64 protein-coding genes (2 of these 64 only partly in view) are annotated in these 54,279 nt (G+C 58.1%); 30 read left to right on the top strand and 34 right to left on the bottom strand.

Translation table 11 applies throughout. The features are described from left to right. From ACR0MP_RS07945 to deoD, 3 genes are all read left to right on the top strand, one after another. Positions 1-419: the end of a methylmalonyl-CoA mutase family protein gene (locus ACR0MP_RS07945; RefSeq protein WP_480886313.1), read on the top strand. The gene continues 1,549 nt to the left of window position 1, outside the view; 419 of the gene's 1,968 nt are visible here — the last part of the coding sequence; its start codon lies beyond the left edge, outside the window; its stop codon occupies positions 417-419. A gap of 115 nt (positions 420-534) precedes the next feature. After that, the gene (locus tag ACR0MP_RS07940; protein WP_170736686.1) at positions 535-846 is read left to right on the top strand and encodes an H-NS histone family protein; all 312 of its coding nucleotides are present in this window, start codon (positions 535-537) and stop codon (positions 844-846) included. 18 nt (positions 847-864) lie between these two features. Beyond that, a complete protein-coding gene (deoD, locus tag ACR0MP_RS07935) occupies positions 865-1,575 on the top strand; it encodes a purine-nucleoside phosphorylase (protein WP_170736688.1) in 711 nt (236 codons plus the stop codon). Positions 1,576-1,587: 12 nt separating this feature from the next. On the opposite strand, the gene ACR0MP_RS07930 is transcribed toward deoD, so the two are convergent. The 11 genes from ACR0MP_RS07930 to ACR0MP_RS07880 form a co-directional block, all read right to left on the bottom strand. Further along, positions 1,588-2,451, bottom strand: a complete 864-nt coding sequence (locus ACR0MP_RS07930; RefSeq protein ID WP_170636871.1) for a DUF1989 domain-containing protein — start codon at positions 2,449-2,451, stop codon at positions 1,588-1,590. Positions 2,452-2,737: 286 nt separating this feature from the next. Then, positions 2,738-2,878: a hypothetical protein gene (locus ACR0MP_RS07925; protein WP_170736690.1), complete on the bottom strand. Its 141-nt coding sequence runs from the start codon at positions 2,876-2,878 to the stop codon at positions 2,738-2,740. Positions 2,879-3,015: 137 nt separating this feature from the next. After that, a complete protein-coding gene (locus tag ACR0MP_RS07920; protein WP_170408332.1) occupies positions 3,016-3,795 on the bottom strand; it encodes a succinate dehydrogenase iron-sulfur subunit in 780 nt (259 codons plus the stop codon). A gap of 12 nt (positions 3,796-3,807) precedes the next feature. Then, entirely contained in the window at positions 3,808-5,616 is a 1,809-nt protein-coding gene (gene sdhA, locus ACR0MP_RS07915) for a succinate dehydrogenase flavoprotein subunit (protein ID WP_480886310.1), read from the bottom strand. 12 nt (positions 5,617-5,628) lie between these two features. Then, complete coding sequence (locus tag ACR0MP_RS07910) at positions 5,629-6,012, bottom strand: succinate dehydrogenase, hydrophobic membrane anchor protein (protein ID WP_170395800.1); 384 nt, start codon at positions 6,010-6,012, stop codon at positions 5,629-5,631. Between the two features lie 13 nt (positions 6,013-6,025). After that, positions 6,026-6,409 (bottom strand): succinate dehydrogenase, cytochrome b556 subunit, encoded by a 384-nt coding sequence (gene sdhC, locus ACR0MP_RS07905; RefSeq protein WP_170736693.1) that lies wholly within the window; start codon positions 6,407-6,409, stop codon positions 6,026-6,028. Positions 6,410-6,616: 207 nt separating this feature from the next. Continuing rightward, positions 6,617-7,288: a DUF1194 domain-containing protein gene (locus tag ACR0MP_RS07900; protein WP_480886308.1), complete on the bottom strand. Its 672-nt coding sequence runs from the start codon at positions 7,286-7,288 to the stop codon at positions 6,617-6,619. A 66-nt stretch (positions 7,289-7,354) separates the two neighbouring features. Then, positions 7,355-8,383, bottom strand: coding sequence for a MaoC family dehydratase (locus ACR0MP_RS07895; RefSeq protein ID WP_170408335.1), 1,029 nt, complete (start codon positions 8,381-8,383; stop codon positions 7,355-7,357). Next, on the bottom strand, positions 8,383-8,589 hold the full coding sequence (locus ACR0MP_RS07890; RefSeq protein WP_170408336.1) for a DUF1737 domain-containing protein: 207 nt from the start codon (positions 8,587-8,589) through the stop codon (positions 8,383-8,385). Before ACR0MP_RS07890 ends, ACR0MP_RS07895 begins: the two co-directional genes overlap by 1 nt. A 12-nt stretch (positions 8,590-8,601) precedes the next feature. After that, positions 8,602-9,156 (bottom strand): NnrU family protein, encoded by a 555-nt coding sequence (locus tag ACR0MP_RS07885; protein ID WP_170395794.1) that lies wholly within the window; start codon positions 9,154-9,156, stop codon positions 8,602-8,604. Positions 9,157-9,162: 6 nt separating this feature from the next. Then, positions 9,163-10,020 (bottom strand): HpcH/HpaI aldolase/citrate lyase family protein, encoded by an 858-nt coding sequence (locus ACR0MP_RS07880; protein WP_170408337.1) that lies wholly within the window; start codon positions 10,018-10,020, stop codon positions 9,163-9,165. Between the two features lie 175 nt (positions 10,021-10,195). Here ACR0MP_RS07880 and ACR0MP_RS07875 point away from each other — a divergent pair, with 175 nt between their 5' ends. Further along, positions 10,196-10,495, top strand: a complete 300-nt coding sequence (locus tag ACR0MP_RS07875; protein WP_170408338.1) for a hypothetical protein — start codon at positions 10,196-10,198, stop codon at positions 10,493-10,495. Here ACR0MP_RS07875 and ACR0MP_RS07870 read toward each other — a convergent pair. Continuing rightward, positions 10,492-11,247, bottom strand: coding sequence for a sulfite exporter TauE/SafE family protein (locus ACR0MP_RS07870; protein ID WP_170408339.1), 756 nt, complete (start codon positions 11,245-11,247; stop codon positions 10,492-10,494). The two genes, ACR0MP_RS07875 and ACR0MP_RS07870, sit on opposite strands and share 4 nt — an antisense overlap. Before the next feature lie 161 nt (positions 11,248-11,408). On the opposite strand from ACR0MP_RS07870, the gene mdh reads away from it, so the two are divergent. From mdh to ACR0MP_RS07825, 9 genes are all read left to right on the top strand, one after another. Further along, complete coding sequence (gene mdh, locus ACR0MP_RS07865; RefSeq protein ID WP_170353522.1) at positions 11,409-12,371, top strand: malate dehydrogenase; 963 nt, start codon at positions 11,409-11,411, stop codon at positions 12,369-12,371. A gap of 309 nt (positions 12,372-12,680) precedes the next feature. Continuing rightward, on the top strand, positions 12,681-13,874 hold the full coding sequence (sucC, locus tag ACR0MP_RS07860) for an ADP-forming succinate--CoA ligase subunit beta (protein ID WP_170395786.1): 1,194 nt from the start codon (positions 12,681-12,683) through the stop codon (positions 13,872-13,874). Positions 13,875-13,957: 83 nt separating this feature from the next. Beyond that, positions 13,958-14,839: a succinate--CoA ligase subunit alpha gene (gene sucD, locus ACR0MP_RS07855; protein WP_152456828.1), complete on the top strand. Its 882-nt coding sequence runs from the start codon at positions 13,958-13,960 to the stop codon at positions 14,837-14,839. A gap of 34 nt (positions 14,840-14,873) precedes the next feature. Further along, a complete protein-coding gene (locus ACR0MP_RS07850) occupies positions 14,874-15,413 on the top strand; it encodes a DUF805 domain-containing protein (RefSeq protein WP_480886306.1) in 540 nt (179 codons plus the stop codon). Further along, entirely contained in the window at positions 15,410-18,367 is a 2,958-nt protein-coding gene (locus tag ACR0MP_RS07845) for a 2-oxoglutarate dehydrogenase E1 component (RefSeq protein ID WP_170408342.1), read from the top strand. Before ACR0MP_RS07850 ends, ACR0MP_RS07845 begins: the two co-directional genes overlap by 4 nt. A 3-nt stretch (positions 18,368-18,370) precedes the next feature. After that, positions 18,371-19,891, top strand: a complete 1,521-nt coding sequence (odhB, locus tag ACR0MP_RS07840; RefSeq protein ID WP_170408343.1) for a 2-oxoglutarate dehydrogenase complex dihydrolipoyllysine-residue succinyltransferase — start codon at positions 18,371-18,373, stop codon at positions 19,889-19,891. A gap of 1 nt (position 19,892) precedes the next feature. Continuing rightward, positions 19,893-20,162 carry a hypothetical protein gene (locus ACR0MP_RS07835; RefSeq protein ID WP_170395780.1) on the top strand — a complete coding sequence of 90 codons (270 nt, stop codon included), beginning with the start codon at positions 19,893-19,895 and terminating at the stop codon, positions 20,160-20,162. A 71-nt stretch (positions 20,163-20,233) separates the two neighbouring features. Further along, entirely contained in the window at positions 20,234-21,622 is a 1,389-nt protein-coding gene (lpdA, locus tag ACR0MP_RS07830) for a dihydrolipoyl dehydrogenase (protein WP_170408344.1), read from the top strand. A gap of 121 nt (positions 21,623-21,743) precedes the next feature. Then, entirely contained in the window at positions 21,744-22,052 is a 309-nt protein-coding gene (locus ACR0MP_RS07825) for an EthD family reductase (RefSeq protein WP_170408345.1), read from the top strand. A 17-nt stretch (positions 22,053-22,069) separates the two neighbouring features. Here the strand turns inward: ACR0MP_RS07825 and ACR0MP_RS07820 are convergent, their stop codons facing one another. The 4 genes from ACR0MP_RS07820 to ACR0MP_RS07805 are packed head-to-tail and all read right to left on the bottom strand — an operon-like array spanning position 22,070 to position 24,975. Next, a complete protein-coding gene (locus ACR0MP_RS07820) occupies positions 22,070-22,675 on the bottom strand; it encodes a pyridoxamine 5'-phosphate oxidase family protein (protein ID WP_170408346.1) in 606 nt (201 codons plus the stop codon). After that, positions 22,662-23,402 (bottom strand): lysophospholipid acyltransferase family protein, encoded by a 741-nt coding sequence (locus ACR0MP_RS07815; RefSeq protein WP_480886305.1) that lies wholly within the window; start codon positions 23,400-23,402, stop codon positions 22,662-22,664. Before ACR0MP_RS07815 ends, ACR0MP_RS07820 begins: the two co-directional genes overlap by 14 nt. Next, positions 23,402-24,301: an FtsX-like permease family protein gene (locus ACR0MP_RS07810; protein ID WP_170408348.1), complete on the bottom strand. Its 900-nt coding sequence runs from the start codon at positions 24,299-24,301 to the stop codon at positions 23,402-23,404. Before ACR0MP_RS07810 ends, ACR0MP_RS07815 begins: the two co-directional genes overlap by 1 nt. Next, a complete protein-coding gene (locus tag ACR0MP_RS07805) occupies positions 24,298-24,975 on the bottom strand; it encodes a cell division ATP-binding protein FtsE (RefSeq protein WP_480886365.1) in 678 nt (225 codons plus the stop codon). The genes ACR0MP_RS07810 and ACR0MP_RS07805 overlap by 4 nt, the downstream gene beginning before the upstream one ends. Before the next feature lie 182 nt (positions 24,976-25,157). Here ACR0MP_RS07805 and ACR0MP_RS07800 point away from each other — a divergent pair, with 182 nt between their 5' ends. After that, positions 25,158-25,925 carry a zinc-ribbon domain-containing protein gene (locus ACR0MP_RS07800; RefSeq protein ID WP_170408349.1) on the top strand — a complete coding sequence of 256 codons (768 nt, stop codon included), beginning with the start codon at positions 25,158-25,160 and terminating at the stop codon, positions 25,923-25,925. On the opposite strand, the gene ACR0MP_RS07795 is transcribed toward ACR0MP_RS07800, so the two are convergent. From ACR0MP_RS07795 to argH, 4 genes are all read right to left on the bottom strand, one after another. Continuing rightward, the gene (locus ACR0MP_RS07795) at positions 25,922-28,468 is read right to left on the bottom strand and encodes a TIGR02302 family protein (protein ID WP_480886303.1); all 2,547 of its coding nucleotides are present in this window, start codon (positions 28,466-28,468) and stop codon (positions 25,922-25,924) included. The two genes, ACR0MP_RS07800 and ACR0MP_RS07795, sit on opposite strands and share 4 nt — an antisense overlap. Positions 28,469-28,504: 36 nt before the next feature. Beyond that, positions 28,505-29,770 carry a diaminopimelate decarboxylase gene (lysA, locus tag ACR0MP_RS07790; RefSeq protein WP_170408351.1) on the bottom strand — a complete coding sequence of 422 codons (1,266 nt, stop codon included), beginning with the start codon at positions 29,768-29,770 and terminating at the stop codon, positions 28,505-28,507. Between the two features lie 294 nt (positions 29,771-30,064). Further along, positions 30,065-30,247, bottom strand: coding sequence for an argininosuccinate lyase (locus tag ACR0MP_RS07785; protein WP_170395762.1), 183 nt, complete (start codon positions 30,245-30,247; stop codon positions 30,065-30,067). Continuing rightward, the gene (gene argH, locus ACR0MP_RS07780; RefSeq protein ID WP_170408352.1) at positions 30,247-31,635 is read right to left on the bottom strand and encodes an argininosuccinate lyase; all 1,389 of its coding nucleotides are present in this window, start codon (positions 31,633-31,635) and stop codon (positions 30,247-30,249) included. The genes ACR0MP_RS07785 and argH overlap by 1 nt, the downstream gene beginning before the upstream one ends. Positions 31,636-31,656: 21 nt before the next feature. On the opposite strand from argH, the gene ACR0MP_RS07775 reads away from it, so the two are divergent. The 10 genes from ACR0MP_RS07775 (at position 31,657) to yddG (ending at position 39,677) form a co-directional block, all read left to right on the top strand. Beyond that, positions 31,657-32,223 carry a TlpA disulfide reductase family protein gene (locus tag ACR0MP_RS07775; RefSeq protein ID WP_170395758.1) on the top strand — a complete coding sequence of 189 codons (567 nt, stop codon included), beginning with the start codon at positions 31,657-31,659 and terminating at the stop codon, positions 32,221-32,223. A gap of 93 nt (positions 32,224-32,316) precedes the next feature. Then, on the top strand, positions 32,317-32,646 hold the full coding sequence (locus ACR0MP_RS07770; RefSeq protein ID WP_480886302.1) for a hypothetical protein: 330 nt from the start codon (positions 32,317-32,319) through the stop codon (positions 32,644-32,646). Positions 32,647-32,705: 59 nt separating this feature from the next. Next, the gene (locus ACR0MP_RS07765; RefSeq protein WP_170408353.1) at positions 32,706-33,092 is read left to right on the top strand and encodes a hypothetical protein; all 387 of its coding nucleotides are present in this window, start codon (positions 32,706-32,708) and stop codon (positions 33,090-33,092) included. Beyond that, the gene (locus tag ACR0MP_RS07760) at positions 33,089-34,060 is read left to right on the top strand and encodes a sterol desaturase family protein (protein ID WP_480886300.1); all 972 of its coding nucleotides are present in this window, start codon (positions 33,089-33,091) and stop codon (positions 34,058-34,060) included. The genes ACR0MP_RS07765 and ACR0MP_RS07760 overlap by 4 nt, the downstream gene beginning before the upstream one ends. Positions 34,061-34,150: 90 nt before the next feature. Beyond that, positions 34,151-34,339 (top strand): hypothetical protein, encoded by a 189-nt coding sequence (locus tag ACR0MP_RS07755; protein ID WP_170395750.1) that lies wholly within the window; start codon positions 34,151-34,153, stop codon positions 34,337-34,339. A 110-nt stretch (positions 34,340-34,449) separates the two neighbouring features. After that, on the top strand, positions 34,450-35,283 hold the full coding sequence (locus ACR0MP_RS07750; protein ID WP_170408355.1) for an EAL domain-containing protein: 834 nt from the start codon (positions 34,450-34,452) through the stop codon (positions 35,281-35,283). Positions 35,284-35,477: 194 nt separating this feature from the next. Beyond that, positions 35,478-36,653 (top strand): acetyl-CoA C-acetyltransferase, encoded by a 1,176-nt coding sequence (locus ACR0MP_RS07745; RefSeq protein WP_170395746.1) that lies wholly within the window; start codon positions 35,478-35,480, stop codon positions 36,651-36,653. Positions 36,654-36,840: 187 nt separating this feature from the next. Further along, positions 36,841-37,563 carry an acetoacetyl-CoA reductase gene (phbB, locus tag ACR0MP_RS07740; protein ID WP_170395744.1) on the top strand — a complete coding sequence of 241 codons (723 nt, stop codon included), beginning with the start codon at positions 36,841-36,843 and terminating at the stop codon, positions 37,561-37,563. Between the two features lie 303 nt (positions 37,564-37,866). Beyond that, positions 37,867-38,814, top strand: a complete 948-nt coding sequence (locus ACR0MP_RS07735) for a transcriptional regulator GcvA (protein ID WP_170408356.1) — start codon at positions 37,867-37,869, stop codon at positions 38,812-38,814. After that, entirely contained in the window at positions 38,811-39,677 is an 867-nt protein-coding gene (yddG, locus tag ACR0MP_RS07730; RefSeq protein WP_170736713.1) for an aromatic amino acid exporter YddG, read from the top strand. The genes ACR0MP_RS07735 and yddG overlap by 4 nt, the downstream gene beginning before the upstream one ends. Before the next feature lie 4 nt (positions 39,678-39,681). On the opposite strand, the gene ACR0MP_RS07725 is transcribed toward yddG, so the two are convergent. From ACR0MP_RS07725 to ACR0MP_RS07715, 3 genes are all read right to left on the bottom strand, one after another. Next, positions 39,682-39,846 (bottom strand): YdcH family protein, encoded by a 165-nt coding sequence (locus tag ACR0MP_RS07725; RefSeq protein WP_170395738.1) that lies wholly within the window; start codon positions 39,844-39,846, stop codon positions 39,682-39,684. A 124-nt stretch (positions 39,847-39,970) separates the two neighbouring features. Next, a complete protein-coding gene (locus ACR0MP_RS07720; protein WP_170395736.1) occupies positions 39,971-40,738 on the bottom strand; it encodes a methyltransferase in 768 nt (255 codons plus the stop codon). Next, entirely contained in the window at positions 40,735-40,950 is a 216-nt protein-coding gene (locus ACR0MP_RS07715) for a putative signal transducing protein (RefSeq protein ID WP_008755664.1), read from the bottom strand. Before ACR0MP_RS07715 ends, ACR0MP_RS07720 begins: the two co-directional genes overlap by 4 nt. 56 nt (positions 40,951-41,006) lie before the next feature. Here ACR0MP_RS07715 and ACR0MP_RS07710 point away from each other — a divergent pair, with 56 nt between their 5' ends. Beyond that, positions 41,007-42,005 carry a polyprenyl synthetase family protein gene (locus ACR0MP_RS07710; RefSeq protein ID WP_170513874.1) on the top strand — a complete coding sequence of 333 codons (999 nt, stop codon included), beginning with the start codon at positions 41,007-41,009 and terminating at the stop codon, positions 42,003-42,005. Here ACR0MP_RS07710 and ACR0MP_RS07705 read toward each other — a convergent pair. The 4 genes from ACR0MP_RS07705 to soxR form a co-directional block, all read right to left on the bottom strand. Continuing rightward, positions 41,998-42,816, bottom strand: a complete 819-nt coding sequence (locus ACR0MP_RS07705) for a 4-(cytidine 5'-diphospho)-2-C-methyl-D-erythritol kinase (RefSeq protein ID WP_480886298.1) — start codon at positions 42,814-42,816, stop codon at positions 41,998-42,000. The genes ACR0MP_RS07710 and ACR0MP_RS07705 overlap by 8 nt on opposite strands. Continuing rightward, positions 42,806-44,518: a tetratricopeptide repeat protein gene (locus ACR0MP_RS07700; RefSeq protein WP_480886296.1), complete on the bottom strand. Its 1,713-nt coding sequence runs from the start codon at positions 44,516-44,518 to the stop codon at positions 42,806-42,808. The genes ACR0MP_RS07705 and ACR0MP_RS07700 overlap by 11 nt, the downstream gene beginning before the upstream one ends. 104 nt (positions 44,519-44,622) lie before the next feature. After that, the gene (locus tag ACR0MP_RS07695; protein ID WP_480886294.1) at positions 44,623-46,269 is read right to left on the bottom strand and encodes an electron transfer flavoprotein-ubiquinone oxidoreductase; all 1,647 of its coding nucleotides are present in this window, start codon (positions 46,267-46,269) and stop codon (positions 44,623-44,625) included. 136 nt (positions 46,270-46,405) lie between these two features. Further along, on the bottom strand, positions 46,406-46,861 hold the full coding sequence (gene soxR / locus ACR0MP_RS07690) for a redox-sensitive transcriptional activator SoxR (protein ID WP_170395726.1): 456 nt from the start codon (positions 46,859-46,861) through the stop codon (positions 46,406-46,408). Positions 46,862-46,950: 89 nt separating this feature from the next. Between soxR and ACR0MP_RS07685 the strand changes: the two genes are divergently transcribed. From ACR0MP_RS07685 to ACR0MP_RS07675, 3 genes are all read left to right on the top strand, one after another. After that, positions 46,951-47,331, top strand: a complete 381-nt coding sequence (locus tag ACR0MP_RS07685; protein WP_170408363.1) for a VOC family protein — start codon at positions 46,951-46,953, stop codon at positions 47,329-47,331. Between the two features lie 234 nt (positions 47,332-47,565). After that, entirely contained in the window at positions 47,566-48,036 is a 471-nt protein-coding gene (greA, locus tag ACR0MP_RS07680) for a transcription elongation factor GreA (protein WP_170408364.1), read from the top strand. A 14-nt stretch (positions 48,037-48,050) separates the two neighbouring features. Then, positions 48,051-49,043 carry a hypothetical protein gene (locus tag ACR0MP_RS07675; protein ID WP_170513856.1) on the top strand — a complete coding sequence of 331 codons (993 nt, stop codon included), beginning with the start codon at positions 48,051-48,053 and terminating at the stop codon, positions 49,041-49,043. Here the strand turns inward: ACR0MP_RS07675 and ACR0MP_RS07670 are convergent. Genes ACR0MP_RS07670 through ACR0MP_RS07655 form a run of 4 tightly spaced genes read right to left on the bottom strand, consistent with a single transcriptional unit; the run spans position 49,040 to position 52,380 of the window. After that, complete coding sequence (locus ACR0MP_RS07670) at positions 49,040-50,305, bottom strand: molybdenum cofactor synthesis domain-containing protein (RefSeq protein ID WP_170408366.1); 1,266 nt, start codon at positions 50,303-50,305, stop codon at positions 49,040-49,042. The genes ACR0MP_RS07675 and ACR0MP_RS07670 overlap by 4 nt on opposite strands. Further along, entirely contained in the window at positions 50,302-50,793 is a 492-nt protein-coding gene (mobB, locus tag ACR0MP_RS07665) for a molybdopterin-guanine dinucleotide biosynthesis protein B (protein WP_170408367.1), read from the bottom strand. The genes ACR0MP_RS07670 and mobB overlap by 4 nt, the downstream gene beginning before the upstream one ends. After that, the gene (gene mobA, locus ACR0MP_RS07660; protein ID WP_170408368.1) at positions 50,790-51,446 is read right to left on the bottom strand and encodes a molybdenum cofactor guanylyltransferase MobA; all 657 of its coding nucleotides are present in this window, start codon (positions 51,444-51,446) and stop codon (positions 50,790-50,792) included. The genes mobB and mobA overlap by 4 nt, the downstream gene beginning before the upstream one ends. After that, entirely contained in the window at positions 51,439-52,380 is a 942-nt protein-coding gene (locus ACR0MP_RS07655) for a formate dehydrogenase accessory sulfurtransferase FdhD (protein WP_170408369.1), read from the bottom strand. The genes mobA and ACR0MP_RS07655 overlap by 8 nt, the downstream gene beginning before the upstream one ends. On the opposite strand from ACR0MP_RS07655, the gene ACR0MP_RS07650 reads away from it, so the two are divergent. Continuing rightward, positions 52,379-53,089 (top strand): AzlC family ABC transporter permease, encoded by a 711-nt coding sequence (locus ACR0MP_RS07650; protein ID WP_480886292.1) that lies wholly within the window; start codon positions 52,379-52,381, stop codon positions 53,087-53,089. The two genes, ACR0MP_RS07655 and ACR0MP_RS07650, sit on opposite strands and share 2 nt — an antisense overlap. Further along, a complete protein-coding gene (locus ACR0MP_RS07645; protein WP_480886291.1) occupies positions 53,086-53,418 on the top strand; it encodes an AzlD domain-containing protein in 333 nt (110 codons plus the stop codon). The genes ACR0MP_RS07650 and ACR0MP_RS07645 overlap by 4 nt, the downstream gene beginning before the upstream one ends. Here ACR0MP_RS07645 and ACR0MP_RS07640 read toward each other — a convergent pair. The 3 genes from ACR0MP_RS07640 to ACR0MP_RS07630 all read right to left on the bottom strand — a co-directional run. Next, positions 53,407-54,039, bottom strand: coding sequence for a hypothetical protein (locus ACR0MP_RS07640; RefSeq protein WP_170408372.1), 633 nt, complete (start codon positions 54,037-54,039; stop codon positions 53,407-53,409). The two genes, ACR0MP_RS07645 and ACR0MP_RS07640, sit on opposite strands and share 12 nt — an antisense overlap. Positions 54,040-54,060: 21 nt before the next feature. Further along, positions 54,061-54,195: an aa3-type cytochrome c oxidase subunit IV gene (locus tag ACR0MP_RS07635; RefSeq protein ID WP_170395707.1), complete on the bottom strand. Its 135-nt coding sequence runs from the start codon at positions 54,193-54,195 to the stop codon at positions 54,061-54,063. A 68-nt stretch (positions 54,196-54,263) separates the two neighbouring features. Next, positions 54,264-54,279 carry the 3' portion of a hypothetical protein gene (locus tag ACR0MP_RS07630; RefSeq protein ID WP_170408373.1) on the bottom strand. It continues 539 nt past the right edge of the window, so 16 of the gene's 555 nt are visible here — the last part of the coding sequence; its start codon lies off the right edge, out of view — the gene reads right to left on this strand; it ends in the stop codon at positions 54,264-54,266.

Genomic DNA, 54,279 nt, shown 5'->3' with positions numbered 1-54,279 from the left:
GACTGGGGCGCAGGCTGAAGTTTCTTGTTGGCAAACCTGGTCTGGACGGACACTCGAACGGAGCCGAACAGATCGCCTTCCGCGCACGCGACTGTGGCATGGACATCAGTTACGAAGGTATTCGTCTTACGCCCGAAGAAATCGTAACTGCGGCACAAGAAGACAAAGCGCATGTGATTGGTCTATCGATCCTCTCTGGCAGCCACCTGCCTTTGGTGAAGGACGTGATGACGCGGCTGAAAGCAGCAGGGCTAAGCGATATTCCCGTCATTGTAGGTGGGATCATCCCCGATGAGGACGCGGATCAATTGCGTTCCATGGGTGTATCGAAAATCTATACGCCGAAAAATTTCGAATTGAATGCAATCATGGGCGATATCGTCACATTGGTTGACCCAACGGAAATTGCGGCTGAATAGAAAATCATATTACAGAAATCTCCATTTCTATTTCCGGTAAAATGGGAATAGATAGGTTCGGGTTTATTCAATTTCCCCTGCAATAAGTAGGGGAATAGCCGAAATGGAGAAGATTATGGCAATCGATCTTGAAAAAATGTCGCGCAAAGAACTGCTCGAATTGCGCAATCGGGTCGAAAAGGCGCTAAAAACCGCCGAAGTGCGTGAGCGAAAAGAAGCGTTGAAAGCCGCCGAAAAGGCGGCGGCGGAATATGGGTTTTCGTTGTCTGAATTGTCAGGAGACAGCACTAAGTCGGTAAAATCATCTAAAGCGAAATATCAAAATCCGAACAATCCGTCGCAAACCTGGACCGGGCGGGGCCGCAAACCGCAGTGGGTTCATGACGCCATAAAAGCCGGTGCCGATATTACTGATCTGGAAATCTGATCGGGGGAAAGTGGCAAAATGACTATCCATATTGGAGCCCAAAAAGGCGAGATTGCCGAAACCGTTCTTTTGCCCGGCGACCCGTATCGTGCAAAATGGGCGGCCGAAACGTTTCTTGAAGACGTAAAGATGGTAAACGAAGTGCGTGGCATGCTGGGGTTCACCGGCACTTGGAAAGGAAATCGTGTTACCATTCAGGGTAGTGGCATGGGGATGCCGTCTCTGTCGATCTACGTGAACGAATTGATCCGTGACTACGGCGCCAAAACTCTGATCCGGATCGGGTCATGTGGCGGGATGCAAGACAGTGTGAATGTGCGTGATGTTATTCTGGCGATGACGTCGACCACACTCAGCACCCCTTCGCGCGGGATCATGAGAGAAATGAACTTCGCCCCTTGCGCGGATTGGGGTCTTTTGCAGTCTGCAGCATTGGCTGCACAAGCCAAAGGTACGCCAACCCATGTTGGCGGCATCTATTCATCCGATGTCTTTTATGACGAACGCCCGGACCTGAACGAACAAATGGTTCGGCACGGTATTTTGGGTGTCGAGATGGAAGCGGCAGAGCTTTACATCCTTGCCGCGCGTCACAAATGCCGCGCATTGGCGGTACTGACAGTCTCGGACCACCTGCTGACCGGCGAAGCCCTGCCCTCCTCGGACCGAGAAAGCAGTTTTGGCGACATGGTCGAAATCGCGCTGCAGGCGGCGTTCCCGGACAGCTGAATTGCGCGATATCTAGCGCCCGTGCGTGCGGTCATATCCGTTGCGCGCGGGGCTGCGCCATCCCTCAAGCGCACCTTCAGCCGGGGCAAAGGTTTCTACCAGCAGGGGATAACAGGCTGCGGTATCCGATGAATGCTCGGACGAGCAATCACCGCCCGGGCACGCGCTTAGATTTCCCAGCAGGTCAATCTCGGCGAAAAACTCAAGATAGTCTCCCGGACGGACAGGTGAGGCTTTCATGAAATACTGCCCGGTATCACGCGTGAAACCGGTGCACATGAACACGTTCAATACATCATGTACCGCAGGCTCGGCTTCGGCCAAAGAGACGCCCAAATGATCCGCCAGCGCGCGTGTCAGATTCGAATGGCAACAGTGATGGTACTGGGATCCAGCTAGCAGATTACCGGTATAGGGATCACATCGGGTCCCGATCACATCGTGCACCGACCCGCCGAAATCATCGATTCCGTACCACCCCAGCGTATCTGCAATGATTGTCGCCATCGGTCGCATATGTGGAAAGCTCGACCACATGCGCTCACCCACGGTGATATGTGTGCCATGCAACGCGCGCGTCTTGCCGGAATAAAACCGCTCGGAAAGGTCGTTGAGGTTCCACAGGTTTAGATCGCCAACTTGCGATCCTTCAACAGAAGTGATCCGAAAGAAATGCCCTGCAGGCACCTCAAAGCATCGCGCATCTCGCGGTGGCACCAACACCTCACCCGTTTTGTGCGCTGTATCACGCCCGGTTTGATAGAGCCCTAGATCGGGTTTTGGTAGCCCTTCATTCGGGTAGCAAATAACGGGCGCAATTGCGCGGCGCGCATCTGCATCCATGGGTGGGCGGGGAGTATTCCGAGATTCTGACATAGGCCGAGAGTGGCGCAGTTCGGCCCGGTGGGAAACCCCCAACAGCAGCTACTGTCCTTTCAGACACTGCGTGGGCTCAACATCAGATTTTGACACCGCGCCACAGTAAGCACAGCGCCACTGGCCCTCGCTTCGATGTTGCCGCCACCTGCAGTCGCGCGTCAGAGACGACGTGCGGGACCGCCAGAAAAAATAGGCAAATACGACAGCGGCGAGCAGAAGCAATAGAACGGGCATAGCTCTGCATTGCCTATTGTGTCGTAATATTCAAGCCCGCGCGACACGGTCAGGCCGCGTTCGCATATTCAAACAACTCTGGTGTTTCGTCTTTGGCCGGAACTTTGGGCTCGGGCGTATAATAGGCCCAGGCTTGTTCCAGAAATTCCAACGCTTTGGCCGCGTCGTGTCTTTGGTTTTGCATGTTCATCGGAGTGACCTCTTTTCGAACTCATCACTCCTCCCTGCGCCAACTTTAGATCCGCGCTCGTACAAGCGCATCGCATAGTTTTGCAGAGGCGGCATGCACTTGCCGCAACCCGGCAAGTGCTTTGTTTTGGTGCGTGATCAGACCGCGCGGTCCACCATCATCTTCTTGATTTCTGCAATCGCTTTGGCCGGATTCAGACCCTTGGGGCAGGTCTTGGCGCAGTTCATGATGGTGTGGCAGCGATACAGCTTGAACGGATCTTCCAACTCGTCCAAGCGCTCACCGGTGGCCTCATCCCGACTGTCGATGATCCAGCGGTAAGCATGCAACAGCGCGGCAGGGCCGAGATAGCGGTCGCCGTTCCACCAGTAGCTGGGGCACGAGGTCGAGCAACTGGCACACATCACACATTCATAGAGACCATCCAATTTCTTGCGGTCTTCGATGGATTGCTTCCACTCTTTTGCAGGACGATTGGTCTTAGTCTCCAACCACGGCATGATCGAGGCGTGTTGGGCGTAGAAATGAGTCAGATCAGGGATCAGGTCCTTGACCACCGGCATATGGGGCAGCGGGTAGATCTTCACGTCGCCCTTGATCTCATCCATCCCATAGATACAGGCCAGCGTGTTAATCCCGTCGATGTTCATCGCGCAGGACCCGCAGATTCCTTCGCGGCACGAACGGCGGAAGGTCAGGGTTGGATCAATCTCATTCTTGATCTTGATCAGAGCGTCCAGAACCATCGGGCCGCAAGTATCCATATCGACGAAATAAGTATCGACGCGCGGGTTCTGGCCATCATCCGGGTTCCAGCGATAGATCTGGAATTTGCGCACATTGGTCGCGCCGTCGGGCTTGGGCCAGGTTTTACCGGTGGTGATCCGGGAATTCTTGGGGAGGGTCAGTTGTACCATAAGTTCCTCTCCTTAGAACGTCCGCGCCTTGGGCGCGATTCTTTTCATGCTGATGCCGCCTTCGTCTTCGGTCGTCAGCGGATCAACGATAACCGGACGGTAGCTAAGCTCTACTTTATTGCCATCGACACGGCTGACCGTGTGGACGCGCCAGTTCTCATCGTCACGCTCGGTGAAATCTTCATGGGCGTGTGCACCGCGGGACTCCTTACGCGCCTCAGCACCAACGATGGTGGCGAGCGCGCTTGGCATCAAGTTGGTGAGCTCCAGCGTCTCCATCAGATCGCTGTTCCAGACCAACGATCTGTCAGAAACCTTCAGATCATCCATCTTGGCGGCGATCGCGGTCATCTTCTCGACGCCCTCAGCCATCGTCTTCGAGGTGCGGAAAACCGCCGCGTCCTCTTGCATGGTGCGCTGCATCTCAAGCCGCAGATCTGCGGTTGGAATCGCGCCGCTGGCGTTGCGCGCCGCATCGAACCTGTCAAACGCCTTATCGACAGAGGCCTGGTTCAGAACCGGGTTCGATGCGTCGGCATCCACAACTTTGCCCGCCCGGATCGCCGCCGCGCGGCCAAAGACCACAAGGTCAATCAGAGAGTTCGAACCAAGGCGGTTCGCACCGTGGACCGAGGCACAACCGGCCTCACCCACAGCCATCAGGCCAGGAACCACAGCGGTCGGATTGTCGGCAGTGGGGTTCAGCACCTCACCCCAATAGTTGGTCGGGATACCGCCCATGTTGTAGTGCACCGTCGGTAGAACCGGGATCGGCTCCTTGGTCACATCGACTCCCGCAAACACACGTGCCGATTCCGAGATCCCTGGCAAACGTTCCGCCAGAGCCTCGGCCGGCAGGTGGCTGAGGTTCAGGTGAATATGGTCGCCATTGTCGCCATGACCACGACCCTCGCGGATTTCCATGGTCATCGAGCGGCTGACATAATCGCGCGGCGCAAGGTCTTTATACTGGGGCGCGTAACGCTCCATGAACCGTTCGCCTTCCGAGTTGGTCAGATACCCGCCTTCGCCACGCGCACCTTCGGTAATCAGGCAGCCTGATCCGTAGATGCCGGTTGGGTGGAACTGAACGAACTCCATATCCTGCAGCGCAAGACCCGCACGGGCCACCATACCACCGCCATCACCGGTGCAGGTATGGGCAGAGGTCGCGCTGAAATAGGCGCGGCCATAGCCGCCGGTTGCCAGAACAACCATCTTGGCGTTGAAGACATGCATCGTACCATCGTCCAGCTTCCAGCAGACAACGCCTTGACATTGCCCATCATCGGACATGACCAGATCGATGGCGAAATATTCGATGTAGAACTCGGCATTGTTCTTTAGCGACTGACCATAGAGGGTGTGCAGGATTGCGTGGCCGGTCCGGTCGGCAGCGGCACAGGTGCGCTGCACGGCGGGACCTTCACCAAACTCGGTGGTGTGGCCCCCGAACGGGCGCTGATAGATCTTGCCTTCTTCAGTCCGGCTGAATGGCACTCCGTAATGTTCTAGCTCATATACGGCTTTGGGTGCTTCACGCGCGAGGTATTCCATCGCATCGGTGTCACCCAGCCAGTCCGAGCCCTTTACGGTGTCATACATGTGCCACTGCCAATGGTCTGGCCCCATATTCGACAAGGATGCCGCAATGCCGCCTTGGGCGGCGACTGTGTGTGAACGGGTCGGGAATACCTTCGTCACGCAAGCGGTGCGCAAACCCTGCTCGGCCATGCCCAATGTTGCACGCAGCCCCGCACCACCGGCACCGACAACCACCACGTCATATTCGTGGGTTTCGTATTCATATGCTGCTGTCATTGTTCTTGTTCCTTACTGCGCATATCCGAGGGCCAGACGCGCGAGCGCAAACAGACCCGCAGCAATGAGTGTGTATGCAAAAGCTTGCGCGGCCATCAGCGCCAGCTTTTCCGCGACGCCATGCACGTAGTCCTCAATCGCTTCCTGGGCTTCGCGCAACAAATGCGGGACGACAACAACCAGTGTCAGACCCATGATAATCGCCGGGAACGGGCGGCTGTAATAGGCCAGAGCCTCTTCGTAGGTTCCGCCTAGGGCGTGCCCGAAGGTAAATACAAACAGCGGAACAAGGATAACCAATGCCGCCGAGCTGAGCATCATTTGCCAGTGGTGATGTGTACCTGCACGTCCGGCCCCCATGCCCTGCGCGCGTTTACGGTCTGTGAGAAACTGCATCGCGAACCTCCCCTTAAAGCGCTACGGCTGTGATCAGAGCCAGAACAGTTGCCAGCACGAACATGCCAATGCCCATCTTCTCGGACACTTCAACATGCACGCAATATCCCAGATCCCAGATGACGTGCCGCAAACGGCCCAGCATGTGATAAAAAATGGCCCAAGCCGCGCCGAACATGACCAGATCACCCAGGAAACTGGTCATCAATCCATTGATCAGCTCAAAGGCGCTTTCCGATGTGGCCGCAGCAAGTAACCACCAGACGACCAACAAAGCCAAACCAAAAGAAGCAAGACCCGTGATGCGCACCATAATCGAAGATATGGACGTCATCTGTGGACGATAGATCGTCAAATGTGGAGAAAGCGGGCGGTTGCCTCGATTTACATCGGCCATGTTGGCTCCTTTTCGGTTGGCTACCGAACGTTTTACTGTTTTTTACGACTCTGTCACGCGCTGCAGGTGCAAAATCCAATAAATTTAACGCAAAATCGCTGATAAGCCGTGTTTGTGATCACACAAAATATTCTCGTGATCACAAATTACATTCGATACCGCCAATGTTAGCGTTTTCAATGAAAAAGCAATGTGATCACGAATCTATTATTGGAGCGGCGTCAGCCCTGCAGTCTGCTGTGTCACCTCGCGTAAAAGCTTCTTGCGAATACGTTCGGGATAATCCGCGAAGCCTGCTGCAGAGACGACAAAGGCCCCCTCGCCAACGATGACGTTCTCGAAGAAATAGGCTGTCAGATCGGGTTCACTTTCTTCAATCGCGATCGCGTTCACGGTGATGCCGCGATCCCGCAGTTTGGCGTGGATGGTCGACGGCTCGATTCCTTCATTCGAAATTCCGTCGCCCGAAAGATCAATAAGATGCCTTTCGCATTCGGGCACGTCTTCAAAGCTGGCAACCGTCATATCGAGCGCCTCACCTATCGCAGTTGAGAAGTTACGCCAGACACGAGGATCAGCTGCGACCTGATCAGCAAAACTGTCCAAGGTGTTAAAACTATCGATCCGGGTCCAGGGGATCGTGATCCTCTGGCGAGAACTGCCAGTCCATTGCACAAGCATCAGCCGAGCCTGTCCGCGCACCAAGGCCTCGGATACGATCGGGTCCCGCAGACCTGCGGCAAGACCGTCCATTTGGATACGATATTCCTCGGAATCAACCGAGCCTGAAACGTCTACGGCCAAGGCCAGAGCCAAATCACAAGCATAGGCCTGAGATGCCAGATACAGGCTGGCGGCGAGCGCACGAAACATCATCATGCGCCAAGCGTAGCATGGATTTCGCGGACCGCGATCACTTGAATGTCAGCCGCCAGAAGGCATTGGCTACATTGGCATAATAGCCCAATAATCCAAATCTAACAAAACGTTAGACAGGTACTTGCCTTCATGATTGCGCAAAGTGAAAGGCTCGCCGCCTTTGGTCGCAACAAGGCGCAGGCGGATGGCACCGATTCCGGGAGTTCCGGTCTCGGCCTTGTCCAAAACTTCGGACCAGGCTTTGATCGTATCGCCCGAGAAACAAGGGTTGGCATGGGCACCGCCGTTCAGGCCAACGATCATCTGCGCATTCGCCAGGCCATTAAACGACAAGGCACGCGCCATTGAGATAACGTGGCCGCCATAGATCAACCGTCCCTCTGGACGGAAGGTGAGGTCGAAATGCACTTTGGCGGTGTTCTGCCACAGGCGGGTGGCCAGCATGTGCTCGGCCTCTTCGACGGTCACGCCATCGACGTGATCAATCGTTTCTTCCGTGTTGTACGCATCCCAGCGGTGGTTTTCGCCGGATTGTACAAAATTGTATTTCGAGAAATCGAGCCCCGGTGGTACCACCAGATCGCTGACATCAAGCGCCTTTTTCAGATTGGGCACCACCGTCTCTGGTGCAGGCGCGTCGAGGTTTGATTTGCGCACCATGACCCAGCGAACATACTCGATCACCACTTCGTCGCGCTGGTTCAGCCCGCGGGTGCGGACCCAGACGACGCCGGTTTTGCCGTTTGAGTTTTGCTTGAGGCCGATCACCTCGGATTCGGCGCGCAAGGTATCGCCGGGATAGACCGGTTTCAGCCAGCGACCCTCGGCATAGCCCAGATTGGCGACCGCGTTCAGCGAGATATCGGGAACCGTTTTGCCGAATACCACATGGAACGCCGCCAGATCATCAATCGGGCTTTGCGGCAGGCCACAATTCCGGGCGAACTCATCCGAGGAATAGAGCGCATGTCGTGCAGGGTAGAGCGCGTGGTACAACGCGCGCTCGCCTTCGGTCACCGTGCGCGGCACGGCGTGATGCAGGATCTGCCCGACTGAATAATCCTCGAAAAAGTTACCCGGATTGGTTTTTGCCATTATTGCTGTCCCAGTTTCATGTCGGGGGTGTAATCAGCGGCGACCTCTTTGGTCACAGCCTGCGCGCAACGCATCACGTTATTTGCGGCGTCAAAGGCATAGGACGGGTCGCCATAAAGCTCCCATCCCTTTGCCAACGCGTCCGAGACCTTGTGGCAGAAGGCTGATGTGTCTTCCTCGGTCAACAAACGATAAAGTTTCGCCATTGATTAGGCCCCTTATCCACCAAACGGAGACGGACCAACCAGCCCGTGAATATAGCCCACAACGCCCAGCAGCACGATGGAGCCCACAAAGAACATGGCATCTTTGCCGTATGTGCCGGGTTCGCCCGGCGCCCAGTCTGGTTCGGATTTGTTGATCACGATCACTTCGACAATTGCCCAGGCCAGCAAGCCACCAAACAGGATGATCGAGGCCAGATCACCGTTCACCAACAGGTGCGCAAAGGCCCAGAGTTTAAAGCCACCCAGCATGGGGTGACGGACTTTGTTCAACAGGCGACCTTTGGTTCCCGCAGGGCTGGCCAGATAGAACGCGATCAACACCAGCAGGTTGTTGACGTGAATCAGAAAGGTTGGCGGCGCCCAGACATATATGAAATCGGTCATGCGATAACCGAAGATCATCAACAATACCGAGGCCACCAAGGCGAGCGCCACGACGCCCTTGCCCGCGTCGCCCATGGCGGCACGTCGTTCCGGCATCGCGCGCTTAAAAAGATGTGCGGCCCACCAAAGTGCCACACCAAGGATCAGAAGAACAAAGCCCATACTGGCTTACCCCGCTTGCAAAGCTACTATCGCCTCTGCTTTTGCCAGAGTTTCGCGGGCAGTTACAACGTGTAGGTTTTCAACAATCTTGCCATCGACAACGGCGACCCCCTGCCCCTGCGACTCGGTTTCCTCGAAAGCGGCAATCTGACGGCGAGCCAGATCAATCTCATCCTCGGAAGGGGCAAAGGCGGAGTTTGCGATGTCGACCTGGGCCGGGTGGATCAGGGTTTTGCCATCAAAGCCCATGTCGCGGCCCTGGGCACACTCGGCGGCCAGACCGTCGGTGTCCTTGAAGGCATTGTAGACGCCATCGACGATGATCAGCCCCTCTGCCTTGGCCGCCAACAGGCACAGGCCAAGCGAGGTCATCATCGGCAAACGGTCGGGGCGGAAGCGCGTCTGAAGCTCTTTCGCAAGATCGTTGGTCCCCATGACAAAGCCTGCCATCAGCGGATGTGCGGCAATTTCGGCTGCGTTCAGCATCCCGCGCGGCGTCTCCATCATCGCCCAGATCGGCAGGTCTCCGGTGATTGAGGTCAGCGCATCCACATGCGCAGCAGAACTCACCTTTGGCAACAGAACGGCATCTGCATCCATCTCGCGCACGGCTTCGGCATCCGCGCGCCCCCATTCGGTATCAAGCCCGTTGATCCGCACGATCTTGACCCGAGCGCCATAGCCTCCGGCGGCCAAAGCCGCCTTGAGGGTCTCGCGCGCGTTCTCTTTCTCATCAGCCGCAACCGCGTCTTCAAGATCAAAGATGATGGCGTCCACCGGCAATGTGCGGGCCTTATCAAGCGCGCGTTCACGCGAGCCGGGGATGTATAGTACCGAGCGATAGGGGCGTTGGCGCGGGTCCACTGGACTCTCCCATTGAAATAATGTTGCGCGGAATGGGGCATTTTTTGACGGAAAGTTCAAGAACAAAATCGCCGCAGCGCAGCATTTCCTGCGCTGCGCAACGTGCGTTGCCTTAACGCGATGTCCTTTTGCCTACGGCACGCTGCTTTGAGGAAGAGCTTGAAAGGGGTGACCAATGAAAACGATTATGCTGAAAATGACGATTGGCTTGGGCATCATGGTACTGGCAGCGCAACAAGTCAGCGCACAGAATTGTGCGCCACGCGAAGACGTGATCAAGCGATTGACAAAGTCATATGGCGAAACCCGACGAGGCATCGGTATTGCGCGTCGGGGAGCGGTGATGGAGGTTTTTGCCTCGGACCAAACCGGCAGCTGGACCATTGTTGTGACCTTGCCGGAAGGTGTGACCTGCCTGATCGCCTCAGGCCAGTCTTATGAAACACTGGCCGAAGCATTGCCGCCCAACGCCTAAACCAGCGCATCCCAAATAAGTTTGCTTCCCGTCAGGGTCAGCAAGACGTAGGCAATGTTGAAAAACAATCGTTCGGAGAGCATGAAATGCGCCCGGACGCCCAGCCAGGCCCCGAGGATCGCAAACGGGGTCAGCAAGAGGTCTGCCAAGGCTGTGTGCCAGGTGAAGAGGCCCAGATAGGCGAAGGGCACGAATTTGACGGCGTTGATTACCCAGAAGACCAGCACGGTCGAGGCTTGAAATTCGGTTTTCGTCAGGCGTTGTGACAGCAGGTACACGGCGGCGGGTGGGCCGCCCGCATGGCTGACAAAGCTGGTGAATCCGGCGATAAGCCCGGCAAACAGGCCCGCCGATGGAGGCAACCGGTTGGCAAAACCCCGCACCCAGCCTCTGGTCTGGGCAACGTGCCAGATCACGAAACCGACCGATATTCCGCCAATCAACAGACGTAGCAGATCGTCATCCGTCGCACGATAAAGCCACGCGCCCAGCGCGATACCGGGTACTGCGCCCAACATCAGAAGGCGCGAATCCGGCCAGCTCCAGCGTTTCCAATACGGCTTTAACGTCGCCAGATCGATCACCATCAGTATCGGCAGCATTAGCGCTAGCGCCTGTCCTGGCGTCAGTATCAGAGCCAGAATCGACGAAGATGCAAACGCCACTCCCGAGCCGAACCCACCTTTCGAGATGCCCGCGAAGATCACCGCCGGGATCGCCACTGCAAAAAACATCAGGTTCATGTCGAGCATCAGGCACCCCGGAAATATGCATGATTCACAGGCGGTTTAGCGCAATCGGCGGGGTGTGTGCAAACGGTATGCGGTGGCATGCCGCGCCGCAGAAGGCTTGCGTGACGCCGTTTTTGCGACTAGCACAACCGCGATTTCAAAACCGACCGGAGATATTCCAAATGGCCAGACCCAAGATCGCGCTGATCGGCGCAGGTCAGATCGGCGGCACGCTCGCCCACCTCGCTGCAATGAAAGAACTTGGTGACGTCGTGCTGTTCGACATCGCCGAAGGCACCCCGGAAGGAAAGGCGCTGGACATCGCCGAATCCGGCCCCTCGGAAGGCTTCGACGCCAAACTGAAGGGCACCCAGTCCTATGAGGACATCGCCGGTGCCGACGTCTGCATCGTCACCGCCGGCGTGCCGCGCAAGCCGGGCATGAGCCGCGACGACTTGCTGGGCATCAACCTGAAGGTCATGAAATCGGTCGGTGAAGGCATCGCCGCAAACGCTCCGGATGCGTTCGTCATCTGCATCACCAACCCGCTGGACGCGATGGTTTGGGCGCTGCGTGAATTCTCGGGCCTGCCGCACAACAAAGTCTGCGGCATGGCGGGCGTTCTGGACTCGGGCCGTTTCGCACACTTCTTGTCAGAAGAGTTCAATGTGTCCATGCGCGACGTCACCGCCTTTGTTCTGGGAGGCCATGGCGACACAATGGTGCCTTCGGTGCGCTACTCGACCGTTGCCGGTATCCCGTTGCCCGATCTGGTTGAGATGGGCTGGACCACGCAGGAAAAACTGGACGCCATCGTTCAGCGCACCCGTGACGGCGGCGCAGAAATCGTTGGCCTGCTGAAGACCGGCTCGGCTTTCTATGCACCGGCGACTTCAGCGATCGAAATGGCCGAAGCCTATTTGAAAGATCAGAAACGCGTTCTGCCTTGTGCTGCCTATTGCAACGGCGAACTGGGTGTCGACGGCATGTATGTCGGCGTGCCTACCGTAATCGGTGCAGGTGGCATCGAGCGCGTCGTCGACATCAAGCTGAACGAAGAAGAACAGGCCGGTTTCGACAATTCGGTCAATGCCGTTAAGGGCCTGATCGAAGCATGCAAGGGCATCGACAGCTCGCTGGCCTAAGTCACGAACCCTAGAATCAATGAACCGGCCCTCTTCACGGGCCGGTTTTCTTTTACACGGTGCCAAGCTGGCTAAAAGATGTTCGCGCAAACGTCGCAAAACTCATCTATGAATGTGTTTTGTGGGCATGATCCCGGATCATCGAATCAATTTCCACGCCCCGCAATTTTTGTGATCACACCCCAAAAACCTGTGATCACAAATACTGAAAATCTTCGACAATTTCCCGTGACCCGTCAAAAAACTCTTTAATTTTGGCGCTTAGACACCCCTATAACGGTGTAATCGTAGTCAGACGGGACAATTTCGATGAACATTCACGAATATCAAGCCAAAGCGCTTCTTCGCAGCTATGGCGCTCCGGTCTCCGATGGTCGCGCAGTTCTGCGCGCCGAGGAAGCCAAAACCGCAGCCGGTGAATTGGACGGGCCGCTTTGGGTCGTCAAGGCGCAAATCCACGCGGGTGGTCGCGGCAAGGGTTCCTTTAAAGAGGCCGACGCCGGTGAAAAAGGCGGTGTCCGTCTGACCAAATCGGTGGAAGAAGCCGCCGAAGAAGCCAAGAAGATGCTTGGCCGCACGCTGGTCACCCATCAGACCGGCCCCGCAGGCAAGCAGGTGAACCGCATCTACATCGAAGCCGGTTCGGGCATCGAACGTGAACTTTACCTGGCCCTGCTGGTGGACCGCCAGACCAGCCGTATCTCATTCGTATGCTCGACCGAAGGCGGCATGGACATCGAAGAGGTGGCCGCTGCGACGCCTGAGAAAATCCTGTCCTTCTCGGTTGATCCCGCCACTGGTTATCAGCCCTATCACGGCCGCCGCATCGCGTTCTCGTTGGGACTGGAAGGCGCGCAGGTCAAACAATGCGTCAAGCTGATGAACCAGCTCTACAATGCCTTCGTCGAGAAGGACATGGAGATGCTGGAGATCAACCCGCTGATCGTCTCGGACAAGGGCGACCTGAAAGTACTGGACGCAAAAGTCGGCTTTGATGGTAACGCGGTATACCGCCACCCGGATATTGCCGAGTTGCGCGACACGACCGAGGAAGACCCCAAGGAACTGGAAGCGTCCAAATACGACCTGAACTACATCGCGCTGGACGGTGAGATCGGCTGCATGGTCAACGGTGCCGGTCTGGCGATGGCGACGATGGACATCATCAAGCTTTACGGTGCCGAGCCTGCCAACTTCCTGGATGTGGGCGGTGGCGCGACCAAAGAGAAAGTGACCGAGGCGTTCAAGATCATCACCTCGGACCCCAACGTCAAAGGCATTCTGGTCAACATCTTTGGCGGCATCATGCGCTGTGACGTCATCGCCGAGGGCGTTGTCGCCGCAGTGAAAGAGGTCGGGCTGCAGGTCCCGCTGGTCGTGCGTCTGGAAGGCACGAATGTCGAGAAAGGCAAAGAGATCATCAACACCTCTGGCCTAGACGTGATCGCGGCGGACAACCTGAAAGACGGTGCCGAGAAGATCGTGAAGGCGGTTAAAGGCTGAGTGTCATCCCGTAGGGTGGGCTTCAGCCCGCCTTTCCCAAGATTTTGGCGGGCAGAAGCCTGCCGTATAAAGGAGAACGCCAGATGGCAGTCCTCATCGACGAAAATACCAAAGTGATCTGTCAGGGCTTTACCGGCTCGCAGGGCACATTCCACTCTGAACAGGCCATCGCCTATGGCACCAAGATGGTCGGCGGCGTGACCCCGGGCAAAGGTGGGATGGAGCACTTGGGTCTACCAGTGTTCAACTCAGTCCACGAGGCCAAGCATGTGACCGAAGCCAACGCCTCGGTGATCTATGTTCCGCCACCCTTTGCGGCTGACTCGATCCTCGAAGCGATTGATGCCGAGATGGAGGTGATCGTCTGTATCACCGAAGGCATTCCGGTTCTGGACATGATGAAGGTGAAGCGCGCGCTGGAAGGTTCAAAATCGCGCCTGATCGGCCCGAACTGCCCCGGTGTCATCACGCCGGATGCCTGCAAGATCGGCATCATGCCCGGCCACATCCACAAGCGCGGCTCGGTCGGTGTAGTGTCGCGTTCGGGCACCCTGACCTACGAAGCCGTCAAGCAGACCACAGATGTGGGTCTGGGCCAGTCCACCTGCGTTGGCATCGGCGGCGACCCAATCAAAGGCACCGAGCATATCGACGTGCTGGAATGGTTCCTGGCGGATGACGAAACCGAGTCGATCATCATGATCGGTGAGATCGGTGGCTCTGCCGAAGAAGAAGCTGCACAGTTCCTGGCGGATGAGGCCAAGAAAGGCCGCAAGAAGCCCACGGCAGGGTTCATCGCGGGCCGCACGGCCCCTCCTGGCCGCCGCATGGGCCACGCGGGCGCCATCGTCGCCGGCGGCAAAGGCGGCGCCGAGGACAAGATCGAAGCCATGCGCTCGGCTGGTATTGTCGTGGCCGAAAGCCCGGCGCAGCTGGGTGAGGCTGTGCTGGAAGCCATCGGTTGACCAGAATTTGACTGCTTTGGGAGGAGCGGTAAACATGACTTTCGGCGAAGCCATTAAAACCTGTTTCTCCAAGTTTTTCACCTTTTCGGGCCGTGCCTCGCGGCCCGAATACTGGTTTTTTTTCCTGTTCATCGTGATCTGGAGCATCATTGCCGGGATCATCGACTGGCAGTTCTTCACTCGGGTCGCAGTGACTGAAACCGAAACATCCAAATCCGTCACGGCCACCTCAACAGGCCCGGTCCAAAGCATCGTCAGCCTGATCGTCTTTTTCCCGCATCTGGCCGTCGCGTGGCGGCGGATGCATGATACGGGGCGCAGCGGGCTTTATGCTCTGCTGCCAATCCTGCTGATCCTCGGTGCGCTGGCGGTTCTGATCTTTGGCATCGGCCTTGCCAGCCAGTTCCATGGCGGCACGTTGGATATCCTGTTCACCCGCGCAACTCTTCTTATTGTCATTCCGACACTTCTTGTCCTGTTTGTGTCGCCCCTCCTGGTTCTGTGGTGGCTGACCCGCCCCAGCGAACCAGGCACCAACCAATACGGTCCCAACCCATATGAGGTAGCCCAATGACCGAACACTCGCCCAACACCGCCTTTCATGCCTCAAGCTTCATGCAGGGGCATAATGCCGAATATCTGGAGCAGCTTTATGCCCAGTACACCAAGAACCCCGGTGCGGTCGACGCAGCCTGGGTCGAGTTCTTCAAGGCCATGGGCGATGACGCGCCGGATGTGCAGCGCGAGGCCGAGGGGCCTTCGTGGGCACGCAGCGATTGGCCTCCGATGCCTGCGGATGATCTGACCGGTGCGTTGACTGGCGAGTGGGCCGAGATCGACGCCAAGGCGGCAGGCAAGAAGATCAAGGGCAAGGCCGAAGCCAAGGGGGTCGAGGTCAGCGATGACCAGATCAAGCGCGCGGTGCTGGACAGCCTGCGGGCGCTGATGCTGATCAGGGCCTATCGTATCCGGGGCCATCTGGCAGCTGATCTGGACCCGCTGGGCATGCGCGCCGCCAGTACGCATCCCGAGCTGGACCCGAAGACTTACGGGTTCACCGATGCTGACATGGATCGACCGATCTTTATTGACAACGTGCTGGGCCTGCAGATGGCCAGCATGCGCCAAATCGTCGAGATCGTGAAGAGGACCTATTGCGGCACCTTCGCGCTGCAATACATGCATATCTCGAACCCGGAAGAGGCCGCGTGGCTGAAGGAACGCATCGAGGGGTTCGGTAAGGAAATCGCCTTCACCAAGGAAGGCCGCAAGGCGATCCTGAACAAGATGGTCGAGGCCGAGGGGTTCGAGAAATTCCTGCATGTGAAATACATGGGCACCAAGCGGTTTGGTCTGGATGGTGGCGAGGCGCTGATCCCTGCGATGGAACAGATCATCAAGCGCGGCGGCGCCTTAGGCCTCAGCGATATCGTGATCGGCATGCCCCACCGGGGCCGGCTGAACATTCTGGCCAATGTGATGGGCAAGCCCTATCGCGCGATCTTCAACGAGTTTCAGGGCGGCAGCTTCAAGCCCGAAGACGTGGATGGATCAGGCGACGTGAAATATCACCTCGGCGCGTCAAGCGACCGGGAGTTCGATGGCAATAGCGTTCACCTGTCGCTGACCGCAAACCCAAGCCACCTTGAGGCAGTGAACCCGGTGGTTCTGGGCAAGGTCCGTGCCAAGCAGGACCAGTTGAACGACGAAGACCGCACCAAAGTGATGGGCATTCTGCTGCACGGCGACGCAGCCTTTGCCGGACAGGGTGTTGTGGCCGAAGGCTTCGGCCTGTCGGGTCTGAAAGGGCATAAGACCGGCGGCACCATGCATATCGTGGTGAACAACCAGATCGGTTTCACCACCGCGCCGCATTTCAGCCGTTCCAGCCCTTATCCCACGGATATCGCGCTGATGGTTGAAGCTCCCATCTTCCACGTGAATGGCGACGACCCCGAGGCGGTGGTGCATGCCGCCAAGGTGGCGACCGAGTTCCGCCAGAAGTTCCACAAGGACGTGGTGCTGGATATCTTCTGCTACCGCCGGTTTGGTCATAACGAGGGTGACGAACCCATGTTCACCAACCCGATCATGTACAAGAAGATCAAGACGCATAAGACCACGTTGTCGTTGTATACCGAGCGCCTTGTCAGGGACGGGCTTATCCCCGAAGGCGAGATTGAAGACATGAAGGCGGCCTTTCAGGCACATCTGAATGAAGAGTTCGATGCCGGGAAAGACTACAAGCCAAACAAAGCCGACTGGCTGGATGGGCGCTGGTCGCATCTGGACAAGCACAAAGACGAATACATGCGCGGTGAAACCGCAATTACACCAGAGACGCTGGCCGAGATCGGCACTGCTCTGACCAGCGCCCCCGAAGGTTTTGCGATGCACAAAACCGTGGGCCGGTTGCTGGACCACAAGAAACAGATGTTCGAAAACGGAACCGGCTTTGACTGGGCAACGGGCGAGGCTCTGGCGTTTGGCTCTCTGCTGACTGAAGGCTACCCTGTACGTTTGGCCGGACAGGACGCGACGCGTGGCACATTCAGCCAACGCCATTCCGGATTTGTCCATCAGGAAACCGAGGAACGGTATTACCCGCTGAACAATATCCGCAAGGGCCAATCACATTATGACGTGATTGACTCGATGCTGTCCGAATACGCGGTGCTTGGGTTCGAATATGGCTATTCACTGGCCGAGCCCAACGCGCTTGTTCTCTGGGAGGCACAGTTTGGCGATTTCGCCAATGGGGCACAGATAATGTTCGATCAGTTCATCAGTTCGGGTGAATCGAAGTGGCTGCGGATGTCTGGTCTGGTCACGCTGCTGCCGCATGGGTTCGAAGGGCAAGGCCCAGAGCACTCATCTGCACGGCTTGAGCGGTTTCTGCAAATGTGCGGTCAGGACAACTGGATCGTGGCGAACTGCACAACGCCTGCGAACTATTTCCACATCCTGCGCCGTCAATTGCACCGGACCTTCCGCAAGCCGCTTATCCTGGTGACGCCGAAGTCGCTGCTGCGCCATAAGCTGGCGGTCAGCAAGGCCGAGGAATTCACCACAGGCTCGAGCTTCCATAGGGTGCTGTGGGATGATGCTCAACAGGGCAACTCGGACACTAAACTGGTGGCAGATGACAAGATCAAGCGGGTCGTCATGTGCTCGGGCAAGGTCTATTTTGATCTGCTTGAGGAACGCGACGCGCGTGGCATCGACGACATCTACCTGATGCGGATCGAACAGTATTATCCTTTCCCTGCGCATTCGCTAATCAACGAGCTTGAGCGCTTCAAGGGGGCTGAGATGGTCTGGTGTCAGGAAGAACCCAAGAACCAGGGGGCCTGGACCTTTATTGAGCCCAATATCGAATGGGTTCTGACCCGCATTGGCGCAAAACACACCCGTCCGGTCTATGCCGGTCGCGCAACTTCGGCCTCGCCCGCGACGGGTCTGGCCAGCCAACACAAAGCCCAACAAGAAGCGCTGGTGAACGAAGCGCTGAGCATTGAAGGAAAGTAAACGATGACGATTGAAGTTCGTGTTCCCACGCTGGGCGAGTCTGTCACCGAAGCCACCGTTGCGACTTGGTTCAAAAAACCCGGCGATGCAGTCGCCGTAGATGAGATGCTATGTGAACTTGAGACCGACAAGGTCACGGTCGAGGTGCCCTCACCCGCTGCTGGCGTGATGGGTGAGATCGTTGCAGCCGAAGGTGAGACCGTGGGCGTCGATGCCCTGCTTGCCACGATAGCGGCGGGCGAAGGGGCTGCGCCTGCTCCGGCAGCGGCGGCCCCGGCCCCGGCCCCGGCGGCAGCGGCACCCGCAGCATCAGGCGGCAGTGTAGATGTGATGGTGCCGACATTGGGTGAATCCGTCACCGAGGCTACAGTCTCGACATGGTTCAAACAGGTCGGCGACAGCGTTGCACAGGATGAAATGCTGTGCGAATTGGAAACCGACAAGGTCTCGGTCGAGGTCCCTGCCCCGGCGGCAGGCGTTCTGGCTGAAATCGTTGCGCCTGAAGGCAGCACGGTCGATGCTTCTGCCAAATTGGCGGTGATCTCGGGCGCAGCCGCAGGTGCAGCAGCGGCTCCGGTGGCGGCCGTCGCCGCTCCGGCTGCAGCCAGCACAGGTAAAGACGTGTCCAACGCTCCATCGGCTGAGAAAGCGATGGCCGAAGCCGGTCTGTCTGCGGATCAGGTCACTGGCACCGGACGCGATGGTCGTATCATGAAAGAAGACGTGGCAAAGGCAGTTGCAGCAGCTACGGCCCCAGCGCCTGCGGCGGCTGTGCCCGCCCCCGCTGCCCAAACTCCGCGCGCGCCTGTGGCTGCCGAGGATGCGAGCCGCGAAGAGCGCGTGCGCATGACCCGTCTGCGCCAGACCATCGCCAAGCGCCTGAAGGACGCGCAGAACACCGCCGCGATCCTGACCACCTATAACGAGGTGGACATGACCGAGGTGATGGCCCTGCGCAACCAGTACAAGGACCAGTTCGAGAAGAAGCATGGCGTACGTCTGGGCTTTATGTCCTTTTTCACCAAGGCCTGCTGTCATGCGCTGAAAGAAGTGCCCGAAGTGAATGCCGAGATCGACGGCAATGACATCGTCTACAAGAACTTCGTGCATATGGGTGTGGCCGCAGGTACGCCGCAAGGGCTGGTGGTTCCAGTCATCCGGGATGCGGACTCGATGTCTTTCGCAGCGATCGAGAAAGCCATCGCCGAAAAGGGCAAGCGCGCCCGTGATGGTAAACTCTCGATGGCGGAAATGCAGGGCGGCACTTTCACGATCTCGAACGGAGGCGTCTACGGCTCGCTGATGTCTTCACCGATCCTGAACCCGCCGCAATCGGGCATTCTGGGCATGCACAAGATCCAGGATCGTCCCATGGTCATCAATGGTGAGATCAAAATCCGCCCGATGATGTATCTGGCGCTGTCCTATGATCACCGTATTGTGGACGGCAAGGGTGCTGTGACATTCCTTGTCCGCGTAAAAGAGGCGCTGGAAGACCCGCGTCGCCTGCTGATGGATCTTTAAGATGGCGACTCATGTACTGTGGCAAGCCGATGTGGCCGATTTCGATGCCTGGCTGAAAGTGTTCCGCGAGGATCAACCGATGCGCAAGGCCGCGGGTATCCGCGACCTGCATGTCTGGCGCGATCCAGATCAGCGGGATCATGCGATAGCGATGTTCGAGGTTATGAATCTGGATAAGGCCAAAGCCTTTTTTGGGTCCGAAGAACTGGCGATGCACCACGAACGCGGCGGCATTGCGCATATATCAATCAAGCTGCTGGAACCCGTTTGAAATATAGGTACCCGACCCACCACACCGGATCGGGACGCTGCCGGATCACCCGGTCGATTTAGGAGAATGTAATGGCAAATTATGACGTCATCGTAATCGGCGCCGGACCCGGCGGCTATGTCTGCGCCATCCGTTGCGCCCAACTGGGCCTTAAAACCGCAGTTGTCGAGGGGCGCGAGACGCTGGGTGGGACTTGCCTGAACGTGGGCTGCATCCCCTCGAAAGCATTGTTGCATGCCAGCCATCAGTTGCACGAAGCCGAACACAACTTTGCAAAGATGGGTTTGAAGGGGAAGTCACCTTCGGTCGATTGGAAGCAGATGCAGGCCTACAAGGACGAGGTCATCGATGGCAACACCAAGGGCATCGAGTTTCTGTTCAAGAAGAACAAGATCGATTGGCTGAAAGGCTGGGGCTCAATCCCTGCTGCGGGCAAGGTCAAGGTTGGTGATGAGGTCCATGAGACCAAGAACATCATTATCGCGTCGGGTTCTGAGCCGTCAGCGCTGCCCGGCGTCGAGGTTGACGAAAAGGTCGTAGTGACTTCGACTGGCGCGTTGTCTCTGGGCAAAGTTCCCAAGAAAATGATTGTGATCGGTGCCGGTGTGATCGGGCTTGAATTGGGCTCAGTCTACAGCCGTTTGGGCGCAGAGGTGACGGTGATCGAATTCCTCAAGGAAATCACGCCGGGTATGGACCCCGAGGTTCAGAAGACTTTCCAGCGCATCCTGAAGAAACAGGGTTTGAAGTTCGTCATGGGCGCTGCGGTGCAAAAGACCGAAGCCACCAAGACCAAAGCCAAGGTAACGTACAAGCTGCTCAAGGATGACAGCGAGCACGTCATCGATGCTGATGCCGTGCTGGTGGCCACCGGGCGCAAGCCCTATTCGGAGGGTCTGGGGCTGGATGCTTTAGGCGTCGAGATGACCCCGCGCGGCCAGATCAAGGTCGGCAGTGATTGGCAGACCAACGTGCCGGGCATCTACGCCATCGGCGACGTGACCGAAGGCCCGATGCTGGCCCACAAGGCTGAAGACGAGGGCATGGCCGCAGCCGAGCAGGTTGCAGGCAAGCATGGTCATGTGAACTATGGTGTTATTCCTGGGGTCATCTACACTTGGCCCGAGGTGGCCAATGTGGGTGAGACCGAAGCGACACTCAAAGAACAGGGCCGCGCCTACAAGGTCGGCAAGTTCATGTTCATGGGCAATGGCCGGGCCAAGGCGAATTTCGCAGCCGACGGGTTCGTCAAGATTCTGGCAGACAAAGAAACCGATCGCATTCTGGGCGCGCATATCATCGGCCCCGCGGCCGGAGACCTGATCCACGAGGTTTGCGTCGCCATGGAATTCGGCGCATCAGCCGAAGATCTGGCCCTGACCTGTCACGCTCACCCGACCTATTCCGAAGCAGTGCGCGAGGCGGCGCTCGCCTGTGGTGACGGGCCAATTCACAGCTGACCCAACCTGAGCAGGTCCTCTACCTAGTCTCCTTGAGCGGCACCCCGTGTCGCTCAAAACCATTTGCGGCAGGTGATCAGACGCGGTTTACTGACTCCATTGCTTTTGGAAAGGAAGTCAGATGAGCGTCAGTTTACAGGTGATCTATCCCATAGGTACAGAAACACATTTCGATTTCGACTATTATGTCGGCACACATCTTCCGCTTGTCGGCGAGCACATGGGGTCACATATCGAACGTACGGTCGTAACCAAAGGCATTGCGGGAGGCCCGGATGAGGCGGCGGGTCACTACGCGATCGCAACGATCATATTTGAAGATCAGGAAGCGATGAACGACGCTATGTCAAAGGCAGGCCCTGTCCTGGCCGATCTGCCAAACTTCACCAATGTCAAACCGCAGATGCTGATCGGTGAGGTGATCGGCTGAATCAGAGCCATGTTTACCTACCACATGGTTTTTGCGGCGCGGGCACCCCATTCCTGATCATATTGCGCGCCGCCTTCCTCTCCTGACGTCATTTCCGACAATATCTCGCCAGCCGTCGGCAGGCCCTCGCTTTCATCGTGGCCACTCCAGGTTCTGGCCCGGATCAGGGCGCGCGCGCATTGTGTGTAAATCTCGGATATCTCGATTACGATGACGGTTGCGGGGCGTTTTCCGTGTTTTTCGAACCGGGCGCGCAGGGCTTCATCATCAGTCAGTTGAGCGTTCCCATTTACCCGAACCACATTGTTCGAACCGGGCACCATGAACAACAATGAGACGCGCGGGTCGAGTACGATATTTCGCAGGGAATCCAAGCGGTTGTTTCCCCGCCAATCCGGCAGTGCCAGGGTACCTTGGTCCAGTTCCAACACAACTGGCCCTTCATCTCCACGCGGGCTGCCATCGACACCTTCGGAGCCGACGGTGCTGAGGATACACAAGCGTGAGGCCATAATCCATTTGCGGTAGAGCGGTGTTAGCCGCCGCGCCACTTTGCGGATCGAGGCTGCTCCGGGCGTGCCATACAGCGCTTCCAGAGCGGTAATGTCCTCAATGAATTCCATCCGGATCAAACCCCACTTCTCGCATCAGTTCGTTGGACCGTGTCTCAATCACGTTTTCCAGCCGTTCCAGAAAGGCATTCCGCGCAACGCCGGGTTCGATCGGATTAAGGAAATCAACAATCGCCGTGCCGGGCTTGCGCATGATACCGGTTCTGGGCCAGAAGACGCCCGCATTGGTGGCAACTGGCACGCACGTGAACCCAAGCCCTTCATACAGAACCGCCGTTCCAACCTTGTAAGGCTTGTGCACCCCAGGCGCGACGCGTGTACCTTGCGGGTAGATCACCAACTGACCGGGTTCGCTGAACTCGCGCGCGACATCCTTGACCATCTTCGCAACCGCCGCCCCGCGTTTGCCGCGATTGACCGGGATACATCCCAGACGGCGCGCATACATTCCGATGACCGGCGTCCACAGAAGCTCTCGTTTCATGATGAATTTGCCGTGTGGGATGGCGTCGAAGATTATGATGATGTCCAGAAACGACTGGTGCTTGGCGCCGATCACAACCTCGCCATGTGGGACTTCCCCGCGCACTTCGCAGCGAATACCAACCATCCAGCGGGCCAACCACTTGGTTGTGCGCGCATAGGTTTTGCATGCTCGCAATGCGCCACGCTTGGCAAATAGCGCATAGGGGGCAAAGACAAGCCCCAGCACCAGCATCCAGGCATAGATGGTGATCATGAAGATCAGCGACCGGACCCATTGAATGGCCATGAACATCACGAAAGCTCCTTCAACTTGCGCTGCGCGGCTGACCATGTTGCCAGAAACGCAACGGCCGCGCCCAATACCGGGATCAGCACGGGCAGGATCCAACCGATACCCTGAAACCCAAGGCCAGTGAGAAAACCACCCGCATCCGAGGCTTCGGGGAGCAACAATACACCCGTCATACCCAGCAAGGTGCCAACCGCTGCCCCAAACAGCGCCCGGAACGTAAAGCGGCGCACGAACGCTCCGGCGATGAACCGGTCCCGCGCGCCGACCTGACGCAGAACCTCAATTATCTGCGCGTTGGCGGCAAGCGAGGCGTTGGCGGCAAGCGTGATCATGGCGGCAGTGGCGCCACCGATCAGCAGGATCGAAATCCAGCCCAGACGCCGCAGCGAATTGGCCGCATCAACCAATGGCTCGCGCCAGCGAGTGTGATCATCCAGCACTGCGCCCGGCACCTCAGCCCCTAGCCGCAGCCGCAGGCCAGCCGCATCAAGACCCGGCTCACCTTCGATAATCTCTATCAGCTGCGGGATTGGTAAAGTGTCCAGAGGCAAGTCCGGTCCGAACCAGGGTGACAGCAGTGTGGCCTGCTCTTCGCTCGTCAACGCGCGAGCCGAAGCCACACCCGGCGTTTGCTGGAGGACATTCAAAGCAGCCTCGGTTTGCGCCGCACGTTGATCTGCAGGGGCATTGATCCGCAAGGTCGCTGCCCCCGCCAACTCTGAAGCCCAACGATCCGCCACACGGCCCGAGGCTAACGAAAGAGCCAGCGCAAAAACCGCCAGAAAGGCCATTGCACCAGACACGAACAGGGTCAATTGCGCCGTAAAGCCCGTGGGTGGCACCACCCGGTCGGCGCGGCTATCACGGCGCAGCAAATTGCGGATCGTGCCCTTGCTCATAGATCCGCCCCTGCAAGCTGCACCCGGCGCTGCGCGATACGCAGAACGCGAGCCTGAACCTGGCTTTTGGCGGCGCGGATCAGGCTTAGGTCATGGGTGGCGATCAGCACGGTTTTTCCCATCCTGTTCAATTCGACCAACAGGTGCAGAAGTCGTTGCGACATCTCCCAGTCCACGTTGCCGGTGGGTTCATCCGCAAGCACCACATCGGGCGATAGGATGACTGCGCGGGCCAATGCGGCACGCTGGCGTTCGCCCCCCGATAGTTCAGGCGGGTGCGCCTCAAGCCTGCTGCCAAGCCCGACCCAGCCAAGCAGTTCGGTCAGATCGTCCTGCTGCCCATTTTCAGAGCGCCCCGAGACCATCAGCGGCAACGCGACATTCTCGGCCAGCGTCATGTGATCCAAAAACCGGCAATCCTGATGCACCACGCCAATTCGGCGGCGCAGCAGCGCCATCTGATCACGGTCCATGCGGGCGATATCCTCGCCAAAGGCCATCAACCTGCCCGAGGTTGGCAACAACGCGCCATAACAGAGTTTCAGCAATGTGGTCTTGCCCGCACCCGAAGGCCCGGTCAGAAAGTGGAACGATCCGGGCTGCAATTGCAGCGAAACATCGCTTAGCAACTCACCACCGCCGTAGGTATAGCTGATATTCTCCAGCTCGATCACGCCTGCCCCCTTTATTCTGCTCACCTCTTGCCCGAGCGCAGCGGTGGATTCAATGCCTCGGGCGGGGCCAATTGGCGACACTTGGCCCGCGAAACCGAAAACACGCTTTGCTGTTGGGTCTTAACGGAATATCATCCCTGAAAAAACTATTATCAGGCCAGCCTTGAAGGCCAGGAGGCAGAATGCGTTTAACGTGTCCGAATTGCAGCGCCCAGTACGAAGTCCCGGACGAAGTGATCCCCGAGGACGGGCGCGAAGTTCAATGCTCGGCTTGCGAAGAGACCTGGTTTCAGGAAAAGTATCGAGTCGCCAGCAAAGCAGAGCCGGAAGCGAAATCTGCGACTGCAATCCAGGCAGCCTTTGCCGAACCGGAAGATGTTAAGTCAGAGGATGCGCCAGAACCCGATGCGGCCAAGGCCGAGCCAGAAAAGGTTAAGGCAGAAGACACACCAGAACCCGATGCGCCCGAGGAATTGAGTGTTGGAAACGTAGACCCAGCGGTATCCAGCATCCTCAAGGAAGAGGCTGCACGCGAGGCAGAGCTGCGCGAGCGTGAAGGCAGCAATCTGGAAAGCCAACCTGATCTGGCATTGGATCCGCCTGAAGAGCCCAAAGTCAAACCGAAACGGCCCTCGGCCACTGAAACCGCCGCTGACGCAGGTCAGAAAGATGAGCTGCCGGATGTTGAGGCGATCAACTCGGGTCTGCGCAGCGACTTGACATCGGACGAAGCTGAAGCCGTTGCTCCGGCCCGCAAATCCGGTGGGTTTCTGCGTGGCTTTGCCTTGATCATTATCATCGGCGTCATTCTGTTTCTGATATATGGAAACGCCAATCAGATCAGCGAGGCGGTTCCTCAGGCTGATCCGATGCTGAAATCATATGTCTCACTGGTCGATCAAGCGCGCCTTTGGCTTGAGACACAGACCGGGGGCGCAGGGCAGAACTAGAACCTTTCGAGCAATCGCTTGAGGTATTCCAACTCGATCTGAGGCCGATCCTGTTCACCGGTCCTACGGCGGATTTCATCCAGCAACTCGCGCGCACGGCGATATACATCTTCGCCTTGCAGCAGGTTGTCGTCGGTCGAGATTGATCCCGCGGAACCTGGCGTACGACCCAATGGATCGCGGTTATTGGCCTGCATGTCGCCGGCCTCGGTCCCTTGACCCGGCTGGTTCTGCTGGTTCTGCGCCAGGGCTTCGCCCAGTGAACGCATGCCTTCGCGCAAGGCTTCCATCGCCTCGGATTGACGGTCAATCGCCTCGGCCAGATCATCGCTGCGCAAGGCGTCTTCGGCGTCGTCCATGGCCCGGCCCGCACGGCCCAATGCTTCGCGCGCAGCGTCGCCTTCGGGTGTACCACCGCCGGGCAGACCTTGTTGTTGCCGACTCAACTCATCCCGCAGCGCCTGCTGCCGATCCGCCAGTGACCCCTGACCTTGCTGGCCTTCACCAGCCTCATCCTGCCCCTGGCCCTGGCCGCCCTGGCCTTCATGGCTCTGGCCGCGTCCCAGACCACCGTTGCGACCCTCATTGCCCTGACTTTCGCCCGCTTGCGCACCGGGGTTGAACTGTTCCTGCAGGTCGCGGAATGCCTGATCGCTGAGGCCCTGTTGTTCGCGCAGGGTTTCTGCCAGCCCTTCCATGGCCTGCTGTCCTTCGGACTGGCCACCTTGGCCCTGCCCTTGTGTGACGCGCATGTTTTCCATCATTTGCTGGAACTCTTCCAATGCCTGCTGCGCCTCGGCCATGCGGCCTTGTTCCATGAGCTCCTGAATGCGGTCCATCATTCGCTGCAGGTCATCCTGCGTCATCTGCAGGGTTTCGCCGTTCTGGCCCTGCTGTCCTTGCTGCGTCTCACCGTTTTCCTGCGCCAGACGCTGGAGTTGCCGCATGTAATCCTGTGTCGCTTCGCGCAGCTCCTGCATCAGTTCGGCAATCTCTTCGTCGCTGGCACCGTTCTGCATCGCTTCGGTCAGACGCTCCTGCGCACGGCGCATCCGTTCCAGTGCGTCGGCCAGCGTGCCATCCTCGATCAGAACCGCCAGATCCCACAGTGCTTGCGCAATTTCTTCCTGCTGTTTGACGTTCAGTGCGCTGTATTTGTCGAAGGTCTCCAGCCGCCGCAGGATCACACGCAGACGCAGATACGCTGTATCTGAGCGGAACAGGTCCTCGGGTAGGTGCGAAACCGCGCGCAGCAATTGCGATACACGCAGCGCGTTTTCGCGCGACCAGAGCAGATCGCGCCGCTGTTCGATCACCGCAGCAGCCAATGGGTCAAAGAACCTACGGGCGGGCAGTTCTGTCAGATAAGGTTCTGCCACCGTCTCTTGATCCGCCGCATCGATGGCCATGAGGGTTATTTTCACCGGCAAATGTGCCCAAGGGTGCTGCGAGAAATCCTCGATCAAGTCTTCGGTGAAATCGGTCCGATCGCCTGTAATCGGCATTGGCAACTCGACCGTAATGATCTCGCGCGGTTCTGGCTCGGTCGCAAGACCGAATTGACGGTTGACCGCAGGCAGGTCCAATTCGATCCGGGCGGTGCCGGAGACGATTCCATAGTCATCCGCAGCAGCGAAGGGTAGCTTCATCTGTCCGCCAGCCTCTGATTGCGCCACTCCTGCCGTCGCGATCCTGGGGGCAGTGTCCGGAAGGATCTCAAGCGCCCAATCGCGCCCGGCCGGGCCATCGATCCGCATCTGACCCGAGCGTTCCGCAACAAATTCCTGTTCCGGTTCTGTCGCGGCTTCGGTGCCCAGAGGTGTCGAAGATTCTGTCAGGCTGTGCGCGCCGATCTCGCCGTAGAACCGAAGTGTGATGCGGCTGCCTTCAGGCACCGTCAACGTCGGATCGGTCTGATCTGCAAGGTAGAGCGTTGGCAGCCCGGTGTAGCGCGGCGGTTCAATCCAACCCTCCCAAGTCGGGCCCTGCCCCGCCTGAGCGGTCCCCGGCGTCATGTCAGCGACTGAGCCTATCCGCCAGAACGAGCCGAACAGAGCCGCAACGACGAGTGCCAATAAGGCAGCATAGCGAAGCGCATAGGGATCGCGAGACGCCAGCCGCAAGTCGGGTTTCACCGGATCGGCCTTTGATGCACGATCTGCCATGCGCGTCTGGTGCGCATGCCACAGTGCCACCGAATCCGCATCCATCGCACCGATTGCCTGATCGTCCATCAGTGCTTGTATCGGGCGTCCGGGCAGGGTTTCATCCAGCCGAACCAGCGCCTCGGCCCGGGTTGGCAGGTGGAACCGTCTGATTCCCAAAACCGCTGTCGCAATCAAAGCAATCAATCCGATCGCTGCAGAAATCCAAACGGCTTCAATGCGCACAAGATCGTGCAGACCCAGCATCAGGGCGGCCAGCAGCGCCATAAGAATAGAAAAGAACGGCCAGAAGGCGCGCATCACCTGCTCAGCCAGCATACCCCCGTGCGTCAGCCACAGGGACAGTCTTGGAATTGGCAAGGTCTGGTTGTCGCGCAAGGCAGGCCTCCTGATCGGCCCGACGCGCCTATCGCGTCAAAGCCACTCAGGTATGGTATCGCGGTTTATGATTTCGTCAAAGCTTGGGCGTTCACGAATTACGGCAAATTGATCCCCGTTCACCAGAACCTCAGGGATCAGGGGCCGCGTATTGTATTCGCTAGACATGACTGCACCGTAGGCACCTGCACTGCGGAATGCGATAAGATCGCCCGATTTCAAAGCCGGCATGTTGCGTTGTTTTGCAAAGGTATCCCCGGATTCACAGACCGGACCAACGATATCATACGGGCGCTGTTCGACCCCTGCGGCAGGTTCTTCGACCGCCACTATATCATGATACGCCTCATACATCGCGGGGCGGATCAGGTCGTTCATTGCGCCATCGAGGATCAGGAAATCGCGGTCTTCGCCGGATTTAACATAGATGACCTTGGACACCATCAGACCCGCATTGCCAGCGATCAGCCGACCGGGCTCAATCTCGATCTCGCAGCCCAGATGGCCCAGTGTTTTCTTGACCATCGCACCATATTCAACCGGCAGCGGAGGCGCGTCGTTGGAACGGGCATAAGGAATACCCAAACCACCGCCCAGATCGAGGCGGCGGATGTTATGCCCCTCTGCGCGTAGGCGCTCTGTCAGTTCCGCAACCTTCATATAAGCCAGTTCAAACGGCTCAAGCTCGGTTAGTTGTGAGCCGATATGGACATCGATCCCAATCACCTCCAGTCCCGGAAGGCTTGCGGCCAGTGCATAAACCTCGGACGCACGCGAGATTGGGATACCGAACTTGTTCTCGGACTTGCCGGTGGCGATCTTGGCGTGGGTTTTTGCATCCACGTCCGGATTCACCCGAACAGTGATCGGCGCAACCTTGCCCAATTCCAGTGCAACCGCATTGATCACCTGCATTTCGGGCTCGGATTCGACGTTGAACTGACGAATGCCACCGGTCAGAGCGGTACGAATCTCATCCGCTGTCTTGCCGACGCCCGAAAAGACAATCTTGTCTCCGGGCACGCCCGCGGCTTTGGCGCGCAGATATTCCCCGCCCGAAACCACATCCATTCCCGCACCTGCCTGCGCCAGCGTCTTCAGGATGGCTTGATTGCTGGCCGCTTTCATCGCATAGCAGACTAGGTGATCAGTGCCCTCAAGCGCGTCATCGAACAGCTTGAAATGCCGCTGCAGCGTCGCCGTCGAATAGACATAGAACGGGGTTCCGACCGCGGCTGCGATTTCGGAGATTGGCACATCCTCGGCGAAAAGCGCGCCGTCGCGGTAGAGAAAATGATCCATGCCTGCGCGCTTAGACCAAAAGAGGTATGTGGATCAAATGATTCCGGTAGGGTTGTGGTCACCGTCGCGGTTCAGAACGTCTTTGACGCGCCAACCCTCGCATATCCTGAAACCGAGACCCCGGACCCGCTAGGTGCGGCCGTTGGTTCCGTTCGGGGTGCGCCTGACGGGTCGCAAGCTGCAAGTACGGCGAGGCAGAGGATCAGGCCGACAGGTCTCATGCATTTTCTCTTTGTCATTCAGGACGTGTCAGATGCAGATGGGTGTGCGATCAGCAAATTGCAATTTTGGAGTTCAGAGCCCCAGATAAACGCCCAGCCCACCGCGTCTGAGACCAACGCCAACACCGCCATAGGTGCCGCTGCTGCCTACGCCGACGCTTGCGCTCATGGTGGGCTGTATGGGTTCGCCATCGGCACCACACCCGGCCAAGGCCGCTGCGACCGCAATCAATAGCACCACCCGTCGTATCTGCATTACACCAGCGCCTTCCATCGCTTGATCTGGGCCCGCACCTGATCCGGTGCGGTGCCGCCATAGGATTGGCGAGAGTTTACCGAATTTTCGACGGTAAGAACAGAATAGACGTCGTCGGTGATGTCCGCGTGGACCGATTGCATGTCCTCCAGCGTCAGATCCGGTAGGTCGCAGCCCTTGCTTTCAGCCATGGCCACCAGCGATCCAGTGACATGGTGCGCGTCGCGGAAGGGCAGGCCCAGCACGCGGACCAACCAGTCGGCCAGGTCGGTCGCAGTTGAAAAGCCAGACCCGGCAGCGGCAGCCAGGCTTTCGCGATTGGCGGTCATGTCCTTGACCATGCCTTCCATCGCGGCAAGTGCCAGCATCCAGTTATCTGCCGCATCAAATACCTGTTCTTTGTCTTCCTGCATGTCCTTGGAATAGGTCAGCGGCAGCCCCTTCATCACCATCATCAGGCCAGTATTCGCACCAAATATGCGGCCAACCTTGGCACGGATGAGCTCAGCTGCATCGGGGTTCTTCTTTTGCGGCATGATTGATGAACCAGTCGAGAAGCGATCAGACAGTGATACAAACCGGAATTGGGCCGAGGACCAGATTACCAATTCCTCGGCAAAGCGCGACAAGTGCATGGCGCAAATCGAGGCGGTCGACAGGAACTCCAACGCGAAGTCGCGGTCGCTGACAGCGTCCAATGAGTTGGCTGCGGGGCGGTCGAAGCCCAGCGCCTCAGCTGTCATCTGGCGGTCGATTGGGAAAGAGGTCCCGGCCAACGCGGCTGCGCCCAAGGGGGATTCGTTCATCCGGGCACGGGCGTCGCGCACGCGGGACAGATCGCGGCCAAACATCTCGACATAGGCCATCATGTGGTGACCCCAGGTTACTGGCTGCGCGGTTTGCAGGTGGGTGAAACCGGGCATGACCCAGTCTGCCCCGGCCTCGGCCTGCGCCAAAAGCGCGCGGATCAGGGCCAGAAGACCGGATTCTGCGGCATCTAGCTGGTCGCGAACCCAGAGTTTGAAATCGGTCGCCACCTGGTCGTTTCGCGACCGGCCCGTGTGCAGACGGCCTGCGGGTTCTCCGATCACCTCTTTCAGTCGCGCCTCGACATTCATGTGAATGTCTTCCAGCGCAGTCGAGAACTGAAATTCTCCGTTCTGAATTTCTGACAAAACGGTGAGCAGGCCTTCCCGAATGGCGTGCGCATCACTATCAGTAATAACGCCTGTGGCAGCCAGCATGGCGGCATGGGCGCGCGAGCCTGCGATGTCCTGGGCTGCCATCCGCTGATCGAACCCGATCGAGGCATTTATCGCCTCCATGATCGCGTCTGGACCAGCGGCAAAGCGGCCGCCCCACATCTGGTTCGAAGATTGATCGGTCATGAAAGAAAACCCGGAGTTGATATGCGCCTGTTACGTCTGATCCCCCTTTATATGGCCCTAGCGCTGGGTGCAAACGCCGCTTTGGCAACAGATGCGGCAACGCTTGGCCCATTGCGTGAGGGCAGCCTGAAGCGGCTGATCCTGCATAGTGAGCCCAAGCCGGTCAAAGTGGTCGATTTTGAACTAGAAGATGATGGCGGCACCGGATCGCTGGCCGACTACAAAGGCAAGTATGTGCTGCTGAACTTCTGGGCCACATGGTGTGCGCCGTGCCGCAAAGAAATGCCTCAGATCGCTGAACTGCAACAGGAGTTTGGCGGTGACAAATTCGAGGTTCTGACCCTGGCGACCGGTCGCAACACACCTGCCGGGATCAAGAAGTTCTTTGACGAAAACGGCATCGACAACTTGCCGCGTCATCAGGATCCGAAACAGGCGGTTGCACGCGAAATGGGAGTGATTGGCCTGCCGATCACTGTGATCATCGACCCCGATGGCAATGAGATCGCACGCCTGATCGGTGATGCAGAATGGAACTCGGACAGTGCCAAGGCGATAATTTCAGCGCTTGTCGAAGGCAATAGCTGAGGTCCCGCGCGCTCTTGCAGAAAATCTGTGTTAGAATGAGACCGGCCCCAACGGGCCGGTTTTCGTTTGCGACCGGAAGAAAGGGAGACTCCGATGAAACCGGTAGTTCTGTTGATTGGGCGGTTGCCGAATGTAATCGGCAACGTGGCACAACAACTGGATCACCTGCCGATTCAGTGGCTGGGCGCGCATGATCAGGATGAGGTGCGGCGGCAGCTGGACGCGGAACCGCGCATCGCCTGTGCGATCATGGGCGCGGGTCTTGATGACAAGATACGCGGAGAAATGGTTGGCATCATCGCCGCGCGCAGGCCCGATATCTGCATCCATCTCAAAGATCGGGCCTCTGGCCCTGACGGGTTAATGCCGTTTATCGCACGCATCGTCCAGCATGAGATTCTGGAAAGCCTGGAAAGCGGCTGACGCCACGCCACCTTTGACAGACAAATCGCCCGCTTGCAGGTTATCTGCAGGAGGATGGAATGCCGCTGGAAATACTATTGATCCTCGTCGTCGGCGGCATTGCCGGGGTCGCCTTGCTACTGCATCTGACGGGCAAGTCACGCTTGCAAGTGCTGACGCCTGAGACAGCGCACGAACAGTGGCTGCGTCACTTTCCAGATGATTCCATCATTGACGTAACCGTTGCCCATGATGGTCACGCCGCCCTTATCCGAACCGAAACCGGAGCCGGTCTGCTGTGGTCCTTTGGTGCCGATACCGTGGCCCGCCATTTACGGGATTTCGATTGGCTGGATCATCCCGAAGGCTTTGAAGTCCTGTTCCACGATTTCAGCACTCCTCGGGTCATCGTCCACCTTGATGAGACCGAACGCCAGCACTGGCAAAATCTGATGGATCCCGCATGACCGATCACGTGAGTTTTCCCGACGCGGTGCAATGGGCCGTGCCCTTCTTCATCGCGGCCATTTTGGCCGAATTCCTTTGGATCGCGATCAAAGGCCGGGGCGGTAGGTACGAAACCCGCGATGCCTTGACCTCGCTAATCATGGGGGCAGGCAATATCGCCTCGGGCTTTTTGCTGGGCTTCATCGCATATGCGTTTTTCATGTGGCTGTGGCAGATCACACCGCTCAACCTAGGGACCTCGATCCCGGTCATCATCTTGTGCTTTGTACTGGACGATCTGCGGTATTACTGGGTGCACCGCTTTGGGCACCGCATTCGCTGGGTCTGGGCCAGTCATGTGAACCACCACAGCTCACAGCATTACAACCTGACAACGGCGCTGCGGCAGACCTGGACCTATACATTCACCTTCATGATGGCGGTACGTGCGCCGCTAATCTTACTAGGCTTTCACCCGGCGATGGTGCTGTTCGTCGGAGGTCTGAACCTGATCTACCAATTCTGGATCCATACCGAAGCGATCGGCAAAATGCCGCGCTGGTTCGAAGCCGTCATGAATACGCCCAGTCACCACCGCGCCCATCATGGGCGAAATGCGCGATATCTTGATTGCAACTATGCGGGTGTCTTTATCATCTGGGACAAGATGTTCGGCACATTTGTCCCCGAGCAAGAAGATGACAAGGTCGACTATGGGCTTGTCCACAATATCGGCACGTTCAATCCGCTGCGCGTGGCGTTTCATGAATGGGTTGGAATCTGGCGGGACGCCACCCAACCGGGCCTGACCTTGCGCCAACGTCTGGCTTATTGTTTTGCCCCTCCGGGCTATAGCCACGATGGCAGCCGCGACAATTCCCAACAGATCAAGGCCAAGCACCTTGTCCGCCATCCGCAAGATCACGGCACACCGGGATTCGAACAGTTCGGCACCAAATCACCTGCTTCCACAGCCAAGCGGGCCTAGGTCTCAAAAAGACCTTTTCTTTGCTTGAAATTTGGCACAAGCGCTCCATATCCCCTGAGATGTTTTAAGAGTGCATTTCCGGAGGTCCGCATGTCAAAGCTGATGAGAATTTCTACGATCACAGGTTTGCTGGGCCTCGTCATCACAATGACCGCCGCACTCAACGGAGCAATGCCCGCGCTATTGGGGTTGGGATTTGTCATGGCCGCGCTGGGACTTTTAGGAGCGCTTATCGGTGCGGCTGCTTCGCTGCGACATGCTTGGCAATCAACACACTGATCTTCCGCCCCGCCACCTGCGATAAAACTTTGAGCGTTAACCCCGGTTTTACCTGTCTTCCCTGAAACTGGCCCCGGCCAAAATCATCGGGATCAGGGGAACGGTACGTCATGGGAAACAGGAAACGCGCAGACCTGCCCGAGGGATCGGACGACCCTTTGAGCGCCGCCGTCACTTCACGGGATCGATCGGTGGTACAGATGGCGACCGAAGCCGTGAAGCATAGACAATGCAGGCTGGCGTTCCAGCCTGTTGTTCAAGCACATCCTCCTCAGGGAATCGCGTTCTACGAGGGGTTCATCCGTGTATTGGATGAAACCTGCCGCGTCATCCCCGCGCGCGAGTTCATGCCACAGGTTGAGAACACGCCAATTGGCCGGGACCTTGATTGCGTCGCGCTTGAAATGGGGCTGCGCACTCTGATCCGCAACCCTGGCATCCGCCTGTCAATCAACATGTCCGCGCGGTCCATCGGTTATTCCAACTGGTCGCGTGTGCTGGATAGGTTTCTGAAAAAAGACGCAAGCTTGGGCGAAAGGTTGATTCTGGAAATCTCAGAATCTTCGGCGATGCAGGTGCCCGAACTGGTGGTAGATTTCATGGATCGCCAACAAGCCCGCGGTATCGCCTTTGCGCTGGATGATTTTGGGGCCAGTAACTTTGGCTTTCGCCACTTTCGTGAATTTCTGTTCGATGCCGCCAAGATCGATGGGCAGTTCATCAGGGGCATCAGCAGCAATCCCGACAATCAATCGCTGGTGCGCGCACTGATTGCAGTTGCGCGGGAATTCGAAATTCTTGTCACCGCCGAATCGGTCGAAAGTGACGAAGATGCTCATTTCCTGATCGCAAACGGTGTCGATTGTCTGCAGGGCTTTCTGTATGGAGCGCCTTCAGTCACTCCGCCCTGGAGCTCGGAAAAAGCTGCAAAAACGGGCAGTTGATAGCAGCTGGTCGCGCGGAACACCGCCAAGGCTCACTCTGAGACAAGCTGTCCGTTGCTGCAGATGCAGCATTGCGCTATTGCAGAAGATGCTTGAGCGGGGGATCACGAGGCGCTCTTGCACCCGGAGAAGACTTCTCCTTACACCGCGCCGTCAGATTTCCCACAGGACCATGACGGTAAAGGATTGACTTTATGACCAACGTAGTAATCGCATCCGCCGCACGTACGGGCGTCGGTAGCTTTAGCGGTTCGTTTGCGAACACCCCCGCACATGATCTGGGCGCTGCCGTCCTTGAAGCAGTTGTCGAACGTGCCGGGATCGACAAGGGCGAAGTAAGCGAAACCATCATGGGCCAGGTCCTGACTGCCGCCCAAGGTCAGAACCCAGCGCGCCAGGCGCATATAAATGCGGGCCTGCCGCAGGAAAGCGCGGCTTGGGGCATCAACCAGGTCTGCGGTTCGGGTCTGCGTGCTGTTGCTCTGGGTGCACAGCATATCCAATTGGGCGATGCCGACATCGTTGCGGCTGGTGGACAAGAAAACATGACCCTGTCGCCCCATGCCGCCGCCCTGCGCGCCGGTCATAAAATGGGTGACATGAAATACATCGACACGATGATCCGCGATGGTCTGTGGGATGCCTTCAACGGCTATCACATGGGTCAAACGGCTGAGAACGTCGCCGAGAAATGGCAGATCAGCCGCGATATGCAGGATGAATTTGCGGTCGCCTCGCAAAACAAAGCCGAAGCGGCCCAGAACGCTGGCAAGTTCGCCGATGAAATCGTGCCCTTCACCATCAAGACCCGCAAGGGCGACATCGTGATGGACAAGGACGAATACATCCGCCACGGCGCGACAATCGAAGCCATGGGCAAACTGCGCCCCGCCTTCGCCAAGGACGGTTCTGTCACGGCCGCAAACGCTTCGGGCCTGAATGACGGTGCCGCTGCCACCCTGCTGATGTCGGCTGAGAATGCCGAAAAGCGTGGGATTGAGCCCTTGGCCCGAATTGCATCCTACGCGACCGCCGGACTTGACCCGTCGATCATGGGCGTTGGCCCGATCTACGCTTCGCGCAAGGCGCTGGAGAAAGCTGGATGGTCGGTCGATGATCTGGATCTGGTCGAAGCAAACGAAGCCTTCGCAGCGCAAGCCTGCGCTGTAAACAAAGACATGGGTTGGGATCCGTCGATCGTAAACGTCAATGGTGGTGCAATTGCCATCGGACACCCAATCGGCGCGTCCGGCTGCCGGGTTCTGAACACCCTGCTGTTCGAAATGAAGCGCCGGGATGCCAAGAAAGGTCTCGCGACCCTCTGCATCGGCGGCGGCATGGGTGTCGCCCTGTGTGTGGAGCGTGACTAAGTGCGCTGAAAACTAAATACAAAAGGGCGTCTACTGGGCGCCCTTTTTTGTTACAATCGGATCATACCCCTTAGATGCGACAATATCGCCGGACAGAAAGACAAGATCGATCACGAAACGATATTGCGCACCCTTAACTCTCAGAGTAACAGAATTACCAAGACGACTAAATTTGGAGGAGTCCTAAATGGCACGTACAGCACTCGTAACCGGCGGTTCCCGCGGCATCGGCGCAGCAATTTCCAAGGCGCTGAAGGCCGAAGGATACAATGTTGCCGCCACTTATGCAGGCAATGACGAAGCCGCCGCAAAGTTCACCGACGAAACCGGTATCAAAACCTATAAATGGAATGTTGCGGATTACGACGAATCCAAAGCGGGCATCGAAAAAGTCGAGGCCGAGGTTGGCCCGATCGACATCGTGGTCGCCAACGCAGGTATCACCCGCGACGCTCCGTTCCACAAGATGACACCTGAACAGTGGCATCAGGTCATCGACACCAACCTGACTGGTGTGTTCAACACCGTGCACCCGGTATGGCCGGGTATGCGCGAGCGTAAATTTGGTCGTATCATCGTGATCAGCTCGATCAACGGTCAGAAAGGCCAGTTTGCGCAGGTCAACTATGCCGCAACCAAAGCGGGCGATCTGGGCATCGTGAAATCTCTGGCGCAGGAAGGTGCGCGGGCCGGTATCACGGCCAACGCGATCTGCCCCGGCTACATCGCGACCGAAATGGTCATGGCCGTGCCGGAAAAAGTGCGCGAATCGATCATCGGTCAAATCCCGGCTGGTCGTCTGGGTGAACCGGAAGAAATCGCGCGTTGCGTCGCCTTCCTGGCATCGGACGATTCGCAGTTCATCAACGGCTCGACCATTTCCGCAAACGGTGCACAGTTCTTCGTCTAAACCGGCGACCTGAGAATGAAAACGGGCCGGTCCATCAAGGACCGGCCCTTCTTTTATCCCGTAAGATCACGCGCGCTGCGATCAGCGGGAACCGAATAGCCAGGACCAGAATCCTACAACCACCTTGCCGCGCTCTTCATGAGCGCGGTGAATGGCGTTCTGAATGGCTGGGTTTGTTGTCATCTCGATCATGCTGAACCCCTCTCAATCAAGTTGGATTTGTCTTGCCATCAACATGGCCTTTGATTTTAAATTGCACAAACGAGAGTTTTCGATCCTTCAGTTCAGAAAAACTTAACCGACATGACCGACCGCCTGCCTCCGCTGACTGCTTTGCGCGCCTTCGATGCCGCCGCACGAAATATGTCGTTTGCCAAGGCGGCGGAGGAGCTGAACGTGACCCCGGCTGCCCTGTCCTTTCAAATCAAGTCGTTAGAAGAGCATCTGGGCCACCCCGTGTTTCGCCGGCTCAATCGCGCCGTCGAACTGACCGAAGCCGGGCGCACATTGGCACCCGGAACCGCAGATGGCTTTGCCGCCCTGCAAGCCGCGTGGCAAGCGACGCGGAGGCTGCAGGATGAAACCAGCCTAACGGTTACAGCAGGCCCTGCCCTGACAGCGAAATGGCTGGCACCGCGCCTTTATGAGTTTGCCCGTGCAAATCCGGGGATTGACCTGAAATTCTCGGCCACTCTGCGCAACATGGACCTTGAACGGGATGACGTGGACGTGGCGATCCGCTTTGGTTATGGGCCGGATGAGGGGCTCTATTCGGTTCCCGTCCGCAAGGAGTGGCTGACACCGGTTATGACCCCGGAGCTGGCCGAACAATTCCCCACGCCTGCGTCGTTGCGCGACGCCCCCCTGATCCACGACGATTCGATCAGTTTCCTCAAGCCGCGTTGCGACTGGCCTGCATGGTTCCGCGCGGTGGGATTGGACTTCACACCGACCCATGGGGCGCATTTTTCAAACGCCGATCACGCCATCGATGCTGCCGTGGCCGGGGTGGGCGTGGTTCTGGGGCGGCGCGCCATGATCCTGAAAGACCTGACCGAAGGGCGACTGGTCGCGCCGTTCAAAGTGGCACTGGAGACCGCCGGGCGATTTCGTTTCCTCTGCCTGCAAGGGGCAGAGAAGCGACCGCAGATCGCAGCGTTCCGCGACTGGTTCATATCCGAGATTGAAAAGACCGCGCATATATCGGATGAGTTTGAAATCATCCCTGTTGAGAAGGTAGCTGGTGAATGAGCAGAATGGGCGCGACCGCGATTGGTTTTGTCGCCGTTTTGCTATGGTCTCTGCTGGCGCTGTTCACTGTGGGTTCGGCCCCGACGCCGCCTTTGTTGTTGAACGCGATCTGTTTTACCATCGGCGGTACGCTGGGTCTGATTTGGACATTCGCCAGCGGCGGGCTGGGTCAACTGCGCCAGGTCGCGTGGACGACATACCTGCTTGGATCAATTGGCCTTTTTGGCTACCACGCGCTGTACTTTTCAGCCCTTCGCATGGCCCCTGCAGCCGAGGCTGGGCTTATCGCTTATCTCTGGCCTTTGCTGATCGTTCTTCTGTCAGGTCTGCTGCCCGGAGAACATCTGAAACCTGGTCACCTTATCGGAGCCTGCCTTGGCTTTGCTGGAGCCGCCGTCATCATCACGGGTGGTGGCAGCGCAGGGTTTCAGGTCCAGCATCTGCCCGGCTACGGGCTGGCCTTGCTGTGCGCGCTTACATGGTCCAGCTACTCGGTTCTATCGCGACGGCTGGGTGATGTGCCGACAAGTTCGGTCGCGGTGTTCTGCATTTTGACGGCGATCGCCTCATGGGCCTTGCATTTCACGGTGGAAGAAACGATCTGGCCGCAAGGCACATTTGGCTTGGCCTCGACCTTTGCACTTGGCCTGGGACCGGTTGGGCTGGCGTTCTATGTCTGGGATATCGGCGTCAAGCGCGGGGACATTCAAATACTGGGCACCGCCTCATACGCGGCACCTTTGCTATCGACGCTTGTGTTGGTTCTGGCCGGGATCGCCGCCCCGTCCTGGGGCCTGGCGATCGCGGCCTTGTTTGTCACCGGTGGCGCTGCCATCGCGGCCCGCGCCAGCCTGAAGGCCTAGAACCTTAGGTCGACAGGCGCTCGATCTCTTCTTTTAGCTTCAGCTTTTGCTTCTTCAGCTGTGCGATATGGAGATCGTCAATACCAGGCGAGCGTTGCGCTTCTTCCACTTCAAGACCGAGAATTTCGTGTTTTTTCTTCAACTCCGTCAGATGTGCGCTCACGCTCATGGCGGTCCTCCTTCTCTGGTTTGTAAGTGTCACGTAAGAAGTTGATCACATCATTTCCAGCCTGTCACGCTGCAGACGCACGAAATCTATAATAAATCCGACAAATTCGGCTGGTCATTGCCGATCAGGCAAAGTGCCCTGTCAAATCCGCCGCATCGCGCAACACCGCCGAAACCACAGGAGTATAGCTTTCACCGTCTTCTACGTGCTGTTCACCGAGGTGCAGAATCAGCGGAGCGTGCAGCCGAAATGCGGCGCGTCCGCCCTTTCTGGCGCGCAAAACCACTAGCTCAGCCCCGCGATCCACACGGGGGGCCAGAGGTAGCACCTGAATCGAGCCCAAGCGGCCCGCGCACCCCGCAAGCATATCGGGCAGCCGGTCTGCCCTCTGGATCATGTGAAGATAACCGCGCGGCGCCAGACGTCGGGCGGCGACATTGATCCAGTCCTCAAGCGGCGTGTCTTCACCCAGTGCGATCTGCCGACCCGCGTCGGTGGCAGGGCTATGCGCGCCTGCCCGGTAGTAGGGCGGATTGGCGATCACATGATCGAACTGTTCTTGTCGCAGATCATTCGGTAGTGCGTTCAAATCCGCCTCAACCACGGTGATCGCTGCGTTTTGTTCCGAATTGCGGCGGGCCAGATCTGCATAGCCAGCCTGCAGTTCAACCCCAGTTGCCTTCAGGTGCGGCACTCGCGCCATTAGGCACTGAATAGCAGCCCCTGCCCCGCAGCCCAATTCCAGCACCGACTGGCCAGCTTGTGCCGGGACCGATGCCGCCAGTAAGACCGGATCGACCCCTGCACGATATCCTGAGCGCGGCTGCCACAGACGCACACGCCCGCCCAGAAAATCATTGCAGGTCAGATCACTGTCGGAAAAGCTGCTCATCGCCCCAGCGGGATCTCGTTATCGCGCATGACCCGTTCGGCGCGGGTCAGATCATCTGCCCGCACCATCAGGCGACGTGGAAAGATTCCGATGCCGCCTTCTAGGATGCTCATATTTACGTCCATCTGAAAGCAGTCTATATCCTCGCCCTCAAGGAGAGCCGTTGCAAAGGCTAGGATTGTCGGATCGGTGCTGCGCAATAGTTCTTTCATGGGGATGGATGTAAGGGCAAGGTGACAGGGATGTCGAGCCTTGTATCAGGAGAGTGATGAACGTCAGCACGATCTCGAAACCGCATGAGCGTCTGGCAGAGATGCTTGCGGGCGAAATGGCAGCAGTAAATACGCTGATTCGGACGCGTATGGCGTCGGAACATGCCCCGCGCATTCCCGAAGTGACCGCGCACCTGGTCGAGGCGGGCGGCAAGCGTCTACGCCCGATGCTGACCCTGGCGGCGGCGCAGCTGTTCGGCTATTCAGGCGACCATCACGTCAAGCTGGCTGCAACGGTCGAGTTCATTCATACCGCAACCCTGCTGCATGACGATGTCGTCGATGAAAGCGGGCAGCGGCGCGGGCGACCCACGGCAAACCTGCTATGGGACAATAAATCCAGTGTTCTGGTTGGCGATTACCTGTTTTCCCGCAGCTTCCAGTTGATGGTCGAAACCGGTTCGTTGCGGGTTCTGGATATCCTTGCAAATGCATCGGCCACAATCGCCGAAGGCGAGGTGCTGCAGATGACAGCGGCCACCGATCTGGGCACGGATGAAAGTGTCTACCTGCAGGTCGTGCGCGGCAAGACAGCGGCGCTGTTTTCTGCCGCAACCGAAGTGGGTGGTGTGATCGCAGGCGCGACCGAGGCGCAGGTCAAGGCGCTGTATGACTATGGCGATGCGCTTGGAATCGCGTTCCAGATCGCAGATGATCTTTTGGATTATCAGGGCGATAGTGCGGCCACAGGCAAAAACGTCGGCGACGACTTCCGTGAACGCAAATTGACCCTGCCAGTGATCAAAGCCGTGGCTCAGGCAACTGCCGAGGAACACGCGTTTTGGGAACGGACGATCGGTCGCGGACGGCAGGAAGAGGGCGATCTGGATCACGCTTTGTCACTGATGGCCAAATACAGCACGCTGGACGCAACCCGCACGGATGCGTTTGGTTGGGCGGCCAAGGCCAAGGCTGCGCTGGCGCCTCTTCCGGATCACGAAATCCGCACCCTGTTAGGCGATCTGGCCGATTACGTCGTATCGCGCCTTAACTGAGCGTCGTTGCGCGGCACCACCAGCCGGGTTTGGCCGCGCCGATCTCATAGGCGGCAAAATGGGCTGCTTTGAGCGTTGGATAAAGTGCGAAACAGGTTGAGCCTGAACCCGACATACGAACCATCAACGCATCTTGGGTGTCTTCCAACGCCGCTATGACCTCCGCAATGCCCGGCGCTACAGATATTGCAGGTGCCTCTAAATCATTCCGCTGAACCTGCAACCACGTGGCGCAGTCTTCCGCTGTTTTGAATGCAGGGATCTCAGCAGGCATCGGTGCGTTGTCTCTGCTCTGCAAAGCGGAAAACACCGGGCCGGTGGGAACTTCAATACCCGGATTGACCAAAAGCGCCGGGAGGGGCGGCAACGCCATCGGCTCAATCTGTTCACCAATCCCGCGCATACGCGCTGCAGCAGCATGTATGCATACCGGGACATCCGCGCCAAGCGACAGCGGCACGCTATCGGGCCACTCTCCCCCCTTCGTCGCAGTGCGCAATACCGCCGCAGCATCCGATGAGCCGCCCCCGACACCGCCACCGTGCGGCAGTTGTTTGTTCAGATGAATGCGACCGGTCCAGCCTGCGGCCTCGGCGGCCTGCCAGACCAGATTGCGATCATCGGTCGGTACGCCATCCGAAAACTCACCCGTGACCGACAGAGACAGCTCGGGGCCGGAACTGAGGCTCAACTGATCCCCAACATCGGCAAAGGCAACCAACGAATCAAGCAGATGATATCCATCCGCGCGTTGGCCGGTCACATGCAGGGTCAGGTTGATCTTGGCGGGGGCAAATGCCTCAGCCTTCATTGGCGACCTTCAGGGGTTCGGCGCCTTCCTCGGCCAGAACCGCATCCAATCCGACTTCGATCTTGCGGCGGATGCGTTCAGGATCGGCTTCGCCGTCGGTATCTTCAGGATCAATGAAAGACAGTGCTCGTTTCCACTGGAACTCGGCTTCACGCCCGCGACCTACGGCCCAGTAAACATCGCCCAGATGGTCATTTACCACCGGATCGACCGGCATCAGTTCAACGGCGCGCTCCATGTGGTCAACTGCTTCGTCGTACCGGCCCAGGCGGAACAACACCCAGCCCAAGCTGTCAACGATATAGCCGCTGTCAGGGCGCGCTGCGACGGCGCGTTCGATCATATTCAACGCTTCGTCCAATTTCTCGCGCCGCTCGACCAGCGAATACCCGAGATAGTTCAGCACCTGTGGTTGGTCCGGGTTCAACTCAAGCGCGCGGCGGAAATCGGCCTCGGCCTCGTCCCAGTTCTTCAGCCGTTCATGCGATATCCCGCGGGCATAATGCAGGAACCAGTTTCCGCCTGCACCCTCTTCCGTCAGGCCAATCGCCTTGTCGTAAGAGGTGACCGCTGCCGCGTAATCCTCTTGCTGGCGCCGCAGGTCGGCCAGGGCTACATGCACACCGGGCAAATCGGGGCTTTGAGCGGCAAGGTTTTGCAGGACCTCGGCGGCAGCTTCTTTTCTGTCAGAGCGACTTAGGACCTCGGCGCGCCCCAGCTCGGCGGCATGATAATCGCTGCTGTTCGGAGGCACCTGCCGATAGACATCAACCGCCAGATCATATTGTTCCAGCCCATCCAACAACTCAGCGCTTAGCAAAAGCGCATCAATATGGTCAGGCCGCAGAAAGGCCGCGACGCGGGCATATAGCAGAACATAATCCTGCGCGGCCTCGGCACTCAGCGCAGCGCCAACGGTGAAGAAAACCTCGGCCATGCCATCCTGTGCAGAACGGACATGGGTAAAGGGCAGCGTTTCGCCATCAGACAGCCGGGTGACGTAACCTTCGATGGTCGGATCACTGCCGGCGGCAAAGACGTTATCCAGAAATTCCAGCGCATCGTCGTTGCGATCCAGCTGCGACAACACTTCGGCACGCGCCAGCGCAGCCCGGCGTGAAAAACGGGCGACCAGGCCATCATCTGCGGCAAGGATCGCTTCGGCCCCCTCAAAGTCTCCGACTGACGCCAACGCCATGGCCTTGTGATAAAGTGCAAATTCTTTCAGACCTTCCTGCGTGGTAACAACGTCAAATTGTTCCATCGCTTTGGTCATGGCGCCTTGCCCCATATGAGCCCAAGCAATCATCAGGCCATCAACGAGCGGTCCAACCCCTTGCGTTTCGGGATCGCGGGCCAGAAATTCATCCAGCTTGCCATCTGCCACCAGATTGGCGGCGATCACCATCCGAGCGGCCTGGCTGGGCAGTTCATTTTCCTCGATAACTTCGGCGACGGTCAGGGCCCGCTCAATCTCACCCAAGGCGAGCCGGGCGACGACCACGTTTTCCAGCAGTTTCGGATTTTGGGGATCAGCGCGAAGCGCCTGCGCATAGTAACGCTCGGCAGCGGGATAGTCGCTCTCATAAATCGCCTGACGCCCGGCCAGATACGACCCCGATCCGGTATCCGATACCGCAGGAAACGCGATTGAAGAACTGAGGATCACGGCCAGAGCCGCGCGTCGAACCAGGGAAACCACTGATAATCTGCCTTGCTGTCGTTGACTGACCGACAAGCTAGGGCTTTGCTGGGCGAGAGGCAATGGCAGAGCCTTCACGACCCTGCCAACGCCCGTGTTCTTGCCTACATATTGGGGTAGTTCGGCCCGTCGCCGCCCTGCGGTGTAGTCCAGGTGATGTTCTGGCTGGGATCCTTGATGTCACAGGTCTTGCAGTGAACACAGTTCTGGAAGTTGATCACGAATCGCGGCCCGTCTTCATCCTCGACCATCTCATAGACGCCTGCGGGGCAGTAACGCTGTGCTGGCTCGTCGAATTTGGGCAGGTTGACCTTAACCGGGATGTCCGGGTCGGCCAGTTTCAGATGGCAAGGCTGGCTTTCCTCGTGGTTGGTGGCCGCAAACGATACGTTCGTCAGGCGGTCAAAGGACAGTGTGCCATCGGGTTTCGGGTAGTCGATGGGTTGATGCTTGCTGGCATCTTCGGTCGATTCCGCGTCGTTCTTGCCGTGGCCCAGCGTGCCCAGCAGCGAGAAGCCCAGCGTATTGGTCCACATGTCCATACCGCCCAGTACCAGGCTGGCGGTCAGGCCGTATTTCGACCACAGCGGTTTGACGTTTCGCACCTTCTTCAGATCCGAGCCGATTGCACCATCGCGAACGTCGGCCTCATAGGCGGTCAGCTCATCACCCGAACGCTCGGCCTTGATGGCATCATAGGCGGCCTCGGCCGCGGCCTTGCCTGACAGCATCGCGTTGTGGTTGCCCTTGATGCGCGGCACGTTGACCATGCCCGCCGAGCAACCCAACAGCGCAACACCCGGTGCGACCAGTTTCGGCATCGACTGGTAGCCACCCTCGGTGATCGCGCGGGCACCATAAGCCACACGCTTGCCGCCCTTAAGCAGTTCAGCCACCATCGGGTGATGCTTGAAGCGCTGGAATTCCATGTAGGGGTACAGGTGCGGGTTTTTGTAGTTCAGGTGAACCACAAAGCCGACATAGACCTGATTGTTTTCAAGGTGATAGATGAACGACCCGCCACCCGCGTTGCTGCCCAGCGGCCAGCCCATGGTGTGCGTGACCGAGCCTTCTTTGTGCTTGGCTGGATCAATCTCCCAGATCTCTTTCATGCCAACGCCGTATTTCTGCGGCTCTTTACCGGCAGACAGGTCGTATTTGGCGATGACTTCCTTGGACAGTGAGCCGCGCACGCCTTCCGACAGAAAGACATATTTACCATGCAGTTCCATGCCCGGCTCGGTGTTGGGGCCGTAGGATCCGTCTGGCTCCAGACCAAATACACCGGCAACAACGCCTTTGACTTCGCCGTTCTCACCGTAGACCAGCTCGGAACAGGCCATGCCGGGGAAGATTTCAACGCCCAGCTCTTCGGCCTGTTCGGCCATCCAGCGGCAGACATTGCCCATCGAGACGATGTAGTTGCCGTGGTTGTTCATCAGCGGCGGCATGGGCGCGTTGGGGATGCGGATCTGACCGGCCTCACCCAGCATATAGAAGTTGTCTTCGTTCACCGGCGTGTTCAGCGGCGCGCCCTTGTCCTTCCAGTCGGGGATCAGCGCGTCCAGCCCGCAGGGGTCCAGCACCGCGCCCGACAGGATGTGCGCGCCCACTTCCGAGCCCTTCTCAAGCACCACGACATTCAGGTCGGCATCCAGCTGTTTCAGACGGATGGCCGCAGACAGGCCCGCAGGGCCAGCGCCCACGATCACCACGTCATATTCCATCGCTTCGCGTTCAATCTCGGCCATCGCGGGCTCCTTAGCTAACTTTCCGAATTGGCGCTTTCTTCATGCGGTCGGCGCAATATTGTTTCACGGCTGATTACATGGTCATAAAGACTTTGGTCAATCGAAACACGGCGTAACAACGCCGCTATTCGACACTTCAGGCTTCGGGTGCGTCCCCCATGAGGTATCTGGGACCGCTACCATGGGATTTGGCCCTGTCATCGGGGTTGTAAAGCTTGCATTTCGGCAGGCTGAGGCAGCCGCAACCGATACATCCATCCAGATTGTCGCGCAGTCGCATCAGCGTATCGATTCGCTGATCCAGATGCGTGCGCAGCCGTTCGCTGATACTCTTCCAGTCCTGAGGCGTCGGTGTGCGGTTTCCTGGCAAGCCCGACAATACCTCGCGGATCTCGGGCAAAGTCAGACCGAATTGCTGCGCGATCATCACAAAGCTTAACCGTCGGATATCGGCGCGCTGATAACGCCGCTGCCCACCCGCGTTACGCCATGGAGATATCAAACCTTGCGCCTCGTAGTATCGGATCGCCGACACCGCCAACCCGGTGCGCCGGGCCAATGCTCCAATCGCCAGACCTTCCGAAACAACCATTACATCCTCCCAAAGAAACCTCTTGACCTAAAGTTAGGTTTAGAAATTACGGTGAGTCGGGACAAGCCTCAAATTGGAAGGAGAATCCCATGATGGCGACGCTGGAACATACTAATTTCACGGTCCGCGACCCAAAGGCATCTGCGGCGTGGATGCAGAAAGTCTTCGACTGGAAAACACGCTGGGAAGGCCCTGCCATTGCCGGTGGCTACACGGTGCATGTGGGCAGCCCGCATACCTATCTGGCACTCTACGCCCCCGGCGATCCCAAGCCATCAGGCGAAAACAGCTATGATTTCGTGGGCGGCTTGAACCATGTAGGTGTGCTGGTCGAGGATATCGACGCCACCGAGGAAAAGGTCCGCAAAGCGGGATTTGAACCGCACAACCACGCAGACTATGAGCCAGGCAAGCGGTTCTATTTCGAAGATGACAATGGCATCGAATTCGAAGTAGTTCAGTATGATTGAGATGCTGTGGCTTGGGCACGAAGCCAGCCGTTGGCGAAGTGGAGAATTGTTGGGACAGCGCCACAGGCGCGCCCGCCCCCCTGAACGGCGGCGCTAAGTTGCGAGTTTACTGACAACGCACACCTCCCCTCTTGCAATTCACGCCTCATTTGGGTCAGGTAATTGCCAACCCATCCTTCGCCCCGACGCTATTGTGCGGCGGGGCGTAACAATTTCTGCGTGGACGACAAGACAATGGAAAAGATCCCCATGACGCCTTCGGGCAATGCCGCGCTCGAGGCAGAGCTGAAGAATCTGAAATCCGTCGAGCGCCCGGCGATCATCGAGGCGATTGCCTCAGCCCGCGAACTGGGCGACCTGAAAGAAAACGCCGAATACCACTCGGCGCGCGAAAAGCAGGGCTTTATCGAAGGCCGCATCAAAGAGCTTGAAGGCATCCTGTCGCTGGCAGATGTCATTGATCCGGCCAAACTGTCAGGGGCCATCAAGTTCGGCGCGAAGGTCACGTTGGTGGATGAAGATACCGACGAAGAAAAGACCTGGCAGATCGTGGGTGAGTATGAGGCCAATATCGAAGCGGGCCTTCTGAACATCAAATCCCCCATCGCCCGCGCCCTGATTGGCAAAGAAGAAGGCGACAGTGTCGAGGTCCGCACCCCCGGAGGCGTGCGCTCTTATGAAGTTCTGAATATCGAATACGCCTGACCGGAGCGTTTGTCATGTCAGGGTCTGAACCTGAGCAAGAACCCGAGAAACCCACCTCGCTGGGTATCTACGACCGTCCGGCGCACCGTTCGGTCACCGAGATCGAGATTGCAGCAGTTGTTCTCAGCCTGATCTGGCTGGTGGTGTCGGTCGTGTTTCTGGTACTGCCCGGCGGGCAACAAGGAGGGTTCATCGTCACCTTCCTGGCGGTGTTCATGCCGGTCGCAATGATCTGGGTCGCAGCCCTTGCGATGCGCGCCAGCCGAGTGATGCGCGAAGAAAGCGCCCGCCTGCAGACAGCCATCGATGCGATCCGCAACAGCTATGTCGTTCAGCAACAACGCGCGGCCAGCACGTATGAGCCGACGGTCGGCAAGAAACTGGATGAAATCGCCGAAAGCGCAAAAAAGACCGAGAGCGCGCTGGCGACATTCTCGACCAATCGCGGTGAACCCGGGCGCACCCAAAGGCCCGCGCCGGACATGGCCAATCAGACTTCGTTGGAACTTGGCACCTCAGCGGAAGAAATTGCGCCCCCGTTGCCCACCGACATCTTTATCCGCGCCCTGAACTTCCCCGAGACGCAAAGCGATGCCGAGGGATTTAACGCGCTGCGGCTTGCATTGAAAGATCGCAAGACATCGAAACTTGTGCAGGCCTCACAAGATGTTCTGACCCTTCTCAGCCAGGAAGGCATCTATATGGATGACCTGCGCCCCGATATGGCCCGACCCGAAGTCTGGCGGCAATTTGCCCAAGGCGCGCGCGGGCGGTCGGTGGCTGCCTTGGGTGGCATTCGGGACCGTTCGTCACTGGCGCTGACTGCGGCGCGGATGAAACAGGATCCGATCTTTCGCGATGCCGCACACCATTTCCTGCGCCGCTTTGACCATATGATCGTCGAGTTCGAACCTAATGCCAGCGATGCCGAGCTTACAGCTCTGGGCGAAACCCGCACAGCGCGTGCCTTCATGCTGGTGGGACGTGTCGCAGGGACGTTCGATTAAAGCCCAAAACTCCCGTAGGGTATGAACCTCACCAGATCGCCGGGCTTGATATCGCGGGCACCGTCCTCGATTTCGACCAAGCCTTCGGCCCAGCTCAGCCCGCTGATCCGGCCAGATCCTTCCGAATGGAATACCTCGGCCTGTCCTTCACGGATGCGCGCCCGCAGGTATTCCCGGCGACCCGGTTTCTTGTGCTTTTTGAACGCGGCGGGCACGTCGAAGCCTTGCGGCTCTTGCCAGCCTGCACCGGCCAGCAGGTTCAGTGCTGGGCAGGCAAAGATCAACGTGCAAACCAGTGCTGCCACCGGATTGCCCGGCAAGCCAAACACCGGCGTCTGATCCCACATGCCCAGCGCCAAAGGCCGCCCGGGTTTTAGTGCGATGCGCCATTCCTGCATCGCCCCGGCCTCTCGCAACAATGCCGAGACGTGATCTTCATCGCCGGCGGAGGCGCCGCCACTGGTAAGGATTACATCCACTTGCTGAGCTGCGCGATCCAAATGCTGTTTCAGCGCCGCGCGATCATCCTCGGCGCGCCCAAGATCAACCGATTTGAATCCAATCCGCTCGGCCAGTGACAGCAGCATCGGACGATTGGCATCATAAATCTGCCCCAGTCCGGCGCTGTCACCCGGCTCGACCAGCTCATCCCCGGTCGATAGCACTCCGACCCGCAAAACCTTGCGGACAGAAACTTCAGTCAGACCAACCGCCGACAAAAGCGCCAGATCCGTTGGTGTTAAACGCCGCCCAACTGGCAAGGTCAGCGCGCCTTCAACCACGTCTTCGCCTGCCTTTCGCGTGTTCGCGCCCTGTTTTAACGGACCTCGGAATGCAATGTGCCCCTGATCAAAGGTCACATCCTCTTCCAATATGACCGTATTAACACCCTTTGGCAGTGCAGCTCCGGTAAGAATGCGTATCGCATGGCCCTCTGGGACCTCACCGTCAAAGGGTACACCCGCGGCCGCCCGGCCCTCTACCAAAGGCATGACACAGGGTCCGTCCGGCACCGGACCGGCAAATCCGTACCCATCGACAGCGGTGTTGGGCTGAGGCGGGTTTGATCGTTTGGCCGACACGTCCACCGCCAGAACTCGGCCCGCCGCCCGCATCACGGGCACGTTTTCAACCCCAGCTACAACCGACAATCTGTCTCGCAAAAGCGCCAGAGCCTCATCAACGGGTGTCCAGTTCACCCCTGCAGGCAAGGCGAAACAATCATTGCGCAAGGGCGGAGGTGAGATATCCGGCGTGCTCATAATCCGACCTCTTCCAGGATAAAATCTGCAATGGCCGCCGTATCATCCAGATCAAACACCGGGCAATCCAATTCCAAAGGCGTATCACTTGCAACCGCGCGAACCGTATCATCATCCGTGGCGATCAGCGGATTTTCGGGTTCTGCGCGAAACGCTTCGATCTTGGGGTGACGCTCGCGCTTGAAGCCTTCGATCAACACCAGATCGACCGGAGACAAACGCGGCAGCAAGGTGTCCAGCTTCGGCTCGGGCGCACCGCGCAACTCCTGCATCAGTGCGATCCGCTGGCCGGATGCCAACAGCACTTCGGACGCACCCGCCGCGCGATGCCGCTGGCTGTCGGTACCCGGCTGGTCGACGTCGACGGAATGATGCGCATGTTTAACGGTGGAAACGGTATACCCACGTCCGGTGATTTCAGCCACCAGCCGTTCCACTAGGCCGGTTTTGCCCGCGTTTTTCCAACCGGTGACGCCGTAGACCCTCATACCTGCTCCAACAAGGTTTCAGCGCGGGCCAGATCATCGGGAGTGTTGACGTTGAAGAACGGATCAAACGGCTGGGCCGAAAACAGCGCCTCTCGCCCATCATGCTGGTCGGTCCACAGGACAACCTTGCGCAGTCCACCGTTCAACGCCGCCCTCAGATCATCGCGCAATGCCACCGGCCAGAGCCCAAAGGTCGGATGCCGATTGATCCGCTTGCCGCCGCCGGATTTTAAAGCCTCGTCACTCGTGCGCGGGGTGGTTGCCAGAACAAGGGGGTATTTCTGCCCTTCGGATGCGTGCACCAGCCGCCTCACCAGATCATGCGGAAAGAACGGCGTATCCGCCGCAACCGTCACGATAGATTGAGCGCCCTGTTCAGCGGCCCAATCAAGCCCGGCCAAAACGCCGGCCAGCGGTCCTGCAAAGCCCTCGATCGAGTCCGAAACAACCGGCAAGTTCAAGCGGGCAAACCGTTCGGCATCGCCGTTGGCGTTCAAAGCCAGCCCGCCGACCTGAGGGCGCAGCCTGTCTATCACCCGATCCAGCAGGCTCTGCCCGCCGATCTGCAACAGCCCTTTATCGCCGCCTCCCATTCGCGTTGCGAGGCCGCCTGCCAGAATAACCCCCAGCGGTTTTTGCGACTGTTCAGCCATCGGCACTTTTCCTGCGATGTTTTTTGTCCTCAATCGCCACGCTCGACGGATCAACATCGCGCACCAATCGGTCTTCGCCCGACAAACACACGAACCGCTGCCCGCGCATCCGGCCGATCAGAGTCAAACCGACCTCGCGCGCGATCTCGACACCCCAGGCGGTGAATCCCGATCGCGAAGCGAGAACAGGGATGCCCATCATCGCCGTTTTGATCACCATTTCCGAGGTCAAACGACCGGTCGTATAGAGGATCTTGTCAGACGCAGTCGCACCCTCGGAGAGCATCCAGCCTGCGATCTTGTCGACCGCGTTATGGCGGCCCACGTCTTCCATATAAACCAACGGGTGGCTTTCATGACAAAGCACCGTGCCATGGATGGCACCCGCCTCGAGGTACAGAGACGGGGTGCGGTTGATCTTCGACGCCAACTCATACAGCCATGAGGTGCGCACCGAGACCTGTGGCAGGCGCACGTCCTCTAGCCCCTCCATCATGTCTCCGAACACAGTGCCTACTGCGCAACCGCTGGTGCGAGTCTTCTTCTTCAGCTTGTCCTCGTATGAGGTCTCACGCGCTGTACGCACGACCACGGTTTCCAGATCGTCGTCATAGTCGACCCGAGTAATTTCATCATCTGCAAGCAGCATCCCCTGATTACGCAGAAACCCGAGCGCAAGGTATTCGGGATAGTCGCCGATGGTCATTGCCGTCACGATTTCCTGTGAGTTGAGGAAAATGGTCAGCGGGCGTTCCTCGACCACCGAGATCTGACTGATCTCACCATTCTGGTCCACACCCTCGACACCGCGCATCAGGCGGGCAGCCCCCGGATCGGGCGCAATGAGGTAGTCTGACAGGTCGATCTCCGTGGCCAATTGCAACCCCTTCCCAAGACGGCTACTGCTGCTCGCGTCACCATAGGATTTAGCCATGGCCTCTGCCACATCCAAGTCATACTTCTGGAAAGGTTTTCTCGACGGGACGCCGTTTATCTTCGTCGCCATGCCCTTTGGCCTTCTGTTTGGTGTTTTTGCCACAGAAGCAGGGCTGGATATCATCCAGACGATGGCCTTTTCCGCCACGGTGTTTGCCGGCGCTGCTCAGTTCACCGCATTGCAATTGCTGCAGGACAATACACCAACGGTTATCGTTCTGATCTCGGCCCTGGCTGTGAACCTGCGGGTGGCCATGTATTCGGCTTCACTGACCCCTTATCTGGGGGCGGCTCCGCTGTGGCAACGGGCCCTTGGAGCCTATCTTATTGTTGATCAGTCTTACGCCTGTTCGATTGTCCGATTCGAGAAAGAACCGGATATGTCCGTGCCTCAGCGCATGGCGTATTTTGTCGGCTCGGTCACGCCGATCACGCCGCTTTGGATACTCGCCACTTATCTGGGTGCTGTTCTGGGGGCGCAGATTCCGGAAAGCTGGGCTCTGGATTTTGCGCTGCCGATCACGTTCTTGTCCATGATCGGACCGATGATGCGCACCATGGCGCATGTTGTAGCCGCGCTGGTGGCGATTGTTGTCGCCCTGCTGTGCGTGGCAGTGCCGTTCAATCTTGGACTGTTGATCGCAGGGATAGCCGGGATGATGGCAGGTGCACGGGCTGAATTGATGTTAGAGCGGAAAAAGTCATGACGCAGATCGACCCGACAACCATGTGGATCATCATCGTAGGTCTGGCGATAGGCAGCTACCTTCTGCGCTTTACCTTTATCGGGCTGGTTGGCGACCGCCCGATGCCGCCCTGGCTTCTGCGGCACCTGAGGTACACAGCAGTGGCGATTCTGCCTGCCCTGATCGCACCTTTGGTAGTCTGGCCCACGGCCACCGAAGGACAACCGGATATGCCGCGCATGGCGGCTGCGGCAGTTGCGTTGACGGTGGGAATTGTGACGAAGAACGTCATAGCGGCCATCATTTCAGGGGCCGCCACGCTTTACGGTCTGCTGTACCTAGTTGGTTGAGACCGCTTCAAGCTGATTGAGGCGCGCATTGTTTTCCGCCAGCCCCTGCTGAAGATCAGCCGAGTCATTCTCACGATAGTCCGTGCTGACAACGCCTGGAATCTGACCAAACTGATCGGATAGCTTCACCGGGTAGAATGTTGTTTTGATTTGCTCGAACCCCGGGACCTGTTGCAGCAATTGCGAGGTCGAATTTGCACAAAAAGCCTGCGAAACCGGGCCCATCTGCTTGGCCAATTGCAGCGCGATCTCGGCCTGCTGTGGCGTCACTTCGATCGTCTGAATACGGGCATAATGCGTCTCGCGCGCATGACTGCTACGATAAGCGCGTTCGACATTTGGCGTGATGCCATAAAGGACATCATTCTTGATCGGCACCACATCCGCCCGGAACGATCCGGCGGGGTCAAATATGACCCGCTCGCTGCCGCTGATCATCAGCGACGTGTGTGCCCCCGACCCGGTGCGCGTGCTGATCATCGTATAGAGCGTCAGTGTCGATGGCCCCGGATCACGATAGGACCGGGCCACGATTTCCGAGGGATCAGCCTGCGGGCGCTGCGATCCCGCGCAACCCGCAACTGTCACTGCCAGCAGGCAGGCAATCAGAATCCTGAACAAGAGATGCGCCTCGTGTACCGTTTAGGCCGCAAAGACCGCCAGGAACAGGCAAAGGAGTACAATTGCCACCACGCACCACGTGGTGAATTTGATGAAACCGTCAAAGGTTTTTGTTTGAACGGTGATGTCCATCTCGCCGTGCTTGTGATCAGCCATGTTTATTAGAATCCCAATTCGCGTATTTGAAATGTTGGATAATGCAAAACTCAGGGCCTGTCACGACGTCATTCGCGCGCAGTT

The sequence above is a fragment of the Ruegeria sp. K3 genome (assembly GCF_056531845.1).
Note: the sequence above shows the minus strand (reverse complement) of the source record. Positions and strands in the feature narration are given on the sequence as shown.

Coding starts and splice junctions, on each gene's coding strand:
- ACR0MP_RS07940 (WP_170736686.1), top strand. CDS start 535: ATGGCAATCGATCTTGAAAAAATGTCGCGCAAAGAACTGCTCGAATTG.
- deoD (WP_170736688.1), top strand. CDS start 865: ATGACTATCCATATTGGAGCCCAAAAAGGCGAGATTGCCGAAACCGTT.
- ACR0MP_RS07930 (WP_170636871.1), bottom strand. CDS start 2,451: ATGTCAGAATCTCGGAATACTCCCCGCCCACCCATGGATGCAGATGCG.
- ACR0MP_RS07925 (WP_170736690.1), bottom strand. CDS start 2,878: ATGAACATGCAAAACCAAAGACACGACGCGGCCAAAGCGTTGGAATTT.
- ACR0MP_RS07920 (WP_170408332.1), bottom strand. CDS start 3,795: ATGGTACAACTGACCCTCCCCAAGAATTCCCGGATCACCACCGGTAAA.
- sdhA (WP_480886310.1), bottom strand. CDS start 5,616: ATGACAGCAGCATATGAATACGAAACCCACGAATATGACGTGGTGGTT.
- ACR0MP_RS07910 (WP_170395800.1), bottom strand. CDS start 6,012: ATGCAGTTTCTCACAGACCGTAAACGCGCGCAGGGCATGGGGGCCGGA.
- sdhC (WP_170736693.1), bottom strand. CDS start 6,409: ATGGCCGATGTAAATCGAGGCAACCGCCCGCTTTCTCCACATTTGACG.
- ACR0MP_RS07900 (WP_480886308.1), bottom strand. CDS start 7,288: ATGATGATGTTTCGTGCGCTCGCCGCCAGCCTGTATCTGGCATCTCAG.
- ACR0MP_RS07895 (WP_170408335.1), bottom strand. CDS start 8,383: ATGGCAAAAACCAATCCGGGTAACTTTTTCGAGGATTATTCAGTCGGG.
- ACR0MP_RS07890 (WP_170408336.1), bottom strand. CDS start 8,589: ATGGCGAAACTTTATCGTTTGTTGACCGAGGAAGACACATCAGCCTTC.
- ACR0MP_RS07885 (WP_170395794.1), bottom strand. CDS start 9,156: ATGGGCTTTGTTCTTCTGATCCTTGGTGTGGCACTTTGGTGGGCCGCA.
- ACR0MP_RS07875 (WP_170408338.1), top strand. CDS start 10,196: ATGAAAACGATTATGCTGAAAATGACGATTGGCTTGGGCATCATGGTA.
- ACR0MP_RS07870 (WP_170408339.1), bottom strand. CDS start 11,247: ATGCTCGACATGAACCTGATGTTTTTTGCAGTGGCGATCCCGGCGGTG.
- mdh (WP_170353522.1), top strand. CDS start 11,409: ATGGCCAGACCCAAGATCGCGCTGATCGGCGCAGGTCAGATCGGCGGC.
- sucC (WP_170395786.1), top strand. CDS start 12,681: ATGAACATTCACGAATATCAAGCCAAAGCGCTTCTTCGCAGCTATGGC.
- sucD (WP_152456828.1), top strand. CDS start 13,958: ATGGCAGTCCTCATCGACGAAAATACCAAAGTGATCTGTCAGGGCTTT.
- ACR0MP_RS07850 (WP_480886306.1), top strand. CDS start 14,874: ATGACTTTCGGCGAAGCCATTAAAACCTGTTTCTCCAAGTTTTTCACC.
- ACR0MP_RS07845 (WP_170408342.1), top strand. CDS start 15,410: ATGACCGAACACTCGCCCAACACCGCCTTTCATGCCTCAAGCTTCATG.
- odhB (WP_170408343.1), top strand. CDS start 18,371: ATGACGATTGAAGTTCGTGTTCCCACGCTGGGCGAGTCTGTCACCGAA.
- ACR0MP_RS07835 (WP_170395780.1), top strand. CDS start 19,893: ATGGCGACTCATGTACTGTGGCAAGCCGATGTGGCCGATTTCGATGCC.
- lpdA (WP_170408344.1), top strand. CDS start 20,234: ATGGCAAATTATGACGTCATCGTAATCGGCGCCGGACCCGGCGGCTAT.
- ACR0MP_RS07825 (WP_170408345.1), top strand. CDS start 21,744: ATGAGCGTCAGTTTACAGGTGATCTATCCCATAGGTACAGAAACACAT.
- ACR0MP_RS07820 (WP_170408346.1), bottom strand. CDS start 22,675: ATGGAATTCATTGAGGACATTACCGCTCTGGAAGCGCTGTATGGCACG.
- ACR0MP_RS07815 (WP_480886305.1), bottom strand. CDS start 23,402: ATGTTCATGGCCATTCAATGGGTCCGGTCGCTGATCTTCATGATCACC.
- ACR0MP_RS07810 (WP_170408348.1), bottom strand. CDS start 24,301: ATGAGCAAGGGCACGATCCGCAATTTGCTGCGCCGTGATAGCCGCGCC.
- ACR0MP_RS07800 (WP_170408349.1), top strand. CDS start 25,158: ATGCGTTTAACGTGTCCGAATTGCAGCGCCCAGTACGAAGTCCCGGAC.
- lysA (WP_170408351.1), bottom strand. CDS start 29,770: ATGGATCATTTTCTCTACCGCGACGGCGCGCTTTTCGCCGAGGATGTG.
- ACR0MP_RS07785 (WP_170395762.1), bottom strand. CDS start 30,247: ATGCAGATACGACGGGTGGTGCTATTGATTGCGGTCGCAGCGGCCTTG.
- argH (WP_170408352.1), bottom strand. CDS start 31,635: ATGACCGATCAATCTTCGAACCAGATGTGGGGCGGCCGCTTTGCCGCT.
- ACR0MP_RS07775 (WP_170395758.1), top strand. CDS start 31,657: ATGCGCCTGTTACGTCTGATCCCCCTTTATATGGCCCTAGCGCTGGGT.
- ACR0MP_RS07770 (WP_480886302.1), top strand. CDS start 32,317: ATGAAACCGGTAGTTCTGTTGATTGGGCGGTTGCCGAATGTAATCGGC.
- ACR0MP_RS07765 (WP_170408353.1), top strand. CDS start 32,706: ATGCCGCTGGAAATACTATTGATCCTCGTCGTCGGCGGCATTGCCGGG.
- ACR0MP_RS07760 (WP_480886300.1), top strand. CDS start 33,089: ATGACCGATCACGTGAGTTTTCCCGACGCGGTGCAATGGGCCGTGCCC.
- ACR0MP_RS07755 (WP_170395750.1), top strand. CDS start 34,151: ATGTCAAAGCTGATGAGAATTTCTACGATCACAGGTTTGCTGGGCCTC.
- ACR0MP_RS07750 (WP_170408355.1), top strand. CDS start 34,450: ATGGGAAACAGGAAACGCGCAGACCTGCCCGAGGGATCGGACGACCCT.
- ACR0MP_RS07745 (WP_170395746.1), top strand. CDS start 35,478: ATGACCAACGTAGTAATCGCATCCGCCGCACGTACGGGCGTCGGTAGC.
- phbB (WP_170395744.1), top strand. CDS start 36,841: ATGGCACGTACAGCACTCGTAACCGGCGGTTCCCGCGGCATCGGCGCA.
- ACR0MP_RS07735 (WP_170408356.1), top strand. CDS start 37,867: ATGACCGACCGCCTGCCTCCGCTGACTGCTTTGCGCGCCTTCGATGCC.
- yddG (WP_170736713.1), top strand. CDS start 38,811: ATGAGCAGAATGGGCGCGACCGCGATTGGTTTTGTCGCCGTTTTGCTA.
- ACR0MP_RS07725 (WP_170395738.1), bottom strand. CDS start 39,846: ATGAGCGTGAGCGCACATCTGACGGAGTTGAAGAAAAAACACGAAATT.
- ACR0MP_RS07720 (WP_170395736.1), bottom strand. CDS start 40,738: ATGAGCAGCTTTTCCGACAGTGATCTGACCTGCAATGATTTTCTGGGC.
- ACR0MP_RS07715 (WP_008755664.1), bottom strand. CDS start 40,950: ATGAAAGAACTATTGCGCAGCACCGATCCGACAATCCTAGCCTTTGCA.
- ACR0MP_RS07710 (WP_170513874.1), top strand. CDS start 41,007: ATGAACGTCAGCACGATCTCGAAACCGCATGAGCGTCTGGCAGAGATG.
- ACR0MP_RS07705 (WP_480886298.1), bottom strand. CDS start 42,816: ATGAAGGCTGAGGCATTTGCCCCCGCCAAGATCAACCTGACCCTGCAT.
- ACR0MP_RS07695 (WP_480886294.1), bottom strand. CDS start 46,269: ATGGCCGAGATTGAACGCGAAGCGATGGAATATGACGTGGTGATCGTG.
- soxR (WP_170395726.1), bottom strand. CDS start 46,861: ATGGTTGTTTCGGAAGGTCTGGCGATTGGAGCATTGGCCCGGCGCACC.
- ACR0MP_RS07685 (WP_170408363.1), top strand. CDS start 46,951: ATGATGGCGACGCTGGAACATACTAATTTCACGGTCCGCGACCCAAAG.
- greA (WP_170408364.1), top strand. CDS start 47,566: ATGGAAAAGATCCCCATGACGCCTTCGGGCAATGCCGCGCTCGAGGCA.
- ACR0MP_RS07675 (WP_170513856.1), top strand. CDS start 48,051: ATGTCAGGGTCTGAACCTGAGCAAGAACCCGAGAAACCCACCTCGCTG.
- ACR0MP_RS07670 (WP_170408366.1), bottom strand. CDS start 50,305: ATGAGCACGCCGGATATCTCACCTCCGCCCTTGCGCAATGATTGTTTC.
- mobB (WP_170408367.1), bottom strand. CDS start 50,793: ATGAGGGTCTACGGCGTCACCGGTTGGAAAAACGCGGGCAAAACCGGC.
- mobA (WP_170408368.1), bottom strand. CDS start 51,446: ATGGCTGAACAGTCGCAAAAACCGCTGGGGGTTATTCTGGCAGGCGGC.
- ACR0MP_RS07650 (WP_480886292.1), top strand. CDS start 52,379: ATGGCCTCTGCCACATCCAAGTCATACTTCTGGAAAGGTTTTCTCGAC.
- ACR0MP_RS07655 (WP_170408369.1), bottom strand. CDS start 52,380: ATGGCTAAATCCTATGGTGACGCGAGCAGCAGTAGCCGTCTTGGGAAG.
- ACR0MP_RS07645 (WP_480886291.1), top strand. CDS start 53,086: ATGACGCAGATCGACCCGACAACCATGTGGATCATCATCGTAGGTCTG.
- ACR0MP_RS07635 (WP_170395707.1), bottom strand. CDS start 54,195: ATGGCTGATCACAAGCACGGCGAGATGGACATCACCGTTCAAACAAAA.